General features: G+C 43.2%; 48 protein-coding genes and 1 rRNA gene (1 of these 49 running past the window's edge). 3 read left to right on the top strand and 46 right to left on the bottom strand.

What is annotated here, in order from left to right; genetic code table 11:
- Positions 1–106: ribosomal RNA gene (locus M3180_RS21525) — 16S ribosomal RNA — on the bottom strand; the annotation flags it as partial.
- Positions 107–526: 420 nt separating this feature from the next.
- Here M3180_RS21525 and M3180_RS21530 point away from each other — a divergent pair.
- A complete protein-coding gene (locus M3180_RS21530; protein ID WP_251671344.1) occupies positions 527–1,072 on the top strand; it encodes a Crp/Fnr family transcriptional regulator in 546 nt (181 codons plus the stop codon).
- Here M3180_RS21530 and hmpA read toward each other — a convergent pair.
- The 5 genes from hmpA to M3180_RS21555 all read right to left on the bottom strand — a co-directional run bounded on the left by hmpA (position 1,036) and on the right by M3180_RS21555 (position 10,605).
- Positions 1,036–2,253, bottom strand: a complete 1,218-nt coding sequence (hmpA, locus tag M3180_RS21535; protein WP_251671345.1) for an NO-inducible flavohemoprotein — start codon at positions 2,251–2,253, stop codon at positions 1,036–1,038. The genes M3180_RS21530 and hmpA overlap by 37 nt on opposite strands.
- Before the next feature lie 454 nt (positions 2,254–2,707).
- Positions 2,708–4,726 carry an NAD-dependent DNA ligase LigA gene (gene ligA, locus M3180_RS21540; RefSeq protein ID WP_251671347.1) on the bottom strand — a complete coding sequence of 673 codons (2,019 nt, stop codon included), beginning with the start codon at positions 4,724–4,726 and terminating at the stop codon, positions 2,708–2,710.
- A gap of 98 nt (positions 4,727–4,824) precedes the next feature.
- Complete coding sequence (gene pcrA / locus M3180_RS21545; RefSeq protein ID WP_251671349.1) at positions 4,825–7,209, bottom strand: DNA helicase PcrA; 2,385 nt, start codon at positions 7,207–7,209, stop codon at positions 4,825–4,827.
- A 13-nt stretch (positions 7,210–7,222) separates the two neighbouring features.
- Positions 7,223–7,933 carry a heptaprenylglyceryl phosphate synthase gene (pcrB, locus tag M3180_RS21550; RefSeq protein ID WP_251671350.1) on the bottom strand — a complete coding sequence of 237 codons (711 nt, stop codon included), beginning with the start codon at positions 7,931–7,933 and terminating at the stop codon, positions 7,223–7,225.
- A 155-nt stretch (positions 7,934–8,088) separates the two neighbouring features.
- Positions 8,089–10,605, bottom strand: coding sequence for a U32 family peptidase (locus M3180_RS21555; protein ID WP_251671352.1), 2,517 nt, complete (start codon positions 10,603–10,605; stop codon positions 8,089–8,091).
- A gap of 257 nt (positions 10,606–10,862) precedes the next feature.
- Between M3180_RS21555 and M3180_RS21560 the strand changes: the two genes are divergently transcribed.
- Entirely contained in the window at positions 10,863–11,831 is a 969-nt protein-coding gene (locus tag M3180_RS21560) for a sugar phosphate isomerase/epimerase family protein (RefSeq protein WP_251671354.1), read from the top strand.
- 350 nt (positions 11,832–12,181) lie between these two features.
- On the opposite strand, the gene M3180_RS21565 is transcribed toward M3180_RS21560, so the two are convergent.
- The 22 genes from M3180_RS21565 to M3180_RS21670 all read right to left on the bottom strand — a co-directional run bounded on the left by M3180_RS21565 (position 12,182) and on the right by M3180_RS21670 (position 39,983).
- Complete coding sequence (locus tag M3180_RS21565; RefSeq protein ID WP_251671356.1) at positions 12,182–12,394, bottom strand: hypothetical protein; 213 nt, start codon at positions 12,392–12,394, stop codon at positions 12,182–12,184.
- Between the two features lie 208 nt (positions 12,395–12,602).
- The gene (uvrA, locus tag M3180_RS21570) at positions 12,603–15,476 is read right to left on the bottom strand and encodes an excinuclease ABC subunit UvrA (protein ID WP_251671358.1); all 2,874 of its coding nucleotides are present in this window, start codon (positions 15,474–15,476) and stop codon (positions 12,603–12,605) included.
- Between the two features lie 15 nt (positions 15,477–15,491).
- On the bottom strand, positions 15,492–17,465 hold the full coding sequence (uvrB, locus tag M3180_RS21575; RefSeq protein WP_251671360.1) for an excinuclease ABC subunit UvrB: 1,974 nt from the start codon (positions 17,463–17,465) through the stop codon (positions 15,492–15,494).
- A 171-nt stretch (positions 17,466–17,636) separates the two neighbouring features.
- A complete protein-coding gene (locus tag M3180_RS21580) occupies positions 17,637–18,950 on the bottom strand; it encodes a PDZ domain-containing protein (RefSeq protein WP_251671361.1) in 1,314 nt (437 codons plus the stop codon).
- Positions 18,951–19,042: 92 nt separating this feature from the next.
- Positions 19,043–20,506 (bottom strand): S41 family peptidase, encoded by a 1,464-nt coding sequence (locus tag M3180_RS21585; protein ID WP_251671363.1) that lies wholly within the window; start codon positions 20,504–20,506, stop codon positions 19,043–19,045.
- A 194-nt stretch (positions 20,507–20,700) separates the two neighbouring features.
- Positions 20,701–21,915 (bottom strand): murein hydrolase activator EnvC family protein, encoded by a 1,215-nt coding sequence (locus tag M3180_RS21590; RefSeq protein WP_251671447.1) that lies wholly within the window; start codon positions 21,913–21,915, stop codon positions 20,701–20,703.
- Between the two features lie 17 nt (positions 21,916–21,932).
- Positions 21,933–22,850, bottom strand: a complete 918-nt coding sequence (gene ftsX, locus M3180_RS21595; protein WP_251671365.1) for a permease-like cell division protein FtsX — start codon at positions 22,848–22,850, stop codon at positions 21,933–21,935.
- A complete protein-coding gene (ftsE, locus tag M3180_RS21600) occupies positions 22,840–23,526 on the bottom strand; it encodes a cell division ATP-binding protein FtsE (RefSeq protein ID WP_251671367.1) in 687 nt (228 codons plus the stop codon). The genes ftsX and ftsE overlap by 11 nt, the downstream gene beginning before the upstream one ends.
- Before the next feature lie 522 nt (positions 23,527–24,048).
- A complete protein-coding gene (locus M3180_RS21605) occupies positions 24,049–24,366 on the bottom strand; it encodes a type II toxin-antitoxin system RelE family toxin (protein ID WP_251671369.1) in 318 nt (105 codons plus the stop codon).
- Positions 24,367–24,368: 2 nt separating this feature from the next.
- A complete protein-coding gene (locus M3180_RS21610) occupies positions 24,369–24,722 on the bottom strand; it encodes a hypothetical protein (RefSeq protein ID WP_251671371.1) in 354 nt (117 codons plus the stop codon).
- Between the two features lie 219 nt (positions 24,723–24,941).
- The gene (argH, locus tag M3180_RS21615; protein WP_251671373.1) at positions 24,942–26,357 is read right to left on the bottom strand and encodes an argininosuccinate lyase; all 1,416 of its coding nucleotides are present in this window, start codon (positions 26,355–26,357) and stop codon (positions 24,942–24,944) included.
- 213 nt (positions 26,358–26,570) lie between these two features.
- Positions 26,571–27,803: an argininosuccinate synthase gene (locus M3180_RS21620; RefSeq protein ID WP_251671375.1), complete on the bottom strand. Its 1,233-nt coding sequence runs from the start codon at positions 27,801–27,803 to the stop codon at positions 26,571–26,573.
- 20 nt (positions 27,804–27,823) lie between these two features.
- A complete protein-coding gene (gene argF / locus M3180_RS21625; RefSeq protein WP_251671377.1) occupies positions 27,824–28,780 on the bottom strand; it encodes an ornithine carbamoyltransferase in 957 nt (318 codons plus the stop codon).
- A gap of 81 nt (positions 28,781–28,861) precedes the next feature.
- A complete protein-coding gene (argD, locus tag M3180_RS21630; RefSeq protein ID WP_251671379.1) occupies positions 28,862–30,049 on the bottom strand; it encodes an acetylornithine transaminase in 1,188 nt (395 codons plus the stop codon).
- Between the two features lie 13 nt (positions 30,050–30,062).
- Positions 30,063–30,851: an acetylglutamate kinase gene (argB, locus tag M3180_RS21635; RefSeq protein ID WP_251671382.1), complete on the bottom strand. Its 789-nt coding sequence runs from the start codon at positions 30,849–30,851 to the stop codon at positions 30,063–30,065.
- 15 nt (positions 30,852–30,866) lie between these two features.
- On the bottom strand, positions 30,867–32,096 hold the full coding sequence (gene argJ / locus M3180_RS21640; RefSeq protein ID WP_251671384.1) for a bifunctional ornithine acetyltransferase/N-acetylglutamate synthase: 1,230 nt from the start codon (positions 32,094–32,096) through the stop codon (positions 30,867–30,869).
- Positions 32,097–32,117: 21 nt separating this feature from the next.
- A complete protein-coding gene (gene argC, locus M3180_RS21645) occupies positions 32,118–33,167 on the bottom strand; it encodes an N-acetyl-gamma-glutamyl-phosphate reductase (RefSeq protein ID WP_251671386.1) in 1,050 nt (349 codons plus the stop codon).
- Between the two features lie 242 nt (positions 33,168–33,409).
- A complete protein-coding gene (locus tag M3180_RS21650) occupies positions 33,410–34,273 on the bottom strand; it encodes a YitT family protein (protein ID WP_251671388.1) in 864 nt (287 codons plus the stop codon).
- Positions 34,274–34,652: 379 nt separating this feature from the next.
- Positions 34,653–35,763 (bottom strand): peptide chain release factor 2 gene (gene prfB, locus M3180_RS21655; RefSeq protein WP_251671449.1). Its coding sequence is split into 2 segments (ribosomal slippage): positions 34,653–35,690 and positions 35,692–35,763, totalling 1,110 coding nucleotides; the frame shifts between segments, so codons are not numbered across the junction.
- A 457-nt stretch (positions 35,764–36,220) separates the two neighbouring features.
- The gene (gene secA / locus M3180_RS21660) at positions 36,221–38,728 is read right to left on the bottom strand and encodes a preprotein translocase subunit SecA (protein ID WP_251671396.1); all 2,508 of its coding nucleotides are present in this window, start codon (positions 38,726–38,728) and stop codon (positions 36,221–36,223) included.
- A 287-nt stretch (positions 38,729–39,015) separates the two neighbouring features.
- Positions 39,016–39,561 (bottom strand): ribosome hibernation-promoting factor, HPF/YfiA family, encoded by a 546-nt coding sequence (hpf, locus tag M3180_RS21665; RefSeq protein ID WP_251671398.1) that lies wholly within the window; start codon positions 39,559–39,561, stop codon positions 39,016–39,018.
- Between the two features lie 224 nt (positions 39,562–39,785).
- On the bottom strand, positions 39,786–39,983 hold the full coding sequence (locus tag M3180_RS21670) for a cold shock domain-containing protein (protein WP_251671400.1): 198 nt from the start codon (positions 39,981–39,983) through the stop codon (positions 39,786–39,788).
- A 266-nt stretch (positions 39,984–40,249) separates the two neighbouring features.
- Here M3180_RS21670 and M3180_RS21675 point away from each other — a divergent pair, with 266 nt between their 5' ends.
- Entirely contained in the window at positions 40,250–41,668 is a 1,419-nt protein-coding gene (locus M3180_RS21675) for a glycosyltransferase (protein ID WP_251671402.1), read from the top strand.
- A 449-nt stretch (positions 41,669–42,117) separates the two neighbouring features.
- Here M3180_RS21675 and M3180_RS21680 read toward each other — a convergent pair whose 3' ends face one another.
- The 18 genes from M3180_RS21680 to M3180_RS21765 form a co-directional block, all read right to left on the bottom strand.
- Positions 42,118–43,263, bottom strand: a complete 1,146-nt coding sequence (locus M3180_RS21680) for a polysaccharide pyruvyl transferase family protein (RefSeq protein ID WP_251671404.1) — start codon at positions 43,261–43,263, stop codon at positions 42,118–42,120.
- Positions 43,264–43,295: 32 nt separating this feature from the next.
- Entirely contained in the window at positions 43,296–44,483 is a 1,188-nt protein-coding gene (locus M3180_RS21685) for an N-acylneuraminate cytidylyltransferase (protein ID WP_251671406.1), read from the bottom strand.
- A complete protein-coding gene (locus M3180_RS21690; protein WP_251671408.1) occupies positions 44,468–45,334 on the bottom strand; it encodes an N-acetylneuraminate synthase family protein in 867 nt (288 codons plus the stop codon). The genes M3180_RS21685 and M3180_RS21690 overlap by 16 nt, the downstream gene beginning before the upstream one ends.
- A gap of 346 nt (positions 45,335–45,680) precedes the next feature.
- Entirely contained in the window at positions 45,681–47,555 is a 1,875-nt protein-coding gene (locus M3180_RS21695) for a motility associated factor glycosyltransferase family protein (protein ID WP_251671410.1), read from the bottom strand.
- Positions 47,556–47,669: 114 nt separating this feature from the next.
- Positions 47,670–48,485 (bottom strand): flagellin N-terminal helical domain-containing protein, encoded by an 816-nt coding sequence (locus tag M3180_RS21700; RefSeq protein ID WP_251671412.1) that lies wholly within the window; start codon positions 48,483–48,485, stop codon positions 47,670–47,672.
- Between the two features lie 164 nt (positions 48,486–48,649).
- Complete coding sequence (locus M3180_RS21705) at positions 48,650–49,459, bottom strand: flagellin N-terminal helical domain-containing protein (protein ID WP_251671414.1); 810 nt, start codon at positions 49,457–49,459, stop codon at positions 48,650–48,652.
- Positions 49,460–49,557: 98 nt separating this feature from the next.
- A complete protein-coding gene (locus tag M3180_RS21710) occupies positions 49,558–49,956 on the bottom strand; it encodes a hypothetical protein (protein WP_251671416.1) in 399 nt (132 codons plus the stop codon).
- Positions 49,949–50,338, bottom strand: a complete 390-nt coding sequence (gene fliS / locus M3180_RS21715) for a flagellar export chaperone FliS (protein WP_251671418.1) — start codon at positions 50,336–50,338, stop codon at positions 49,949–49,951. The genes M3180_RS21710 and fliS overlap by 8 nt, the downstream gene beginning before the upstream one ends.
- Positions 50,339–50,363: 25 nt before the next feature.
- Complete coding sequence (fliD, locus tag M3180_RS21720) at positions 50,364–51,779, bottom strand: flagellar filament capping protein FliD (RefSeq protein WP_251671420.1); 1,416 nt, start codon at positions 51,777–51,779, stop codon at positions 50,364–50,366.
- Between the two features lie 12 nt (positions 51,780–51,791).
- Positions 51,792–52,154, bottom strand: a complete 363-nt coding sequence (locus tag M3180_RS21725; RefSeq protein WP_251671422.1) for a flagellar protein FlaG — start codon at positions 52,152–52,154, stop codon at positions 51,792–51,794.
- Positions 52,155–52,166: 12 nt separating this feature from the next.
- The gene (gene csrA / locus M3180_RS21730) at positions 52,167–52,418 is read right to left on the bottom strand and encodes a carbon storage regulator CsrA (RefSeq protein WP_251671424.1); all 252 of its coding nucleotides are present in this window, start codon (positions 52,416–52,418) and stop codon (positions 52,167–52,169) included.
- Positions 52,412–52,864, bottom strand: coding sequence for a flagellar assembly protein FliW (gene fliW, locus M3180_RS21735; RefSeq protein WP_251671432.1), 453 nt, complete (start codon positions 52,862–52,864; stop codon positions 52,412–52,414). The genes csrA and fliW overlap by 7 nt, the downstream gene beginning before the upstream one ends.
- 14 nt (positions 52,865–52,878) lie before the next feature.
- On the bottom strand, positions 52,879–53,769 hold the full coding sequence (gene flgL / locus M3180_RS21740; protein ID WP_251671434.1) for a flagellar hook-associated protein FlgL: 891 nt from the start codon (positions 53,767–53,769) through the stop codon (positions 52,879–52,881).
- 10 nt (positions 53,770–53,779) lie between these two features.
- A complete protein-coding gene (flgK, locus tag M3180_RS21745; protein WP_251671436.1) occupies positions 53,780–55,378 on the bottom strand; it encodes a flagellar hook-associated protein FlgK in 1,599 nt (532 codons plus the stop codon).
- A gap of 37 nt (positions 55,379–55,415) precedes the next feature.
- Positions 55,416–55,925: a flagellar protein FlgN gene (locus tag M3180_RS21750; protein WP_251671438.1), complete on the bottom strand. Its 510-nt coding sequence runs from the start codon at positions 55,923–55,925 to the stop codon at positions 55,416–55,418.
- A gap of 22 nt (positions 55,926–55,947) precedes the next feature.
- A complete protein-coding gene (gene flgM, locus M3180_RS21755) occupies positions 55,948–56,214 on the bottom strand; it encodes a flagellar biosynthesis anti-sigma factor FlgM (RefSeq protein WP_251671440.1) in 267 nt (88 codons plus the stop codon).
- Positions 56,215–56,747: 533 nt separating this feature from the next.
- A complete protein-coding gene (locus M3180_RS21760) occupies positions 56,748–57,167 on the bottom strand; it encodes a TIGR03826 family flagellar region protein (RefSeq protein WP_251671442.1) in 420 nt (139 codons plus the stop codon).
- A 167-nt stretch (positions 57,168–57,334) separates the two neighbouring features.
- Positions 57,335–57,671: the end of a ComFC family protein gene (locus M3180_RS21765; RefSeq protein ID WP_251671443.1), read on the bottom strand. Its footprint extends 512 nt past the window's final position; 337 of the gene's 849 nt are visible here — the last part of the coding sequence; the start codon falls outside the window, past its right edge; the stop codon is at positions 57,335–57,337.

The following is a 57,671-nucleotide window of genomic DNA, read 5'->3' on the forward strand; positions in this document are numbered from 1 at the left end:
GCCGCTAACTCTCAGGAGTGCAAGCACTCCATCAAGTCCGCTCGACTTGCATGTATTAGGCACGCCGCCAGCGTTCGTCCTGAGCCAGGATCAAACTCTCCATTAAAGTGTTTGATTGCTCATTATAAAACTTTATTAATTGACGTGTTCCATTTGTTCAGTTTTCAAAGAACTTTCGGTTACCGATGCGGTAACAAGATATTATGTTATCAGCTTCTGACTAATTCGTCAACAACTTTTTTTAAGTTGTATTGAATCGTGTCGGTGTTGCGAAGTGACAAGTAATAATATATCACGCTCGTACACTTATTACAACTTGTAATTATATCCAGTTCATTTATTCACCACTGCTTCATTAAGCTATCCTATAACGACGAAAAGAATTTTATCTTAATAGGAGATGTACCGTTTCTTCGGTTACTTTATTAACTCGAAGCCACTGATTAGGTTATGATAGAAAGTGTACCACTTAATTATTCATGTAACTGTTCTCCTGTTACAGTTCATATCCAAAGGAGCAATGAGCATGATTATCCATAAAGGTGAAGTATTATTCCGTCAAGGCGAGCTAGGACCTCTATTTCATTTAAAAAGCGGCATGCTAAAAATAAGCCGTCTTCATGAAGACGGCACACAGACATTAATGAACATTATTACACCCGATGAAATCATTCCGCACCATTCGCTTATAACTGCCAATCCTTATCATGGTACAGCTATCGCATTAGTAACTTGTGAGGTTGAGATGATAGATACAAATAGCTGGTATCGATCCGTTGCACAAGACGCTGAGCTTTGTCGAGATATCGCCCTACGGCTGCAGGAGCGTCTTCGCTCCATGCAGCAACGAATCGATCAGCTAACAGAAGTAACACCACTAAACCGACTAGTAAAGCTTCAAGCTTGGTTCGAACGATATATCGGCATCACGGACATTCGCGAGCTATTGACGCAAGAAGAAATCGGTCAATTCATCGGCTTAAGACGTGAAACGGTCAATCGCTTATTAAGAGAGCAGTCGACAAAGCAATCATCCTACTCCAAGCTGCCTGCTGGACCAAAGAATTCATAGTGTACTTGGTCAGCTGGTACTTGTAGTGCTCGCAAGGCCGAATTTACTTCCTTCATAAATGGCACTGGGCCGCAGAAGTAGTATACTGCATCAGTGCCAGGAGTAATTTCCTGCAACCAATCTGCAGTAATAAAGCCTTCCTTGTCAAAACTTTTATTACGCACATCCTCCGCTGTAGGCTCACTATAGCACCAATATACCTTCACTTGAGACTTATCCTCTGCTAGCTCGCTGATCGCTTTCTTCATCGCATGAACCTCACTATTGCGGGCAGCATGAATAAAGGTAACTGATCTTTCCGGTGTTGTCTCAACAATGGTGTTCAGCATACTTACCATTGGTGTAAGACCTACCCCGCCGCTTATTAATACAACTGGGCGATGATCGTTGAGATCTAATGTGAAATCTCCTGCAGGCGCAGAAAGCTCTATTGTATCGCCTTCATTGATGCTATTGTGCAGATACTGAGATACCTTACCTCCAGGTTTTTGTTCGCCGTCATCCTCACGCTTAACACTAATTCTGTAATGGCTTTGCCCTGGTTTATCTGACAGACTATATTGACGCAGATGTGTATACTCCTCGCCTGGAATTTTCACCTTCACCGTTATATATTGTCCTGGCGTGAAATCTGCAATGGGCTGACCATCCTCGGGATACAGATAAAATGATGTAATCACATCACTTTCTACTTCTTTGCGCTTGACGATAAACGATCTAAAGCCTTTCCAGCCTCCAGGTTGCTGTTCTGCTTCTTTATACATCTCTGCTTCCACATCGATAAATACTTGGGCAATCACACCATATGCTTCTGCCCATGCTTGAATAATCTCATCCGACGCCGCATCTCCCAGTACATCCTTAATCGCTGCAAGTAGGTTTTCGCCTACAATTGGATATTGATCAGCTGTGATGCCAAGACTTCTATGCTTATGTGCAATTTGCTTAACGACAGGAAGAATTTGTCCGAGATTATCGATGTTGGCTGCTGCAGCGTACACCGCATTAGCCAATGCTGCAGGCTGTCTACCTTGTTTTTGGTTTATATGATTAAAAACATTCAGTAATTCTGGATGATTAGAAAATAGCATCTGATAGAACCGTTTCGTTATGGCCGTACCATGTACCTCTAGTACGGGCACTGTAGATTTTATAACCTTAATCGTTTGTTCACTTAACATAATCACGCTTCCTTTCATTATCATCTGTATAAAGTATACCTCTGCGCATTTAATGCTAAGCGTGATTAAAATCACAACAATTGGCAACGATCCGTGAATAAAATACGAACAGTAATTCACAAATTGCCATCAATCACAACAAGGATCCGGCTAGACGATATCAAGCACCCCTAATGACAAATGTGGAAAATATCGACTGAACAACAACAAGTAGGGCGATCACGCCCTCATAGCATAAAAGATTATGATCTAGCTGTCAGATAGAGAAACAAAACAATGAGGTAGCCATTACAACAAGAAGCCTGTTGAAGGTATCAACAGGCTTCTTGTATGCTCTCGCAACAAAGCTTAATTAAAACGATATTTAACTCTAAAGACATTTAATTAGTATCTAATACATTTGAGCTTACTTTTCGTATGACCAATCTAGCATCTAGTCATCGAAGTCAATCTTCTAGCCTTCGATCATCTGAAGCACCTGAGCTTCATCTTCAATAATCGTAATGCCAAGCTGCTGCGCTTTAGTCAGCTTACTTCCCGCTTTCTCACCAGCGATGACAAGATCTGTCTTCTTCGAGACGCTGCCTGTCACCTTCGCTCCGCAAGCCTCTAGCATTTTCGTTAGCTCGTCACGGCCAAGCGTTGGCAGTGTTCCTGTGATAACGATTGTCTTCCCGAATAACGGATGATCTTCCGATGCAACCGTCGCTATCTGCTCAGTCTGAGGAGCAACGCCCGCTTCCAGCATCGCCGCAACGCTTTGCTGCACGTCAGGATCATTAAAGAAGCTTACGATACTTTCAGCAACGATAAGTCCAATATCCTGAAGCTGCACGAGTTCATCCGTCGTAGCCTGCATGACTGCATCTAGGCTATTGTAGTGATCAGCCAAAGTTTTTGCAGTAGTTTTTCCTGTGTTAGGAATACCTAAGGCGAATAAGAACGAGGAAAGCTCCCGCGTTTTTGAATGCTCAATCGCATCCAGCAGCTTTTGTGCCTTCTTCTGGCCGAATCGCTCTAGCTTAATTAAATCATCAAATGTTAGCTTATATAGATCTGCCGGATCCTTTACACCACACTCACGATATAACTGCTCAGCCGTCATAATGCTGAATGATTCGATGTCCATCGCATCACGTGCAGCAAAATGAGTAATTCGACCAATCATTTGCGGTTCACAGCCTAGTTTGTTGTTACAGAACAAATGCGCACCGCGCTGCTCGAGCTCAGAGCCACATGATGGACATTTATCTGGGAATACAATTTCCTCTCCTAGCTCCTCATCGACCTTTCCGAGTATTTCTGGAATAACATCATTCGATCGACGAATCGCAACTAACGTTCCAAGCGCAAACTTCAAATTTTTCCGTTCGATATCGCCCATATTGTTAAGTGTGCAGTTTTGTACGGTGACACCAGCCAGTTCAACAGCTTCGACCTTTGCAACCGGTGTAATCTTCCCTGTACGCCCTACTTCCCATGAAACAGATAGCAGCGTTGTTTCTGCTTCCTCTGCCTCGAACTTAAAGGCAACTGCCCAGCGAGGAAACTTATCCGTGTAGCCAAGCGCTTCACGTGTCCGCATATCCTGAACTTTAATAACAGCTCCATCAATAAGAAAATCGAGCTCATTTCTACGCTCCGCTAAAGCAATAAGCTCATCTTCGAACTGCTTCAAATCGTCTGCATAGATAATATATGGGTTAACCTTGAAGCGATTATCCTTCAAAAACTGCTGCAGCTGCTTATGGTTATCGAACGTAACCCCTTCTGCATAGCCAACATTGTATATAAAGGCGTCCAGCTTGCGACTTGCTGTAACCGCGGGATTTAAATTACGAAGTGCACCAGCCGCTGCATTGCGCGCATTTTTCAACGGCTCTTCTGCCGTTTCATTATAGCGAGCGAGGCTAGATAACGTCATAATGCCTTCGCCCTGTACTTCGATGACACCATCGGTATAGTCAATGGATAGTGGAATCGAATTAATCGTTTTCACTTGTGCTAGAATCGATTCTCCAACTGTGCCGTTTCCACGAGTAGCCGCCTGAATAAGCTGCCCTTGCTCATACGTTAAATTCAGCGTGAGCCCGTCGAATTTCAACTCCATAACATAGGTCGGATCTGGCAGAGGTGTAGATGGATTTTTAGCATTATAATCTGAGATGGCCCGCTTCAATCTCGCTTCCCAAGCATATAGCTGCTCCAGGTTTTGTGCTTTATCCAAACTCCATAGCCGCGCAAGATGTCTATGCTGCTCAAAGCCAGACAATATCGTATGACCGACACGCTGCGTTGGGGAACTCGGCAGCACGACACCAAGTGTAGTCTCCAAACTGACAAGCTCATCGTACAGCCTATCATATTCCGCATCTGAGATCTCTGGCGTGTCCAGTGTGTAATAACGATAATTGTGCTCATTCAACTCAGCTATAAGCTGTTCCATTCTCTGCTGATCCTGATTCGTCAACATCAACATTCCTCCATCTTCAACCGATTCTACTTTACAGCATTACCATATTATAAACGGTGAAACATGATCGCTCACGGTTTCACCGTTTACTTACTCTATTATACCTTTTTTATCGGGGCAAAGCTTGCTAATAGCTTTTTAATTCCTACTGGGGCAGGGAAAGCAATTTGCAGCTCCATGTCGTTGTCTTTGCCTCGAACAGCAATGACAGTACCTTCTCCCCATTTGCCATGCGCAACTTTATCGCCCGCTGCATAGCTTACCGATCCATTATCCTGAGTATGGGCATTCTTCCTCGCAGCATCGAGGCTGGAGGTTACAGTAACCGTAGGACGAGCTGTACCTGCGCTCGGTCTCGTCGGATAGCCTTGTCCTGCTGAGCCTCTGCTGCTATAGCCTCCTTGATTACCTCTGCTGCCATAGCCAAAGCCAGCCTGATTGCTATCGGATCTTGTGCCGAAGCTATTCGGTCGGCCAGAGCCTAAGCCGCCAAAGCCACGAGGGAAGCTGCCATCGACCACATCGGCTTGATTGCTTTCTAGCAATTCACTTGGAATCTCCTTAAGGAAGCGCGAAGGCATATTGACTGACGTACGGCCAAATAACGTCCGCATTTTTGCAGAGGTTAAATATAGCTGCTTCTCGGCGCGCGTAATACCAACATAGGCAAGACGACGCTCCTCCTCCAGCTCCTCATCATCCGTAAATGCACGAGAGTGAGGGAAGATCGACTCCTCCATCCCAACGATAAATACGATCGGAAACTCGAGACCCTTCGCACTATGCATCGTCATGAGCACAACGGCATCGGAAGCATCGACATCTTCCTTATCGTCATTCATCGAGTCAATATCTGCGATCAACGCTAGATCTGTTAAGAAGGCAACCAATGTGCGATCTTCATTGCGTTGTTCAAAATCCTGCGTTACCGATAGAAACTCCTCGATGTTCTCAATGCGTGATTGCGACTCGAGCGTTTGTTCGCGCTGCAGCTCAAGCTTATATTCGGACATTTCCAGTACTTTTTCAGTAAGCTCCGTTACCGTTAGCTCATCCACTTGACTATGCAGACTGCTAATCATATGACCAAAGCTTTGCAGCTGATCCCTCGTCTTGCCCTTCACATCGACCATATCTAGCTGGAACAGAATACGATACATCGACACACCCTGTGCCGTTGCTGCCTGTGCAAGCTTAGCAATCGTTGTATCCCCGATGCCGCGTTTAGGCACATTAATAATACGCTGCAGGCTAATATCATCGTCTGGGTTCGAGATCAATCGCAAGTAAGCTAATATATCCTTGATCTCTTTACGATCATAGAACTTAATACCGCCTACGATTTGATAAGGGATGTCAGACTTGATTAACGTTTCCTCAATAATACGCGACTGAGCGTTCGTACGGTATAGAATCGCATGATCGCGATATTTATGTTGATTACTACGATTTTTCTGAATGACACCCGTAACAAAGTAGCCTTCATCTCGCTCGCTGTCTCCGTAATAGACATAGATCTTATTGCCTTCGCCTTGATCGGTCCACAGCTTTTTCGATTTTCTGCCCGTGTTGTTAGAGATGACGGCATTTGCTGCATTCAATATGGTAGAGGTCGAACGATAGTTTTGCTCCAGCAGAATCGTCTTCGCCTCAGGATAATCATCCTCAAAGTTCAGGATGTTGCTAATATCTGCACCACGCCAGCGATAGATCGACTGATCGCTATCCCCTACAACACAAATATTGTGATGTGCATCAGCTAGCATGCGAACTAGCATATATTGCGCACGGTTCGTATCCTGATACTCATCGACGTGAATATAACGGAACTTGTTCTGATAGAAGTTGAGCGCCTCTGGAACTTCTTTAAACAGACGAATCGTCATCATAATAAGATCGTCGAAATCAAGCGAGTTATTATTTTTTAGACGCTTCTGATACATCTTATATATTTTCGCTACGATGCCTTGGAAGTAGTCTCCTACCTTCTCTTCATAACGTTCAGGGCTGATCAATTCGTTTTTCGCTGAGCTGATCGCTGCTTGAACGGCCTTCGGTTCAAACTTTTTCACATCGATGTTTTCGTCCTTCATACAGCCACGAATGACGGACAGCTGATCAGCAGAATCTAAAATAGAAAAATTAGAGCTAAATCCAATGCGATCAATATCCTTACGAAGAATGCGAACACACATCGAGTGAAACGTAGATACCCATATATCGCGTCCAGATGGACCAACAAGCGAACTAACCCGCTCCTGCATTTCACGTGCGGCCTTGTTCGTAAAGGTTATCGCTAATATACTCCACGGCGCCACACGTTTTTTCTCTATAAGATAGGCAATGCGGTGTGTAAGTACTCTCGTCTTACCACTGCCTGCACCCGCCATAATTAGCAAAGGGCCATCTGTTGTCTGTACCGCCTCACGCTGAGGTGCATTAAGCTTGGCCACCGCATCATCAATATTAATGTAATTAAACATCACCCTCACTCCTTTACTGCTTACTTACTTGTACAGACTTAACCGCTTCGACGGTTGCTAGTGCTGCTTTCAAGTTATCATAAACGACATTACCCACCACGACGGTGTGTGCATGGGCCGCAGCCTGCGCTGCTTTCTCGGCGTTGTCGATACCGCCACCATAGATAAGATGCGCTTGCTCTAGCTCGCTTGCTGCTCGGGCCAGCACATTCATATCACCAAACGTTCCGCTATATTCAAGATAAACGACAGGCAGTCTGAGTAAACGATCCGCCATCCATAGATACGGCAGAATCTCTTGCTCCGATAGATTCGCTTCTGCGCCGGACACCTTAGCGGCAGTGCTCTGTTCATTTAGAACGATATAGCCTGAAGCGGTCGTCATCTCCCACGGTATAAAATGTCCATATTCCTGAAGCCCTTCAAGCTGCTTCAGCATCAGCCAGTCAGCCTGCTTCGTATTTAATACAAATGGAACAAAGTAGCCGTCAAAGCCGGGCACCGCCCCATCCATCGTCGATACCTCTAACGCACAGTCGACACTGTAGCGACGAACTCTCGCCAGCAGATCAACCGTGTTGTCAAACGTTACGCCACTTGAACCGCCAATGATGATGGCATCTGTGCCTGACATACATAGCTGATCTAAAGCCTCGTCACTAATTTCTTTATCTGGATCAAGCTTGAATACATGCTGCCAATTTGCATACCATCCAGTATCCATGTTTTCCCTCCCCCGCCTTATCACTTAAAAGTGTCTATTCAAAAAGTGCGATTACAGCCCCGTGCATATCGTTTGCAGTTGCGTTTTTTGAATAACCTCTAAAAAAGGCCAAGCCACGCGTTCGACTTGACCTCCTTCTTCGTTGATTCAATGCATTACTTTACGAGTTGACCACGTGTGACACCAAGCTGGTTTGTTGCCTTTAGGCTGCGCCATACTTGCGTACCACTAATGCTGCCATCAAGCGCTTGACGGTAAAGCTTCAGTACCTCTTGCACCTTCTCCGCGCTTTCTTCTAAAAATTCTACACGGTATTGTGATACACCGAGCTCTATAAAGTTTTTAAGGTACTCCGCACCCGATTGCTCAATCGCGTTGTATACCGTATTACGGCAGCCCTCATCCACGCGAACGGGATGACTCATTCCGATACGATCCTGCAAGGATGCTCGATGAGATTCGCAAGGTCTGCCACAGTTTGTATAGTCGGTACCTTCACTTAAAAATGTACAGTACACACAATGCTCTGTATGGAACATCGGCAAATGCTGATGGATAACGACCTCGATGTTGCTCGTATCAGCACGCTCAAGCAAATCGACCATTTGCTGAATGTTCAAGTCGTAGGAAGGCGTCACCGTATCAAGTCCACTATCTAAAAACAGCTGAACTGCCTTGTGGTTAGCAATATTTAATGAGAAATCACCAATTAAACGCGGGAATGGCGCATCTGGGTTTTGTGCTTTCGCACGCATATAGTAATAAAGCGCTCCTGTATTGCGAACAAGCACCGCATCCGGCTTCAGCTTAAGAATGTTGGCATGGTAACCATTTTCATTCGGCATATGAATCCGTGGTGTTGCGAGCGCAATACGCTTGCCTGCAGTACGAGCTAGCTCAATGGCAGCTGGGAACTGCTTAATAAATTCAAAGTCAGCAATGATATAATCGGCATCTGCCTTAATGGCACCCTCGACCTGCTCTAGTGTGCGACATAGTACAGATAGTTTAGCATCACGGCCACTGCTTAATGGCTTCAGCTGCTTCACATTATCGAAAGCATCATCCATTGCATCGACTTGACGCTTTGTATAAACTGGCGGCTTCGGTCTCTCGCCTGCCAGCTGCTCGACAGCTTCTCTGCGCAGACGATTGAGCTCACGAATCGGCAGTATAAGCTCACCCTTCAAGGCTACCTCTAGCTGATCCAGCTGATAAATCGTTCCGCCTAATCGTCCAAGCTGCTCAGATAGCAGCTCCGCATCCATCGGACGCTTCAACGCTTCCTCTAGCAGAAGCTCAGATTCAACGGTCACGCTAATCTGCTTCTCGACATCTGTCCATACCGTGTGCAGCGGTTTGCCAGCCTCCCCAGTAACTTGTACATGAAGAGGGAATACACGGTAAGGCTTTTCTGTTTCGTAGGACGCACGAAGGGCACGGTCTAGCGCAGGGTCATTCGTCTTCCAGATCCGATCACCAACATGCACCTTACGCAAATCTATATCATTACGGCCAGGAACAAGCTCAATGACAAGTCCTTCTGCCGCTTCATTCTCTAGCTTCACACCCTGACGTCTAATATCGTAGACGCGTCCGCCTTCTTCCTTCTTCGTTGGGTCACCCGCATCGAACACAATACCGTCGCCTCGTTTCAATGGAGCTTCCAGACGAACCGTTACCGCATCACGCATAATACGTTCGACTTTACCAAGGTATACGCCGCGGCTCTTCGGGAATGTACCATCGACAAGCTGCTTATTGTTTGTTCCTTCTAGGAATCCATGCGTGAAGCCACGTGAGAAGCTTTGCTGCAGCTCACGGATTTCTTCCTTGGAAGGTTTTGAACGATCTCCATCGAAATATTTATCAATGGCTTTGCGATATTTGCTTACAACGTTAGCTACATATTCCGGGCTTTTTAGTCGACCCTCGATTTTAAAGGAGGTAACACCGGCTTCGATCAGCTCTGGAACAAGCTCAATTGCTGCCAGATCCTTCGGTGAAAGGAGGTAAGCCACGTCTCCCATCGGCTTTTTCTCACCATCTACGATCAAATCATACGGCAAACGGCACGCTTGTGCGCATTCACCACGATTGGCAGAGCGACCGCCCCACATTTCTGAGGTTAAGCATTGCCCAGAATAAGACACACACAAAGCACCGTGCACAAACACTTCCATCGGCAGCTTCGCTTGATCGCCAATCGTTTTAATTTGCTTCAAATTGTTTTCACGACCAAGTACGACGCGCTCCATATCAAATGGCTTCGTAAACTCAACCGCTTCTGGAGAAGTAATCGTCATTTGCGTAGAGCCGTGAATCGGGAAATCCGGCGAAAGCTCGCGGATTAGCTTAACTAATCCTAGGTCCTGAACAATGACAGCATCGACACCTGCATCGATACACATTTCTATTAAAGTTTGAGCATCTCTCAGCTCGTCCTCAAAAACTAAAATATTAAACGTCAAAAAGCCCTTCACACCATACGTATGAAGGAACGCCATGATTTCAGGCAGCTCTTCACTTCTAAAGTTATTCGCTCTTGCTCGTGCGTTAAATTTTTCAACGCCGAAAAATATGGCATCCGCACCATTAGCAACGGCAGCACGCATACATTCCCAGTCACCTGCTGGTGCTAAAAGCTCAATATCTGATCTTGTTAAAGTCATTTTAAGATTCCTCTCACTCGTTTATAGCTACGTTATGCTATTTGACTAGCTATCAATTTTCTAGTTAATAGTGTAACAAAGCTGAGCAATATATTCTACAAGACATTCCTGCCATCCGTGCATTATTGCAGTTTTGTCTAATAATTATGCGATTTTGTTCTTTGTCTTGAAGTTCCAGATCGTTAAGGGCATTATAGTAGTAGAGTCAGAAATCAACTCATCACCATTATTAACCAATCCATAGGAGGTTATTACTTATGAAACTAGGCGTATTTGCTGTTCTATTTGCACAAAAGCCATTTGAGGAAGCACTTGATTACATTGCAGAGAAAGGATTGGAAGCTGTTGAGATCGGTACAGGCGGTTATCCAGGCAATGCACACTGCGATCCGGATGAACTACTTGCTGATGCTGGTAAGCTGAAAGCATTCAAGCAGGCTGTTGAATCTCGCGGTCTTATCATTAGTGCGCTTAGCTGCCACTCTAATCCACTGCACCCTCAGAAAGCGCTTGCTCAAGCTGACGATTCCGTAATTCGTAAAACGATCGAGCTTGCTAATCGCCTAGAGGTTCCAGTTGTGAATACATTCTCTGGTTGCCCTGGTGATCATGAAGATGCGAAATATCCTAACTGGCCAGTTGCACCATGGCCAAATGACTATCAAGATATTCTAAAATGGCAGTGGGAACAAAAAGTCATCCCTTACTGGTCAGATATTAATAAGGTTGCAACAGATGCTGGTGTGAAAATCGGTCTTGAGCTGCACGGCGGCTTCTCCGTTCACAGTCCTGCAACGATGCTTCGTCTACGTGAGGCAACAGGTGAAGCGATCGGCGCTAACCTTGACCCAAGTCATATGTGGTGGCAAGGTATTGATCCAGTGCAAGCGATCCGTATTCTAGGTCGTGCTGGCGCAATCCATCACTTCCATGCTAAAGATACAACGATTGATCCGGTTAACGTAAATATGCATGGTATCACTGATATGCAAAGCTATACACAAATGCTTGATCGTGCTTGGCAGTTCCGCAGCGTAGGCTTTGGTCATGACCTAAAAACATGGGCAGATATTATTAGTGAGCTTCGCCTTGTTGGCTACGACTACGTTGTCAGCATCGAGCATGAGGACGGCCTTATGTCTGTAGAAGAAGGCTTCTCCAAAGCGGTACAGAATTTGCAGCAGGTGCTAATCCGTGAGCCACTAGGTGAAATGTGGTGGGTTTAGTGGAAAGTTCTAAAAGCCACCTTTGATCACGAAGTCAAACTGAGTGTATATTCACATCGAATCTTGAATTCAGACGGGTCTTCTGGTGCTCACGTACCAACTACGTACGCTGCGCTCCTCAGTCTCCGGCTTTATCCAACCTTCTCGGTGCTGAAAGGTGACTTTTTGAACAACTAAGTAACACTGGACGCTTATTTGAATTCCAAAGCTTATGCTTCGTCTGAAAGATGGACTTGAAGCTGGGGCCTTGGCTCACGTGGTACTAATGAATACTTATTCGACGTTGAATAACCCTTAACAAAAAAAAAGAGTTCCACCGTATCAACGGTGGAACTCTTTTTTATGTACGTTTAGGCAAGCCATACTTTTGTGATCATTACATAATCAATAAATAGAAAAACCGCTAGTGATACAGAGGCAAAGCCGATTGCGAAGACATTCTTTTTTGGCTTTGCTTTAAGCAAGCGAAACAATCCAATTGCAATGATAACTGTGAAAGCAAGCATGAACCAATCGAATGGATCGATCTTGCTTGTTTCTTCTGCTACTTGTGCTAGAAACATGAAGAGACCTCCCTTTAATCACACGTATCCTATTATTTATATATCCTATATGGAATACTGACAAGTTGCAAGCATTAATAGTAAATGTTGGTTATTTCGTCACACTTTGTTCACATTTCCACCCTATCAGCAACGAGCCAGGCGATGAGCTGCTATTTCTTAGCATTTCCAGTCATCGCCTTCTCTATTACATTTTGAACCGATACAATCATTTCACTTCAACCGCGTGAAGCTTTTGGGTCCGCTCTGTATCACGCGCTAGAATAGGTGCTAAATACTTACCTGTATAGGAGCCACTCACCTTCACAACCTGCTCAGGAGAGCCTGCAGCAACGAGCGTTCCACCGTGCTTACCGCCCTCAGGCCCTAAGTCGATCAAGTAATCGGCTGTCTTAATAACATCAAGATTATGCTCAATAACTAGTACGGATTCGCCAGAATCCACTAGTCGATGTAGCACCTCCAGCAGTCGTGCAATGTCATGCGCATGCAGTCCTGTTGTCGGCTCATCTAGAATATACAATGTTTTGCCAGTGCTGCGACGGTGTAGCTCAGAAGCAAGCTTCACGCGCTGCGCTTCCCCACCAGAAAGCGTCGTCGCTGGCTGACCTAGCTTCATATAACCTAAGCCTACATCGAGCAGTGTTTGCAGCTTACGATGTATTCTAGGGATGTTTTCAAAGAACTGACATCCGTCCTCGATGGTCATATCTAGCACTTCTGCAATGTTTTTTCCTTTATACTTTACCTCGAGCGTCTCACGATTGTATCGCTTCCCTTTACAGATCTCACAAGGTACATACACATCAGGCAAAAAGTGCATCTCAATCTTGATGATGCCGTCGCCTCGGCAAGCTTCGCAGCGCCCGCCTTTAATGTTGAAGCTGAATCGACCCTTCTTATAACCGCGAACCTTCGCTTCATTCGTAGAGGAGTATAGATCACGTATATCATCAAATACACCAGTATATGTCGCCGGATTAGAGCGTGGTGTACGACCAATCGGAGATTGATCGATGTCGATGACTTTATCGATATGCTCTAAGCCACGGATTTCCTTATGTGCACCAGGTCGTGTTTTCGCACGGTTTAGATCGCGTGCCAACGTCTTATACAGAATCTCATTGACGAAGGTCGACTTACCAGAGCCGGACACGCCTGTAACAGCGACAAACACGCCTAATGGTATCTTTACACTTAGATTGCGTAGGTTGTTCTCCTTCGCTCCAACAACCTCGATCCAGCGATCATTGACCACACGACGCTGCAGCGGAACCTCGATAAACTTTTTACCGCTTAAATACTGCCCCGTCAACGAAGCGTCATTCTCCATCAGCTCCTTCGGTGTACCCTGCGCAATAATCTGTCCGCCATGAATCCCTGCCCCTGGTCCGATATCAACAATATAATCGGCAGCAAGCATCGTGTCCTCGTCATGCTCTACTACGATTAACGTATTCCCTAGATCACGCATATGCAGCAGCGCCTCAATTAAACGGTCATTGTCACGCTGATGCAGCCCAATGCTTGGCTCATCTAGAATGTAGAGCACGCCCATTAAGCTGGAGCCGATTTGTGTTGCAAGTCGAATCCGTTGTGCTTCCCCGCCAGATAACGTCCCTGCTGCACGGCTTAGCGTTAAATACTCAAGCCCTACATTATCTAGAAACCCAAGCCGACCTGATATTTCCTTAAGAATTAAGCCTGCGATCTGCATTTCCTTGTCAGTCAGCTCTAAACTCTCGAAATAATTTCTAGCCTCTCCAATCGACAGGTCGGTTACATGGGAAATGTTTTGCTTATTAATCGTAACTGCAAGAGTTTCCTTGCGCAGACGCTGACCTTTACAGCTATGGCATGGCCTAGCGCTCATATAGCCTTCAATATGCTCACGCATCATCTCTGATGGTGTTTCACGATAGCGACGCTCAAGATTGTTAACAATGCCCTCGAAAGCGACAAACGCCTCCTTGCGTGCACCGAAATCATTTTCGTATACAAAGCGCACCTTCTGTCCATCTGTGCCGTAGAGCAGCTTCTTCATCTGCTCGCTCGTCAGCTCACTAACAGGGACATCTTGCGGAATATTGTAATGCTCAGCAACGGATCTAAGAAACTGAGGATAGTAGTTAGAAGTGCTTCCGGCCCATGCTAGAAAGGCGCCTTCCTCAATTGACTTGCTGTAATCAGGTATTAGCAGATCCGGATCTACGACCATCTTCACGCCTAGCCCATCACACTCCGGACAAGCACCATACGGACTATTGAATGAAAACATACGAGGCGCAAGCTCATCAATACTGAAGCCACACTCCGGACAAGCGAGGTTAGAGCTGAACAGCAGCTCCTCGTTTTTCTCTTGTCCCATTACATCAATGAGAACTCTGCCTTCCCCCAGCTCCAGCGCTGTCTCAATCGAATCCGCTAATCTAGACTCAATATCCGGCTTTACAATGATACGGTCGATAACAACCTCGATATTGTGCTTTTTATTTTTATCGAGTGTTATTTCCTCACTCAGCTCGCGAATTTCACCATCTACACGTACACGCACATAGCCTTGCTTCTGCATGTCTGCAAGTAGCTTTATATGCTCTCCCTTACGACCAGACACGATAGGCGCTAGAATCTGCATTCTCGTTCGCTCTTCATACTCCATAATGCGATCAACCATCTGCTCTACCGTTTGTGATGTAATCTCAATACCGTGCGTCGGGCAGTGCGGCTTACCAACTCGAGCGAACAGTAGACGTAGATAGTCATAGATTTCGGTAACTGTACCCACCGTAGAACGGGGGTTACGGCTTGTTGTTTTCTGGTCGATCGAAATCGCCGGTGACAAGCCTTCAATCGAATCGACATCCGGCTTATCCATCTGGCCAAGAAACTGACGAGCATAAGCACTTAGAGACTCTACATAGCGGCGCTGGCCTTCCGCATAGATCGTATCGAAGGCTAGTGACGATTTTCCTGATCCACTCAAACCCGTTAGAACAACGAACTTATCTCTCGGGATCGTTACATCAATATTTTTTAGATTGTGCGCACGTGCGCCTTTTACGACAATTTTGTCATTTGCCACTCTTGCTACCTCCTACTATTGGTCCGCCTTCAATTCCAGCAAAGCATCACGCAGCTGTGCTGCACGCTCAAACTGCAGGTTTTTCGCTGCATCCTTCATCTCTGCTTCTAGGCGTGCGATTAAAGCAGTACGCTCCTTCTTGCTCAGCTTCTTATCACCATCAACGACATAGTCGGCTTTATCCTCAGCGACCTTCGTTGCTTCAATCACGTTATGCACTTGCTTGCGAATCGTTTGAGGGGTAATGCCATGCTTTTCATTAAAAGCAATTTGCATTTCACGACGGCGCGCCGTCTCTTTTAACGCTTTATCCATCGAATCGGTAATCTTGTCACCATACATAATAACCATGCCCTCGCTATTACGGGCTGCACGTCCGATCGTCTGAATAAGGGATCTTTCAGAACGAAGAAAGCCTTCCTTATCGGCATCTAATATCGCAACTAAGCTGACTTCTGGAAGGTCAAGTCCCTCCCTCAGCAGGTTAATCCCGATTAGAACATCAAACACACCTAAGCGCAGATCACGAATAATCGCTAACCGCTCCAGCGTTTTTATTTCAGAATGCAGATAACGAACCTTTAAGCCGACATCCTTCAAATAGTCCGTCAGGTCCTCTGCCATTTTTTTCGTTAGTGTCGTAACAAGCACACGCTCATCCTTCGAAATCCGCAGTTGAATCTCATGGAGAAGGTCATCGATTTGTCCCTTCGATGGACGTACCTCTATAATCGGATCAAGCAAGCCCGTTGGACGAATAATCTGCTCGACCATCTCTGGGCAATGCTCAAGCTCATAAGGACCTGGTGTTGCAGAAACGTAAATCAGCTGCTTCGTTTTCGCTTCGAACTCCTCAAAGCGAAGCGGACGGTTATCCATCGCACTAGGCAGGCGGAAGCCATGATTGACGAGCACCTCTTTACGTGCACGGTCGCCGTTGTACATCGCTCGGATTTGCGGCAGCGATACGTGTGACTCATCAATAACGACGAGCATATCATCTGGAAAATAATCGAACAGCGTATAAGGTGTTGCTCCACGTTCTCTGAATGTTAGCGGCCCTGAATAGTTCTCGATGCCTGAGCAAAAGCCCATCTCCGCCATCATTTCCAAGTCATAGCGTGTCCGTTGCTCCAGACGCTGCGCCTCCAGCAGCTTTCCTTCACTTCGGAAATACGCTAATCTTTCCTCAAGCTCTCGCTCAATGTCGACCATTGCGCGCTTCATCGTTTCTTCTTGCGTAACGAAGTGGGATGCGGGGAAGATCGCAATATGATCGCGCGTGCCAAGCACCTCACCTGTCAACACATCAATCTCAACAATACGTTCAATCTCGTCACCGAACAGCTCGATGCGTACGGCATGCTCGTTGCTGGCAACCGGGAATATTTCAACAACATCGCCTCTTACGCGGAACGTACCGCGTGTAAAGCTAATATCGTTACGTTGATATTGAATCCCGACTAGCTCATGCAGAATCTCATTACGGGATTTTTCCATGCCAACGCGCAACGAAACGACCATGCTGCCGTATTCTTCTGGCGAACCTAAACCATATATACAAGATACGCTGGCCACAATAATGACATCACGTCGCTCAAACAGCGAGCTTGTCGCAGAGTGGCGCAGCTTATCTATCTCATCATTAATGCTGGAATCTTTCTCGATAAAGGTATCGGTTGACGGGATATAGGCTTCAGGCTGATAGTAGTCATAATAGCTGACAAAGTATTCTACCGCATTATTGGGGAAGAACGATTTAAACTCACTGCACAGCTGAGCTGCGAGCGTTTTATTGTGTGCGATAACTAGCGTCGGCCGCTGTACCTGCTGAATCACATTCGCTATCGTATACGTTTTGCCTGTTCCTGTTGCTCCTAGCAGCGTCTGGTGCCGCTTATTTTTCTCAAGTCCTTGTACAAGCTCCTTGATCGCCCTCGGCTGATCTCCTCTAGGTGCATAATCCGAAACAATTTCAAAAAGAGACATAGTTTCCTCCCGTCCAACTTACCTAATATATCTTCATTATGGTCAAAAACAGACCTTTTCAACAATGAGACAAACAGAATGTATGTTCTCATTTACCTATTATAGCCTTAAATATAGCAAAGCCGCAAGAGCTACACGATAATGGAGCTCTTGCGGCTTATTGGCGCAGTCTTACAATGAATTAGCTATGTCTGCGCTTGCTGACATCGTCGCTTGTCTTCTAAGCTTGTTATGTCCGAATAAGGTGAATAACGACGGTTCACGATAATTCTCTAAATACTTGGCATGACCATCAGGTGCCATAATAATTCCTAGCTGGTGATGCTCATCAGAAAATCTTGCTCGCTGTGCAAACTTTACATCTCCATTAACGTTTAACAGCTCGAGCTTGCAGAATGCCGGATTGATCGACATCGCTTCATATAGCTCATCTAATGTATTTACGGCCTTTCCGTTCGCCTTAAGTACTGTATCACCCGCTTCTATTCCCATATGGACAGCAGGTGAATGTTCGACAATTGCCAGTACGCGCAGACCTTTATCTAATGGTCCATAGCGCGGAGCATACTTGCTTTCATGCCAATGATTAATCCAATGTACGAGCTCAAAGGAGAGCAGCATACCGATTGAAGCTACCCAAAGCAATGGAGTTACCCACCAAGAAGCAATAGAGATCGTTAGAATCAGTACCGAGTAAACGAGCCACTGATTAGAAATACGCTTAATGAGCATAGCCGGACTGACGGAGTGTGTCATGCCGGTTACACCGAGCAGCAACGGACAGGCGAGCAACAACCAAGCTCCCGTGCCAGCTGTTAAAAAGAATGGCTGAATGGCTTGGCTAGCAAAGGATACCGCACCAGCCGTATCTGACGCTACAGGCATGAACAAAAAGATTGGTGCTGCCCAATAGCCCTGAAGCACATAGCCGCCGATCACTTTGCCGCGCTTGCCTGACATATAAATCGGACTTACAAAATGCTTCCCTTGCCATCTAACTAAAAGCGATTGTGCCAGCGACATTAACGAAGCGACAACCAGTATGCTTACGGGCTGTAGCTCAAGCAGTGACTGATAGATCTCCCCAGCTACATCATTTAGCGTAAGCGGTCCGACCGCTTTGGCTGCCAAATGCAATAACGTAACGACCGAGGCGCTATACACAATACCCGCAAAGCGCAACCGAATCAGCATGAGTACGATCGAAACGCCCCATAGCCACCACACGGTCGATGCAGAGAAGGTAAATCCGAGCAATACTGTAACGATAGATACAGCAATGGAGGCTATTGCCCCACCTATTAACGCGTAAACGAACGGCTTTACCCAAGCTCGAAGTCTTACCGAGAACATCGCTCTTTCCAATCTGGTACGAAAGCTAAAAACAAGCAATAGAAAAATAAGCGACAAATAAAACACCGGATGCATTAGCAACGACAGCAATGCCTTCCCTATTAAAATGAGCCATAGCTCTACATGATTCAAAGCATACACCCTCTCATCATATGATGACGAAAACAAAAAAGGCGGTCTCTTATAGAAAGAAACCAACCTTTAAATCATTCGACACCTATTGATTATTTCCTGCCAGCTATTTCTATAGCCTTTTGCAGCTGAGGATCATTCGCTTTGTCTCGAATGAACGCAATGATCTTTTCTTCCAACTTGGCAGATGTTTGCTTATTGATTACGCCCGTACTGCTGAGGGAATGATCCTTTTGGAATTTACGAACGGCCTCACTCGTTTTCTTGCTAAAGTAGCCATCCTCGCGATCAACACTATAGCCTAGCGTATCCAGCATAATTTGTGCACTGCGGATCTTTTCGCTTAGTTGATCTTCCTTCAGCTCCTCATCATCATTCAGATTCAGACGAGCGATACTGTAAACGAGCGGTGGTTCAACAACGATATTAGGTGTAACCCCTGTCTCATTGATCCAATTCCCCTTAGGTGTTAGCCACTTAGCAATGGTCATCTTAATTAGTCCACCATCATCAAACAGCTGATTGTAGCTAACCTGAACCGTACCCTTACCATAGGTTTGCTCGCCTACTACAGTCGCTCCCGCGCCTTCCTGTAAAGCACCTGCTAATATCTCAGATGCGCTGGCACTTCCACCATTGGTTAGCACAGCAATTGGATACTTCTTCTGCTCGCCGCCGGTTGCGTAGGTTTTATCCCGTTTGCCAGAACGACCTTCTACCTGAACAACGACAGTGCCTTCCTTCATCATCAGCTGAGCGATTTCCACAACATCCTGCAGCACGCCACCCGGATTGTTGCGAACATCAATCACTAAGCCCTTCAAACCCTTTTCTTCAAGTGCAGCGAGCTCTTCGGCAAAGCGCTCTGATGTGTTTTGCGAAAACTGAGTGATTTCGATTAGACCAATGCCTTGCTCATCGATGTCGCTATATACCGTCTCGATATCAATATCATCTCGAATTAACACGACTGTAATCGCATCGGAATGTCCGCTTCGCATCACTTCCAGCTTTGCTTTCGTTCCTTTTTCTCCACGTATAAGCTCTACAGCTTCTTGTAGTGTTAGGCCAGCTAAGCTTTCTCCGTTCACTGATAAAATAATATCTTTTGCGAGCAGACCACCTCGCTCTGCAGGAGAGCCCTTGATTGGCGACACGACAACTACCTGACCGTTTTCTAGAGAAACCTCTGCTCCTATGCCAGAGAATGATCCCTCGATCGATTGTGAAAACCTATTTGCAACCTCTGCTTCCATATACACGGAATATGGATCATCCAGTGCATTCATCATGCCTGAGATCGCTCCATCAATCAATTTCTCGCGATCAATTTCCGTTACATAATTTGTTTGCAGCAGATCAAGCACCGTATTTAACTGCTTAAGTTCTGCTTCGGTCATTTTCGTGCCTTGATCAGTCGCCGCTGATGCGACAGACGTTGACGCTGCAACGGGAACCACCTCTTCCAGCTTGTCCGTTACAAACATCGTAACTAGGATCGTAGCGAAAACAGAAAGCGTAACGAGCATGGCTACCGTACGTCCTTTTACTTGCATCTACTTTACACCACCTATTCCTGTATACTCTGGCTAGACCAACTTAGTATATGACAATGACATTTCAAATATTTATCTATATCAACAATAACAACAAATCAAGAAGTCAACAAGTCAAATTCAATCAATAGGTTACGCGTTCGATAAGACAACAATAGGCGGTCTATTGGATAGACAGCCTACTGTGCAACAACCTATTTCAAGTAGTTAGACGGATTGACCGGAACCTCGTTTTTACGAACCTCAAAGTGCAAATGCGGTCCCGTAGAATTCCCCGTGCTGCCTACTAAAGCAATCTTATCTCCGCGCTTCACTTCCTCGCCTTCTTTAACGAGAATACCATTGTTTTTAATATGAGCGTATAACGTCCATAAGCCATTACCATGATCAATAATTACAGTATTGCCGTAACCGCTCGTGTATTTAGCAACGATAACAATCCCAGCTTCTGCCGCATAAATCGGTGTGCCTGATGGAGCACCAAAGTCCGTTCCGTTATGTGCCTTTTTCTTGCCTGTTATCGGATGTATTCTCATGCCAAAATTAGAAGTAACTCGATACTTAGAATCGATCGGCATACCAAGCTTTCCACCAGAATATGGATTAGCTAGACGCTTCTTCTCCGCATAAAGTTTAGACAACTCAGAGGCGATCTTAACTAGATTACGTTCCTCTTCTTCCGTAATTTCACTAAGCTCCTCGTGCAATTCGTGCAGCTCTTCATACTTCTTGCCAAGCTTCGTAATCAGCTCTTCCTTCTCTGCTTCCTTGTTAATCAATACTTGCTCTTCACGCTTAAGGTCCTCATACATCGCTTCAAGCTCGGCAAGCTGTGTCTCCACTTGCAGCTTCTTATCTTCTACTTCCTGCTGCGCATCTTTAAAGGAATCTAGCATTTCACGATCAGATTGAAGAATAATTTGCAAGGAATCGAATCGATCAAGAAAATCACTAAAGCTCGTAGCGCTTAACAGTACCTCAAGATAAGAAACGACACCATTGCTGTACATTAAGCGTGTACGCTTCTGCATCAGCTCGTCCTGCTTCTCAACCTGTGCAATGGCTTCTTCCAACTCCTGCTCCGTTAGCTTTAGCTGTTTTTCTGCTTCATCTACTTTTGCTTCTGTTTTTTCTTTTTCCTTAGATAGCTCACGAATTTCTGCCATGAGCTTGTCACGTTCTGCCTCAAGCTGCGCCTTTTCGTCCGTCACTTGCTGCTGCTCTTTCGCTACACGCGCTGCTTCTGCAGCTGCTTCTTTTGCACGTTGCTCTGATGCAGCTTTTTCCCGATTCTTTTCTTCGATTTGCTTCGTAATCTGCGATGCAGTTGTGGCATAACTACTTGGTGAAAGTGCACTTAAGGACACAAGCAGTGCAGCAGTCAGCGTATATGCAGCTACCTTTTTCATGGACACGATTGTTTCACCTACACCTTCAAATATTTTCGAACAGACATCACACTACCCCAGATTCCGATAAAGGAGCCGAGGATAATCATCGTTAGCGACGTTAGCGCCATTACTTCCTTAACAGGCAGCAGCTGCATCGTTAAGAAAGACAGTTCATATTGAAATGCATTAATAATTTGATCATATCCAATGAGTACAATGGCTGTTGTTAAGACAGAGGTAATGACCCCAATTAGGGCGCCCTCGACAAAGAATGGCCATCTAATAAATGAATTTGTTGCTCCAACCATTTTCATAATGCTGATCTCGCGCTGACGCGCAACAATCGTCATACGAATCGTATTGGAGATAAGCAGTACCGCTGTTATTGATAACGCAGCAACAACAATATAACCAGCATTACGAATGGCATCCGTTACCTTAAACAACGTTTCAACAATACCTTGACCATACTTTACATCCGCAACTGGAGAGGTCTCATAGGTTCCGGCGATGCTATGTATCTGATCTGCTACACTTTTTACAAGCTTAGGTTCAAATACTTCCACCGTAAAAGTAATCGGAAGTGGGTTGTTCTCGTTGTTATAGCCTTCAAGCCAATCACTATTATCTTCACCCATTCGATCACGTAGCTGGGCTAGTCCTTCTTCCTTGGACACATAAATTAGCTTGCTTACTTCAGGAATATTGCCTACCTGCTTTTGAAGGTCTGCAACTACATCGTCTGCGACATCTGTTTCGAGGAACACTCGGATTTGAACCTGACTTTCAATCTGTGAAGCCATTGCATTCATGTTTAAAGCTAATAGTATAAATACTCCCAAAATTAAGAGAGAGATAAAAATCGAAGTAATAGAAGCAAAGGACATCCAGCCGTTACGCAGTATACTCTTGAAGCCTTCTCTAATGTGTCGTGTTAACGTGCTAAATTTCATATCCGTACTCCCCTCTTTGCTCATCGCGCACAATATTGCCATGTTCAATAGCAATGACGCGCTTGCGCATCGAGTTGACAATTTCTTTATTGTGCGTTGCCATGACAATGGTCGTCCCTCGGAAATTAATTTCTTCAAGTAGATTCATAATGTCTAAAGATGTATCTGGATCAAGATTTCCTGTCGGCTCATCCGCGACAATAACCGCCGGATTATTCACAATTGCCCGGGCAATAGACACCCTTTGCTGTTCTCCACCGGATAATTGGGACGGGAAGCTCTTATGTTTATGCTTTAATCCGACAAGTTCCAGCACTTCCATCGTACGCTTCTTAATCACCTTCCGAGGCGCTTCAATAGCTTCCATAGCAAAGGCTACATTTTCATAGATTGTTAGTTTCGGTAAAAGTCTAAAGTCTTGAAAGATAACGCCAATGTTACGGCGTACGTACGGGATTTTGCGCTGCTTCAGCTTCCCGATATTAAAGCCATTCACGAAGATCTCACCTTTTGTCGGGATTTCCTCGCGGTAAATCAGCTTCATGAAGGTAGATTTCCCTGCCCCTGAAGGTCCAACTAAGTAAACGAACTCATTTCGATCTATCTTGACCGACACTCCGTTAAGTGCACTCGTACCGTCGGCGTACGTTTTCCATATATCGTGCATTTCTATCACGCTATCACATCCTGTAAAAAGTTCAATACTATATGTTCGACAGGTTATGTCTAATTCCTTCAAGGTTCTCCGATGATTAGCCAATTTTCACTTTTCTAATTTTTCTCATTTAAGACATTGCGATGTCGAAATCGACAGCATGCAAGCGGCAAAGGCTGCGTAATGTGGCGAGTGGACTGCTTCTTAGGTTTGTGAAGCTGCCCAACCTTGTTTTAAGAGGCACTATTTTCTCGAGGCTAAAATTAAGGGAATTACTTCTAGTGGTGTTGCATCAACTGCTTGCCGCTTGCGCCGTTACGAACTACAATATTGTTCCAATCGCTGTTGTTCGCGGATTTCTATATTAGTTCTTATATAGTAGAAATCCGCAAACAAAGGCGAACGCTTCGCTTTTCCACAACATCGTTGTTCTCCACTAACTTAGGGGAGAACCTTTATCCAAACAAATAAATACCCAGCTCCCATCCTTAGAAAGAAGGTTAGCTGGGAACAAAAAAAGATCCCTATAGCCTAGGAATCTTTTCATAATTCTTTTAGTCGCTTAAATGCCTCTATATAAACTTCATTATCCTCTCTTTTACCGACGAAAATAATCTCAGCAATTTCTGCTTTATCTCCAACAATCCGATATACAATTCGAATACCAGCTTTACGAAACTTTATTTTTCTACAACCAATTAACTTTAATCCATGCTTACTTGTTAACTCTTCACCAAGTACATCAGCACGTTCTTCCATTTTAGCGAGTGCAACATTAACAAGTTTTTTAATGGAACCATCAAGATTTTTATACTCAATTCTTGCTTCTTCTATAAACACTACTTCAAACTTTTTAACCATAACTATTCAAATAATTCCGCATCTGAAATATTGTTTGGATCGATGCTACGGAACTCTTCGTATTCAGTATCACTTAGAACATCTTTCACGCTATATCGAAGGGTCATTCTATCGGCTGTTTCAAGACGTCGAGCAATCTCTAGTTCCCAAGTCAATTCTCTTAAAGCTTGAAGTTCCATATACATTTCTTCATATACTTTATAATCCAGCACAACCGTATCCACACAATTGTTTTCTGAAATGAATTGTGGAAGCTGTTTAGCTTTTTTTCTTATTTCTCCAAAACGTTTGGAAGCATAAGTGGCAGAATTAACTTGATCAACATTAAAGCGTGGTTTGTCTATTACAATCCCCACCTTTCATTCTCCTCCCTTCATCATACGCAACCTTTTCATAAAGTATACAATTTAAACCGTAAAATTGGTAGTACGATCATACTCATTATGTTAAGGAGACTATACACAGAAAAACGAGCATCAGCTTTTGAGGCTAATGCTCGTCTTTTTCTAATCGTAAACCTCTCATTTGGCTGCCTTAGGCAGTTGGAGGTACGATTTCACATATAAATGTCGTACTTATTGCGAACGCTCTAGATATTCCGCTACCCACGCAGCAGTAGTCTGCATCGCTTGCTCCGCACGTGCTATAGCTGCTTCTACTTGTGGCTTCGCAGTACCGCCGTATACGTTACGCGCGTTAACCACTTGCTCTGGCTGCAGAACCTCGTAGATACGATCATCGAACAGCTCTGAGAATTGCTTGAACTCATCAAGTGAAAGATCAAGCAAGTACTTATTGTTTTCAATACAGTACAGCACGGTTTTACCGATGACTTCATGCGCTTGACGGAACGGTAGTCCTTTGTTAACAAGGAAGTCCGCAATGTCTGTAGCATTAGAGAAGTCTTGGTTAACTGCTTGACGCATGCGACCTTGGTTCACCTTCATCGTTGCGATCATCGGCGCAAACAGCTGCAATGCACCTTGCAGCGTTGTTACGGTATCGAACATGCCTTCTTTATCCTCTTGCATATCTTTGTTATACGCAAGCGGCAAAGATTTCAACACGGTCAATAGCCCCATTAGGTCTCCGTAGACGCGACCTGTTTTACCACGGACTAGCTCCGGTACGTCAGGATTTTTCTTCTGCGGCATAATGCTGCTGCCCGTACAGAATGCATCATCCAGTTCAACGAAGCTGAATTCGGTGCTAGACCACATAATCAGCTCCTCGCTTAGGCGAGATAGGTGCATCATAATGATCGAAGCATCCGCTAAAAACTCTAGAATAAAGTCACGATCACTTACAGCATCTAGGCTGTTCTCATACACACGATCAAACTTCAGCTGCTCCGCAACAAAATGGCGGTCGATCGGGAATGTCGTTCCTGCAAGTGCACCTGCACCAAGCGGAAGCACATTAATGCGCTTATAGCTATCCTGCAAACGCTCGATGTCGCGACCAAACATGGACACGTAGGCCATCATATGATGAGCGAATAGAATCGGCTGCGCACGCTGTAGATGTGTATAGCCTGGCACAATCGTATCGATATTCGCTTTTGCTTGTCCAATCAATGCTTCCTGCAGCTTGCGCAATAGCTCAACAAATTCAACAACGCGCTTACGAAGCCATAGATGCATATCAGTAGCGACCTGATCGTTACGGCTGCGGCCCGTATGCAGCTTACCGCCTACTGGTCCAACATCCTCGATAAGTGCCTTCTCGATATTCATATGAATATCTTCATCGCTGACAGAAAATTGTTGTTCTCCTGCTTTAATCCGATCAAGCACGCGTAGTAAGCCCGCTTTTATCGTTTCTACATCCTCCTGTGGCAGGATGCCTTGCTTGCCAAGCATCGTCACATGCGCCAAACTGCCTTGGATATCCTCCTCAGCAAGCGCTTTGTCGAAAGTAATGGATGCTGTATATTCTTCAACTAATTGGTCCGTTTTCTTCGTAAAACGTCCACCCCATAGCTTGCTCACGTGTTAACTCCCTTCCTATAACAAGCGATATAAGCTGAACAACTAGCTTCTTGAAGCAGAATGTGAAATGATTCTGAAGAAGCGAAGCGGTCGCCTTTGTCCACAAATTTCTACTTTGAATTTTAATCATAGAAATTTGGGGGACAACAGCGATCGTAAGAATATTTCACAGTCTGCCCAATTACCAGTTCAGCTTATATCGCGTCGTTTAATTTATTTATTCTGATTCACACCTGCAGAAACCTTCAAGCGAAGTGCATTTAGACGAATAAAGCCTGTTGCATCGCCTTGATCGTAGGCTTGAGAAGGATCTGCTTCCATCGTTGCAATATCAGGATTGTATAGACTGACTGGACTCTTCACCCCAGCACCGATAACATTGCCTTTATATAGCTTCAGGCGAACAACACCTGATACGTTTTTCTGAGACTCTGTAACAAGAGCTTGAAGCGCCAAACGTTCAGGCGCAAACCAGAAGCCGTTATATACAAGCTCACTGTATTTGGAGATTAAAGAATCACGCAAGTGCATTACTTCGCGATCCATCGTTAATGATTCCATCTTGCGATGAGCAGTAAATAGAATCGTCCCACCTGGTGTTTCATATACACCGCGGCTCTTCATACCAACGAAACGGTTCTCAACCATATCTACACGGCCGATACCATGCTTGCCGCCAAGCTCATTTAGCTTATCCATTACTTGCAGCGGAGTCATTGCCTCGCCGTTAATCGCTACGCAGTTACCTTGCTCAAACTCAAGCTCAACGTATTCTGCTTCATCAGGAGCACGCTCAGGTGATACGCTCAGCACGTACATCTCTTCGTTCTCCTCAGCACTTGGATCAAACCAAGGATCCTCTAGCATACCGCTCTCAAAGCTGATGTGTAGAAGGTTACGGTCTGTAGAATATGGCTTCGCAGCGGATGCCGTTACAGGAATACCATGCTTTTCTGCAAATGCGATCATCTCTGCGCGACCTGGGAAGTCGTTACGGAATTGCTCAGAGCGCCATGGGGCAATGATTTCAATCTCTGGAGCAAGTGCAGCTACGCCAAGCTCAAAGCGAACCTGGTCATTTCCTTTACCTGTTGCGCCGTGAGCGATGTACTTCGCACCTTCTGCGCGAGCAATCTCTACCATGCGCTTCGCAATAAGTGGACGTGCAATGGACGTACCAAGAAGGTATTGACCTTCATACATCGTACCCGCTTGGAACATTGGGAAGATAAAGTCCTTAGCGAACTCCTCCTGCAAATCATCGATGTAAACCTTCGAAGCACCTGTCTGTATTGCTTTTTCCTCAAGTCCGTCTAGCTCTTCCTTTTGACCGATGTCTGCTGTGAAAGCAATAATTTCTGCGTCGTACGTTTCCTTTAACCATTTCAAAATAATAGACGTATCCAAACCACCTGAATAGGCTAATACAATTTTATCCTTTGCCATGTTGAACCACTCCTCCTATATTAAGACATAATCGCAGCCATAATCGCTTTTTGCGCATGGAGACGATTTTCTGCCTGATCAAAAATAATAGAATGCTCACCGTCAATTACACTTTCCGTTACCTCTTCGCCGCGGTGTGCAGGTAAGCAATGCATAAACATAAAGTCTGGGCTTGCGAGCTTTACTAGCTCATCATCGATTTGATAGTTAGCAAAGGCGATTTCGCGCTCTTTCTGCTCTGCTTCTTGACCCATGCTTGCCCATACGTCGGTATAGATGAAGTTCGCGCCTTCAATCGCTTCCTTCGGATCACGGCACACAACGATTTTCGCACCTGTTTCCTCAGCGACTGCAAGCGTCTGAGCAATAATGTCCTCATCTGGCTCATAGCCTTCAGGTGTAGCAATCGACATGTCAACGCCAAGCTTAGCCGCACCCATCATCAACGAGTGTACCATATTGTTACCATCGCCAATGTACGCAAGCTTCACGCCGTCAAAGGAGCCGTGCTTCTCATAAATCGTCTGAAAATCAGCCAATGCTTGGCATGGGTGAGATAGATCTGTTAAACCGTTAATAACCGGAATCGTAGCTCCACGTGCAAGCTCAACAACTTTACGATGCTCATACGTACGGATCATAATGCCATCTAGATAGCGAGAAAGAGTTTGTGCAGTATCTAGAATCGTTTCACCACGGCCGATCTGCAGATCATTGCCGCTTAGGAATAAGCCCTGACCGCCAAGCTGATAGATGCCAACCTCAAAGGATACGCGAGTACGTGTCGAGGATTTTTCGAAAATAAGACCAACTGTTTTTCCTTTAAGTGGTTGATGAGGTTGACCTGCCTTCTGCTTTTCCTTCAGTTCAATGGCTAGCTCGATCAGGTATTGAATCTCATCTGGTGTATAATCAACAAGCATCAAGAAGTCTCTGCCCTTCATGCTTTGTGCAATTTCCTCTTTGCTTCTTACCATATGTAAACCCTCCATTTACTAAACAAGACTAAAGCTGATGCGCATCGCACGCATCAGCGTATAACGAGCAATCTATATCTTTTAGCGCTTCGATAAAATCGCTGATAGTATCGAAACCGCTTGATCAATCTCTTCATTCGTTACGAGCAGGTTCGGCAGCAAGCGGATTACGTTCGGGCCAGCTGTAATGACAAGCAGTCCTTGCTGCTGGGCCTCAACGATAAGATCAGCAACCGGTTCTTTGCATTCAATACCAACAATAAGTCCTAAGCCGCGGATGTCTGTTACAAACGAATTTCCTTGCAGCTTCGCGCGCAGCTGCTCTGTCAAATATGCGCCTTGCTTCGCAGCATGCTGAGGAACGTTGTCTCCAACGATCGTCTCTAGCGTTGCCTTAACAGCTGCAGTTGCAATTGGCGTTCCTCCGAAGGTGGAGCCATGGCTGCCTGCCGTGAATGCGTCACGAAGTTCTTCCTTCGCTGCCATCGCACCAACTGGAAAGCCACTTCCAAGACCTTTAGCCATTGTGAAAATATCCGGCTCAATACCGAAATGCTCATAGGCAAACAGCTTACCCGTTCTTCCGATACCTGTCTGAATCTCATCCACAATAAGCAGAATTCCTTCAGCCTTGCATAGCTGAGCAACCGCTTGAATATAGTCACGATCTACAGGATGAATCCCACCCTCAGCCTGCACCATCTCGAGCATAATCGCCGCTGTCTCAGATGTAATGGCCGCCTTCAATGCAGCAAGATCATTGAGCTGAATATGCTTGAAGCCAACAGGCAGCGGCCCGAAGCCTTCCTTCACCTTATCCTGTCCGGTCGCAGTTAACGTTGCTAATGTGCGTCCGTGGAAGGACTGATGGAATGTAATAATCTCATAGCGTCCGCTGCCTTTAACCTTCTGCTGATAGCGGCGTGCCAGCTTAATCGCTGCCTCATTCGCTTCCGCTCCCGAATTACAGAAAAACACAGCATCTGCACAGCTATTGTCTGTAATTAGCTTTGCTGCTTCCGCTTGATTAGGGATTTGGAATAGATTAGAGATATGCCATAGCTGATCCAGCTGAGCAACCAGCGCTTCCTTTACAGCCTTAGGTGCATGACCTAAGTTCGTTACCGCAATCCCGCTCATGAAATCCAAATATTTGTTGCCTTCACTGTCCCATAGCCAGCTGCCTTCACCCTTAACAATAGCCTGCGGGTATCTAGCATAGGTTGGAAACAACGACTGACCTGTCGCTTCAATTGTCTCCTGACTCATAACGAACACCTCTCTATTGCTTAATGATCGTACCAACTCCGCCTGCCTTAACAGCCTGCGTCAGCACACCTTCCTGTGCACCACTAACGATAACAACCTCTTGCACATCGCCTTGAAGGCATTGAATCGCTGCACGTACCTTTGGAATCATGCCACCGTAGATTTCACCACTAGCAATCATCGCCTCAACGTCTGCAACTGTGACACTTGGAAGTGTAACCTTTTCACCATCTATTGTTTTCATTATGCCCGGGACGTCCGTTACAACGATCATACGCGATACACCTAGCTCTGATGCAACCGCACCCGCAGCCGTATCCGCATTAATGTTGTAGCGCTGTCCGTTCTCATCGATGCCAATTGGAGCAATGACTGGGATATAGCCCATGCTCATAATTCCTTCTACAATTGTAGCATTAACATGCGTCACATCTCCAACGAAGCCGATCTCCGCACTATTGGCAACAGGCTGCGCTTGAATGAGCATTCCGTCTACGCCAGATAGGCCAATCGCCTGTGCCCCGCTTGATTGCATCTTGCGTACGATTTCCTTGTTGATTCGGCCAGCTAGCACCATCTCAACAACATCGAGCACCTCATCGTTCGTTTTACGCAAGCCTTGAACAAATTCCGTCTCGATCCCGAGCTTATCCAGCGTTTCCGAGATCGCTGGTCCACCGCCGTGCACGATAACAGGGGCTACCCCATCCTGCTGCAGCTGTCGCAGCTCTGCAAAAAAGCTGCTAGGCAAAGCCGCCAGCGTACTGCCGCCGCATTTCATAACAAAGCGCTGTTTAGACATGTTTCTTCCTCCTAACTACGTGCGATATGCTGCATTAATTCGAACGTAGTCGTACGTCAAATCACAGCCCCACGCCTTTGCTTTTCCGTTATCCATATTAAGCTGAACAGAGATCACTACTGTATCTCCTTGTAAGTATTCCAAAGCCGCTTCCTCATCAAAGGCCACCGGAGAAGATTGACGCAGTGTAACGATATCACCTAGTGCAATATCGACCGTATCAGGATTAACTGGCTGACCAGCGCGTCCTACTGCTGCAATAATCCGACCCCAGTTCGCATCTGCGCCAAATACCGCTGATTTCACAAGTGATGAGCCTATAATCGTTTTAGCGATTGCTTGCGCCGCTTCATCGCTTGTTGCACCTTCAACGCGAACCTCTACGAGCTTCGTAGCCCCTTCACCATCACGTGCAATCGCTTTTGCCAAGTGTACACAAACATGCGTCATCGCCACGCGGAATGCTTCCCAATCAGGATGGGCTTCATTCAGCGTATTATTGCCCGCTAAACCGCTCGCCATCGCCACGAGCATATCGTTCGTGCTCGTATCGCCATCCACCGTAATCATATTAAAGCTGAGATCGGTTACTTGACGAAGCAGCAGCTGTAGCGCTTCTGGCTCGATGCTCGCATCGGTCGTTACAAAACCAAGCATCGTTGCCATGTTCGGATGGATCATACCAGAGCCCTTTGCAGCTCCACCAATGCGTACCGTTTTGCCGTCAATAACGAGCTCTACTGCAATGGTTTTCTTCACGAGATCTGTTGTCAGAATCGCTTGGCTAAAATCCTCCGCCCCTTGCTCACTCGCTTCAAGCTTCGCAGGCAGCTGAGAGATCCCTGAGCGCACGCGGTCCATTTTAAGCAGCTCGCCGATAACCCCAGTAGAAGCAACCGCTACATCCTCATGTGCAACACCAATGATATCTGCAAATACGTTTCGCATTTCATAAGCGTCTGCTTCACCTTGCTTACCTGTGCATGCATTCGCATTACCGCTATTAACGATGACTGCACGGAGCATGCCGCTGCTGTTGATGCTCTCGCGTGTTACTTTGATTGGCGCTGCTTGAAATACATTTGTCGTATAGACCGCTGCTGCCGCTGCTGGCACTTCACAGACAATGGCTCCAAGATCATGGCGATCTGTTTTTTTCAATCCGCAATGCAAGCCGCCTGCTGAAAATCCTGACGGGAAGGTTACAGAGCCTTCCTCTACAATCGTAAACTGCCCTTCTGCCATATACACTCGATCTCCTTATCGTTAAGGGTATACAGGAACAAATTGCAAGCCTAGCGTTTCGTCCCAACCCATCATTAGATTCATATTTTGAATGGCCTGACCTGCTGCACCCTTCACCAAATTATCGATGACAGAAATAATGGTCACGCGATTCGTGCGCTTGTCGACAGAAAAACCAATATCGCAATAATTCGAGCCCCACACCTCTTTCGTCGCAGGCCATTGACCTTCAGGACGAATTCGAACAAATGGACGACCTTCGTAATATTGCTCATAGTGCTTAATAAGGTCTGACTCGGTTACGTTTTGGTTAAGCTTGGCATAGATCGTCGCCATAATTCCGCGCGTCATTGGGACAAGATGTGTTGTAAAGCTTACTGTTACCTGCTCATCTGCCACCTGCGACAGCACCATCTCGATCTCAGGAATATGCTGATGCTGATTAATCTTATATGCTTTAAAATTCTCGTTAAGCTCAGAATAATGTGTACCAAGCGAAGCACCTCGACCCGCTCCAGACACGCCTGACTTCGCATCGATAACTAATGTATTGTGATCAATAAGCCCGCCCTGCAATGCAGGTACGATACCTAGCAGCGTTGCCGTAGGGAAGCAACCAGGATTAGAAATGAACGGCGCATCCACGACCGTATCTCCGTAAACCTCCGCTAGACCAAACACCGCTTGATCCAAATGCGCTTGCTCTGCTGCAGGCTTTTTATACCACTGTTCATAAACGTCACGATCCTTAATACGGAAATCTCCAGATAGATCAATCACCTTTAAGCCTGCTGCAATATATTGCGGTGCAAGCTTTGAAGCTACACCTGCTGGTGTCGCTAGAAATACAAGATCAGCCTTCTGCTTAATTAGCTCAGGATCCACATCGTCAAGCACTTCCTCACGAATCCCCTGCAAATGAGGATAGCCCTCCGTAATAAGCGAGCCTGCGCTCGAGGATGAAATGACCGAAGTGATCTCTGCATTCGGATGAGACTGCAGCAGTCTCATTAACTCCACACCGCCATATCCAGTAGAACCAACAATTGCAATTCTCAGCTTGTTAACCATGTCTTTACCGCTCCCCTTCAGCACCCATTATGAGGTTGTTCAAAAAGCCGGGCAAGCTTTTTGAACATAAACTTTATTATATTAAAGCTATCACTAGCTCTTTTAGAACATTTATAGATTGATAGTATCACTACACTATTTTACAATAGTTGGCCATGAAAATGAATATGCATAACATTGTATTATTATACATTGCGACTTATAAAAATACAACGCGCATTTTCATCCATTTTTCAAGCCTCTTATTGATATGTTTTGAAGCCTTTGCCGAACACTTCAGCCGTATTGCTGATAATAATAAATGCATTAGGATCATGTCTCGCCACTGTTTTCTTAAGTCTAACAACCTCATGCTGCGATACAACCACCATCATGACATTGCGATCCTGCCCCGTATAGCCGCCTTCGCCCTTAAGATTGGTTAAGCCGCGATCTAGATCGTTCAAGATAAGCGGCTGCAGCTCCGCCGTTCGATCACTAATAATAAATGCGACTTTAGAGAGCTGAAGACCATTTTGCGCGAAATCAATCGTCTTGCTTGTAACGAATAAAGAGATCAATGCGTACAGCGCAACCTCTGGCGATATAATAACCGCCGTGCCGATAATGACTGCACCATCAAAGCATATAACCGCCATATGATATGGAATGCCTGTCAGTTTATGCAGCATTTGCGCAGCAAGATCTAAGCCCCCTGTTGAGCCCCCGCCTCGAAACACTGTCGCTAGACCAAGACCAACTCCAATCCCGCCGTAGATCGCAGCGAGTAAAGGATTGTGAGTCGGTGCAGGAATATAAGAGGTGAGCAATACAAAAAGTGGGAATACAACCGAGCCGAGGATCGACTTCGCGCCAAACTTTTTGCCTAGCACAACAATCGCCGCAAGGAAAAGCGGAATATTAAGCACCCACTGCGTCACAGCAGGCTGCACTCCCGCGACACGCTCGACTAGTACAGATATACCCGCTACTCCGCCAGATGCAATGCCGTTCGGCAGCAGGAACAGGTTAAAGCTAGTTGCGAGTATGAATGATCCAAGCAGCACCTGTGCAATATTCAATATGATGTGCATGGTGGGTGACAATGTCTTTCGATTACGTTTCATATGTATTTCCTTCCTTCCAGCTTTGATCACGATGTAATGCGATGTAGCGGACTCGACTTCGAATATTGAACTCAGCTAGTCCTTCCGGTGCTCACGTACCAATTACCGTACGCTGCGCTCCTCAGTTCCTAGCTTCGTCCAATCTTCTTGGTGCTGAAAGCTGGGAACCTGCTTTGTTCACGATGTATTACTGAACGTCTAATCGGCATCGAATATTGAACTCAGCCGAGATCTCCGGTGCTCACGTACCAACTACGTACGCTGCGCTCCTCGATCTCTAGCTTTATTCAATCTTCTCGGTGCTGAAAGCTGGAACCTGCTTTGTTTACGAACTAAAAAGGGAGAGCTGCACATTAATGTGAAACTCTCCCCATAACGATTAGCTTTGCTGTTTAATTTGACTGCGAAGATACCCATCGATAAATGGATCCAAGTCTCCATCCATCACTGCTCCGATATTTCCTGTCTCTACAGAGGTACGATGATCCTTAACCATGCTGTAAGGGTGGAACACGTAGGACCGAATCTGACTTCCCCATGCAATCTCGGATTGCTCACCGCGAATTTCTGCAAGATGTTTCATTTGTTCTTCAATCTTACGTTCATAAAGCTTGGAGCGAAGCATTTTCATCGCTCGATCGCGGTTGGCAATCTGAGAGCGCTCTTGCTGGCAAGCAACAATGATCCCGGATGGAATATGCGTAATACGTACAGCAGACTCTGTCTTGTTGACGTGCTGCCCGCCGGCGCCGCTTGCACGGTACGTATCTACCTTCAAGTCCTCTGTACGAATCTCAATCTCGATCGTATCATCAATTTCTGGAACGACATCACAGGATACGAAGGACGTATGGCGACGGCCAGCCGAGTCGAATGGAGAGATGCGCACTAAACGGTGTACACCTTTCTCCGCTTTCAGATAGCCATAAGCATTGTAGCCTTTGATCAGTATGCTGACGCTTTTAATACCTGCTTCATCACCAGGCAAGTAATCGAGCAGCTCTACCTTGAAGCCACGATGCTCAGCCCAGCGCGTATACATGCGGTACAGCATCATCCCCCAATCCTGAGATTCCGTACCACCAGCACCTGGATGAAGCTCTAGAATTGCATTTAACTTGTCGTAAGGCTGATTCAGCAGCAGCTGCAGTTCAAAATCTGAAAGCTTACTAGATAAGGAAGCTACACCTTCCGTAAGCTCACCAGCCATCTCCTCATCCTTCTCTTCCTCGACCAGTTCAAGCATCATTTCTAGATCCTGCTGCTCATTTTGCAGCTTCGTGTATTCCTCAACAACTGATTTGACGGCATTAAGCTCCGATATGATCGACTGCGCCCGATCATTATCATCCCAGAAATCAGGCATCGACATTTTCTCTTCGAAGTTAGCAATCATCTCTTGCTTAAGCTCTAAGTCAAAGAGACCCCCTAAGTGTCTCTAGTCTTGTAACCATCTCGCGAAGCTCTTGCTTTACTGTTACATCTATCATCATATATCGAACTCCTATAATTTTTCATGATACTATCTGGCTTAACCTCCGAGGTACATGAAAAATACTTCGAAAGCATTCACCTATTTTTTCAGCGCTGCGCTTAAACCCTCCATCGCTCGAACCTTCCTTCGTCAGGAGGTCGCTTATGGAGGGTTTAAGCTTCGCTGTAGCTATTGCTTTTTGAATGTCCACTTCAATAAAGGTACAATGCTCGGTATGCTTCCCGAAGGCGCATCGTCATCAAAGTCGGATATTTGAGCTACCTCTTCCAATAAAGGTTCAAAAACTCGGCTTTCAGGACCAAGAAGCTTGGACGCTAGTAGAAAACGAGGAGCGCAACGTACGTTTTTGGTACGTGAGCACCGAAGTTTTCGCTAGCGTTCAAGATTCGACGTCGATTATGTTACTGCGCACATATCACCGTCATCAAAGTCGTGCTTTTTGAACTACCGCTCTATTTGCCGTGACACTGTTTGTATTTCTTGCCACTCCCACACGGACACATGTCATTGCGTCCTACGCGCTCTTCGCGACGAACTGGACGCTTCGCGCCGTCTTCACCGCCACCGCTTGTAGAAGAGATTTGACCCTTCACAACCTCTTGACGCTCAAGGTTGCTTTCTACTCTAGCCTTCATAATGTACTTGGCTACTTCTTCCTGAATCGATTCAGTCATCACCTGGAACATTTCGAAGCCTTCAAACTGATATTCGCGAAGCGGATCTGTACCGCCATATGCACGTAGGTGGATACCTTGACGCAAATGATCCATAGCATCGATATGATCCATCCACTTAGAGTCAACAGCGCGTAGTACAACGACCTTCTCAAACTCACGCATCGTTGTTTCGCCTAGCTGTTCCTCGCGCTGATCGTATATGTTAACAACTTGATCATAGATGACGTCGATCATTTCTTCTTTTTCTTTACCCCACAGCTGCTCACGAGTCAAGCTGCCTTCATCAAGCAAATTAGCATGTACATAATCAATAATAGCCTGTAGATCCCACTCTTCCGGAATGTCACCCACACAATGCGCTTCTACTGTACGTTCAATGACTGGCTTGATCATATTCATAACTTCATCACGAATATTATCTGACTCTAGTATGTCACGGCGCTGTTTATATATAACCTCGCGCTGTTGATTCATAACATCGTCATATTGAAGTACGACTTTACGTGTATCAAAGTTGTTACCCTCTACACGTTTTTGCGCAGATTCTACAGCTCTTGTAATCATGCGACTTTCAATCGGTTGGTCCTCATCAAGACCAAGACGATCCATCATCGACATAATGTTTTCTGCTCCGAAACGGCGCATCAGCTCATCTTCTAGTGACAAATAGAATTGAGATGAACCCGGGTCACCTTGACGACCCGCACGACCACGAAGCTGGTTATCGATACGACGGCTCTCATGGCGCTCTGTACCAATAATATGCAGACCACCAATATCCGCGACACCTTCACCAAGGATAATATCTGTACCACGACCGGCCATATTCGTAGCAATCGTAACAGAACCAGGCTCGCCCGCACGAGAGATAATCTCCGCTTCCTCGGCATGGAATTTCGCATTAAGCACCTTGTGCTTCACACCGCGACGCTTCAGCATCTCAGAGAGCACTTCAGAGTTCTCAATGGAAATCGTACCTACAAGAACTGGTTGATTGTTTTTATGACGCTCCACAATCTGCTCAACAACCGCTTTGAATTTACCTGCGACGGTTTTATATACGACATCCGCCATATCCTGACGAATATTCGGACGATTCGTTGGAATTTGAATAACATCAAGTCCGTAGATTTTACGGAACTCCTCTTCCTCTGTTTTCGCTGTACCGGTCATACCAGCTAATTTGCGATACATACGGAAGTAGTTCTGGAACGTAATCGTTGCCAGAGTCATGCTTTCATTCTGAACCTTAAGCTCTTCCTTCGCCTCGATCGCTTGATGGAGACCATCACTGTAGCGACGACCAGCCATTAGACGACCTGTAAATTCGTCAACAATAACAACTTCTTCATTTTCAACGACATAATCAACGTCGCGCTTCATAATATAGTTAGCTTTTAACGCTTGCTGAATGTGATGGTTGATCGTTACATTGGCATGATCAAATAGGTTCTCAATACCGAAGGCGCGCTCCGATTTAGAAACCCCTTCTTCTGTCAGCATCACATTTTTCAGCTTCACATCAATTGTAAAGTCTACTTCTTCCTTCATACGCGATACAAGACGCTGCGCAGCATGATACAGCTCTGTAGACTTAGCAGCTTGTCCAGAGATAATAAGCGGTGTTCTCGCTTCATCGATTAGAATGGAGTCGACCTCGTCAATAATCGCGAAAGAAAGTGGACGCTGAACCATTTGCTCTTTGTACAGCACCATATTGTCACGCAAGTAATCGAAGCCAAATTCATTGTTCGTACCGTACGTAATATCGCAAGCATAGGCCTCTTGCTTCTGCTCATGTGTCAGACCATGCAGGTTACAGCCAACCGTTAAACCTAAAAATTCATACAGCTGACCCATCAATTGACTATCACGCTCAGCCAGATAGCCGTTGACGGTAATCACGTGTACCCCTTTACCTGCAAGTGCGTTCAAGTATACAGGAAGTGTAGCAACAAGTGTTTTACCTTCACCTGTTTTCATCTCTGCAATCTTTCCGTCATGCAGAACCATACCACCAAGCAGCTGTACATCAAAGTGACGCATGTTCAGTACGCGCTTAGATGCTTCACGTGCCGTTGCAAATGCTTCAGGTAGTATGTCGTCCAATGTTTCTCCCTTAGCAAGTCTTGCTTTAAATTCATCCGTTTTCGCACGCAGCTGCTCATCCGACAGTGCTTGATATTGCGGCTCAATGTTATTTATGTGCTCAACGACTTTGGATAGTCGCTTGATTTCTTTCTCGTTATAGTCACCAAATATCTTCTTTACTAATCCGAGCATGGCTTTCCCCTTCCGATTATACGTCTTATGGTTAAGATTTTAACAGTTTGTTGCAGTAATCGCAATGTATTGCACTGTGGTAATACCAGCTGAACCAAGTATTGGCAGGGTTTTATATCCATTCGATATATATAAGGATAACTTTCATTGCTGTTGTTTTCAAAATGTCGGGGCACGAATATATATAAATATGTAGTGATTTATAAGAAAAACTAACCCTTTAAACTACAAATGAGCAAGAATCGGGCTTGCTGCACCCGACCTTGCTCATGATCATATTATGTTTATTATTGTTGTTCAATTAATCCGTATTTGCCGTCGCTACGTTTATAAACAACGTTGACGGATTTGGAATCTGCGTTAGAGAATACGAAGAAGGAATGGCCTAGCATATTCATTTGCAGGATCGCTTCCTCAACATCCATAGGCTTAAACGTAAAGCGCTTTGTACGAACTAGCTCGAACTCCTCCTCTTCGTCTAACACCGATACGGCGGAAGACTGAGGCTGAAGAATTTCTTTACTGCCACCAGATTGACGGATTTTACGGTTTAGTTTGGTTTTATGCTTGCGAATTTGACGCTCTAGCTTATCGACAACTAAGTCGATAGAAGCGTACATATCGGCGCTTCTCTCTTCGGCACGTAAAAACATGCCAGAAATCGGAATAGTAACCTCAACGATATGTTGTCCTTTAGTAACTGAGAGAGTTGCATTAACCTCGGAGGTGATCGATGGATCGAAGTATTTCTCCAATCTGCTGAGCTTCTTCTCAGCGTAGTCCTTAAGTGCGGCTGTAACTTCAACATGTTGACCTCGGATATTATAGATCATGTGGCACTCCTCCTTTACATATTCTTATTATAGCATATGCAGGGTGAACATACAAAATAGATTTTAGTTTATTTAGAATTTTCTGATAATTTAAGAGAAGAAAATCACAGTAGGTGAAATAACGAATAAACAACAGAAAAAGGACTACACGATTGGTAGAAACCAACCATATAGTCCTATAAGTTCTTGTATCACTATAATAAGAGGCTAGATTAGCCGTATAATTACAGTTTAACTACGTTTGCAGCTTGTGGACCGCGAGCGCCTTCAACGATATCGAACTCAACAGCTTGGCCTTCTTCTAGAGTTTTGAAGCCGTCAGTTTGGATAGCGGAGAAGTGTACGAATACATCGCCACCTTGTTCTGTTTCGATGAAACCGTATCCTTTTTCTGCATTAAACCATTTTACTTTTCCTTGCATGTGCAAACATTCCCTTCGTCATATAAATGCTGTGTGGCTGTCAATATGTGGCCCACAACTTGACTATACAATGGTTGGTTCAAATTGTCAACGATTTATTGTAAGCGAATACAAAAGTGCGGATTTATTGAGTTTTTGTCACATAATGCGCTTTTAAATTCATATATTTCATTGTAGGAGAATGCTCGAAAACACCCCTTTTTATCACGTAGTTGAAGTGTGTTTTTTCGACATTATTCTTGATTATTAATGAAGGAGAAGCATTCATGATTATTGATATTGTACTTTATCAAATTTACGGACGAGGTGGTCTCGAGACGGTGCTGCTACATGTTAGTCGGGGCTTAAAAGCAAGAGGACATCGCGTTCGATTTATGTTCCATGATCCACCAATTATTGAGTCGTGGATGGACCAGCTCGATGAGGTGCATATCTGTTCCTCATACAATGGAGATAGAAAAGAGAATGATCACCGTGATGTGTTCGCCATCCGTTATCGGAACGCTATTGAACAGCTAGGCTATCCTGACATTATACTGAGTACGTTCCGGCCTATCTTCAGCTACATCGTTCGTTCGGCATTTATCGACATGCCAAAGGAAACTCATCCACCGATTATTTCTTGGATCCATGGCCCACCTGAAGCGTATCAAGCTCCCGCTTCACATTTTGTTGATGCAGATGCTCATTTGGCGATTTCTTATCCAGTTGGACAGAAAATACGCGCAATGAGTGCGTACTCACCGATATTTTTCGTTGGCAACCCAATCATACCTCTTCCAGCGAGCGACGCACAGCTCATTCAACGTTCAAAAGCACTTAAGATCATCTACGTTGGGCAAATTGATACTGCGGTTAAGAGCATCCCGACACTTCTCGATGCCTGCAAGCAGCTGCAGGGAGATTGGAGTCTAGAGCTGTATGGGGATGGCTACGAGCGTGCATCCTTTACTGCGTGGTGCGTAATGAACGGCATCTCAGATAGAGTTCATTGGAAGGGCTGGCAGGATAACGTCTGGTCACACATTAAGGAAGCGTCCGTGCTCGTTCTACCATCGAATAGCGAAGGCTTTGGTATGGTGCTGACCGAAGCGCTGCAGCGCGGCATTCCTGTTATCGCTAGCGATACGGATGGGGCGAAGGAAGTTGTTATGTCTGATATGAACGGCTGGATGTTCGAGCGAGGCAACAGCCAGCAGCTTAGTGAGGTGATGCAAGGAATTATTGACGGTAAGCTGGAGCTGCCAAGCCAGGAGCAATGCCATCGCTCCGTGCAGGTCTACGACGTGGATCATGTGCTGGATCACTTCGAGCGTGTGTTTGATGTGATGCTAAATGCTAAGGGAAAGAGTGGTAGAGGTGCGTCGGATACGGCTGTGCTGCAAGCTGATGCTGCTGCATTAGCTTCACAGGGAGATACTGTAGTAGATTCACAGAATGGCTTGTTGGAAGAGCTTCTGAAGCAGATGAATGATCAGCAGTGGGAAAAGGCTGTAGCTGTTGCCGAGCGGTTGTATGTACAGCAGCCTCATTCTATATATTTGGCGTCTGTGCTTGGGGATCTTCATGCTAGGCTAGGACATGGAAATAATGCGCACTTCTATTGGAAGCAGGTTATGATCTCTACGCCGGATGCTGTGCTGAGTCAGGTGGCGAGTAAGTATGTGGAGCGTGTGCGGGGGTGAAGTTCGCAATGTAAATAGAAAAGCTCTTCATTAACTATGGTGGGGAGGGTTAATATATTTAGAAAAATAATTATTTTTGCATTAGTGTGTTAAATATAGTTCCAATAATCATAAATATATTAAATTGGCTAATGCAGAATTCACTAGTTTTTAATATGGTGAATGTAGGAGTGACCATTCCACATTCACCACTCTCTATTTGATGAGATAACTAATCAGTAGACAGTTGAACAGTTATAATAAAAACTTACTGCTTTATGTAGAATAAGCCAAACATAAATGCGTTATAGTAACAAACTCATGTCTGACTTATTGTCGTCCTAGGAAATAAACTCATAATTTTGTGCATGGGCATTTTCAGGAATAGTAAACACATCAGTGTATTTAACACACATTCCATGTTGTTTTAAATCTTCTCAAATATATAATCTTTTGAAGTTTCTTAACGATTAATTTAGACCCTTCTCTTCCATCCAGTCAATAAGACGATCTAACACGCTATCCTTTATTGCATTTACTCTTGATCTTGCCTTGTCATAATCCTTTTTTAACTCAATCAAATAGTCTGGTGATTCAATAACTCGTTGAACTTCATGTTCCAGCCGATTAATAAAGTCACTTTCTTCCAAATTGCACTTTCTGTATGGAATACCGATCTTATCATACATTATGCCATGTTTGGGATATGAAATCATGCCGAATGTAGGAACGCCTAGTGAAATTGAGCATACATTTGCATGAAATCTCATAGCAAATACCATATCGCATTCTTTATAGTACTTAAAAGATTCTAACTCTTTCCCTTGTACTAATGGGCTTATAGAGATTCTAGTACGGGCTTGTTTACTAGTAACAATATCCAACAATTCTAATATTGCTCGGTAATCACTTTGAATATGCGCAATAAGATATATATGATAAGTCGTTTCCGCAAGTAATCGATCTATTTCTTTAGCAATTGCCGATAGATATTTCTTGTAGTCTAAGTGAGAATATCTTATATGTGGCATATCGAGCGCAATATTAAACCCAATTGATTTTGTTTGACCATTATAACAATATTCTTTAAGTTCCTGAACTTCAGAAACAAAGAAACCAAAATCAGGAATTTCATATACATAATCTACATATTCCGGAAAATATTTTTGAAATATATCATAGGAACCATCATTACGAACAGTAAAAAAAACAGTATTGTATGTAAACAATGTATGTAAAAACTTTCTGAATTTTTCTATATTGTCTGAGCTTATGCCTTTATTATCATCTATTCCGATACCATTTACTAATATAGGCGTTTTTATTTGTTTTAGTAATTGGTTAGTAATATTAAATGTTGTACCATTATCAGAATAGTCCCAACATAACTCAAAGAAATTACCTCCGCCAATTACTAGAAGATCATGATTATTTACTTTTTCCACAAATTCTTTATCAAACTTTTTTATTTGAACATTTTTGTAATAATCTCTCATTTCATCTTCTGTAACTAATATTTTTTTTTGAAGTTTATTTTGTATTTGAACATAAAAAGCTTCATGGTTTGCAACATCACCAATATTCCCTGAAAAACTAGCTAAATGATATATCTTCATTCTCTTCTCCCTCACCGTAAAATAAATGGCCTCTACCAGAGGCCATTTTTCACTTCTACTTGCAGAATATGATCACATAATTCTCTTACACAGCCCTGACCGCCGCCAGTTTTACAAATATAATCAACTTCTCTAAGTACACTATAATGAGCATCTTTAGGTGCAGCAGACAATCCTACTAATTTCAGACAGTCTAGATCATTCACGTCGTCACCAATATAAGCAGTTGTTGCAAAAGAATATTCATGGTTCTGCTCAAAAAATTGTTCTAAAAACTTCTTTTTGTCCTTTATTCCCATAAATAAATAGTCTGCTTTTAACTTGTTGGCTCTATTTCTCACTACTTCAATGTCCTCTGCAGTTAACAACATTACCTTGATTCCCGCTTTTTTTACAAGCTCAATTCCTTTACCATCTCTTGTATTAAACTTCTTTAATTCTTGTCCATCAGTCGAATAGTACATACCTGCATCCGTTAACACTCCGTCAACATCACTAATTAGTAGCTTTATCTTAGCGCTATCCAGCTTAGAGTTTTTTTTGAGTCTTAACATTTTTAACCTTTCGGCAATAACCCAGTCTGTTGGTTCATCTATTTCGAAATAAGTATCCTCTGACATTTCATATAAAGAAATCTTCCCTGACAACCTGCAACGTGAGGAAAGTAAACTTTCGCGATTCATTATATACAGAGCTCCATTTTCAACCAGATACCCTTCCCATTCTTGACGTCTAGGCCGTTTAAAAGGATTATAATTAGTAGCAATAGAACCTTCCGGACTATCTACCCATATAAATCTCTTCTGCCGAACAACCGTCAATAAACTGTCCGCTCTCTCCTCTTGGAACTTTTCCAAGGCGCTCGTTATGTCAATCGCCTCCAATAAAGGAGACGTAGCTTGTATGAGTACGACTTTACCAAATAATTCACTAGTAGCAAACTCCAGCAAGGCAGTTTCAGTGGAAGCAGTATCTGTAGCACTTTCAGCAGAACGTCCAATTACCTTTACCTTATCGAACCCGAAGGATTCTACAACATTCTTGATCTCGATACTATCTGTTGCAACGTATACCTCATCTATTTCTAAGCATGTTACTGCTGCTCTTATAGTCCAGTACACGAGGGGCTTGCCACAGAAATCATTAATGTTTTTTAGAGGAATGCTTTTACTGCCTCCTCTAACTGGAATAAAAGCTACTGTTCTTAATGATTTCTCCATTTCAATTTCTCCCTTTGTTCCACTTCGATGTCAAGAAGATCCGTTTGCTTATATGTTAGTGCTTCATGAGTACCTCTTAGATCTCTAGTCAATCTACGGAGCCCATCAGGCTCCAAGCTCGCTGCATGATCCGTTCCCTTCCAAGTTCTATTCAATGTATAGTGACGTTCTATTGTAGTAGCACCCAATGTATAGGCAGCAATATCAACAGAGATTCCATTGTGATGTCCAGAAAATCCTATTTCTTTAACTCGAGATCCATACTCCTCCTTCAAACGAGAGATTTCAAGAAGGCATACGTCCTTTAACGGAACAGGATATCCCGAGGTACAACTATATAACACTACATCCTTAATTCTCTTATTCTTTTCAAAAAAATCTAACATTTGCCGCTCTTCTTCTCGAGTCGTCATACCGATAGATACATGTATCTCACCTTCGTAGGATTCACACAAATAACCTAACATGTCGTAATGCAGATTCAAAGCTGATGGAATTTTTATCAGTTCCGGTTGCAAGGATACGATTTCCTTTGCTGATGTAAAATCCCATACAGATGTACTATATGTCAAACCATACTCTTCACACCATTTTTTTAATGTTTTATGTTGATCTAAATCAAACTCCAAATATTCCCTGTGACTTCCGTACGTATCACCATAAGAGTTATGAGGATTAGGATGTGGAGCATTATATTGCTCCTCTGTCAATAATTCTTTATTATTTCTTTTTTGAAATTTAACCACATCTACTTTACAGAAAACTGCAGCAGTCATAATTAGTTCTTTAGCAATTTCCATTTCTCCTTTGTGATTACATCCAACTTCCGCAATTATTCTTGGTTTTCTCATGACTTATCTTCTCCTCTATCGTGTTTAATCCTTAACATATTCATTTAATAATTTCTAACTCTAAAAAGATATTAATCTTATCACCTTGACCAATAATCTTCCCGGATACTTCTTCACTCACTATCTTATACCATGAATTAATATAATTAAATCATCAGCACAAAAGAGTTAAGACATTATTTGGTATTTTAATTTATGAAAAAGATTAGTTTAGATGTTAATAATTAAGTTGAAAATTTGCTAATTGCAAGCAAAATTCCATAAGATATAAAACATGCACGGTTCATAACAACTATATCTCTTTTTTGTTACTAGTTATATTAAATGGTTTGAGCAAACTATAGATTTAATCATTCTTTTGCATAGTTACTGATGGTAAAACCAAATCGTTCTTAATACCCTCAAATTCTTTTATCATTTCATTGAAAGATATTTTTATTTCCTTGATATAAGGAACCACAATCTCATTTAATAATTTTGACTTACCTATTATAGTCGGCTCTTTTTCAATGTTTATAACTAATTGATCGTATTTCTTTGTTAGGCTACGATTCCATGAAGGTATAATACTCTTAAATAATTGATGTTCAGTCACGATAGAAAATTCTTTTTCAAGCTTCGCCAGCATATTCATTGCTTTCTCAGGCATTCTTCTTGAGTATTCTTCTATTTTCATAATTATTTTTAGAGATACATCACAGCTTCTCATTAATTTATTGCAATTTTCGATAAATTTATTTATACGCTGGTGTACAGTATTTATCTCAATATTTCCTATTTTCAACCCTTGGCCAGTGATCGATTTGATTTGAGAAAAGTCATAGTCACTTTTTAAATTTTTTACCACTTCAAGAAAAGGAATAAACTTTGTTCCTTTAATTTTCGCTCCCAGCGAAGAGGTGTTAATAAATTCTATTCCCTCGATTGACTCGATTAAGTTTTCTATATTTTTCTGTAAAGACTTCATTGAAGGATTTGTGCGGTTCATAGAGCCTTTAACATTTTCAACCTTCAATTGACTCGCTGTGACTCTCTGCTTCAAGTTGTCTACAGTTAAATGATTAGCTCCTTGAGCGTAATACCTTTCTTCTGGGAAAGACATATCTTGCCCTGCAAGAATAATTTTTTTAGCTCCTAAATATTTTGCGATTTGAATCACTGTACCAGTAACAGAATTTGTCGCACGAAACATATAATCTACTTCAAGATCGGGAAGTAAATAATTTATAATAACATCACTATTAAAAAACGCGTAAAATAATTGTGAGAATTCACCATTCAAGATATCAAAATAGATTTGAGGTACAAATACTAACGGAATATTTTTAGTATTACTGTTTTTGAATGCTCTTCCAGTAGCTTCACCAGGATCCATAGAGACAACCATGTGAGGCTCAATACCAAAATGCAACAACGATTGAATGCTTGAACCCGCTGCAATTATTAGCATTTTATCTTTATATTGCTTTATTAACTCTATATCTAACTCCAAAGAAGGACCTGCTCCTACTACTAATATTGAACAACCATCAAATTTATTTCTTAGTGATTCTATTGAAAGAGATTGACTCATTTTCACTAGGTTGCGAATACTGTTTCTATATGGCTGTGTTCCAAATATTTGCTCGAAACCTCGTCCAATTAATTCTGCTTCCCGGAAGTTGTAGTTATAGTTATAAAATTTCCGAATAGATTCCAAGTCAATTTCCGCATAAAATGGTATAAATATATCTATTTTCTTTTTGACAGAATAAATATTTAATAGAGCATGGAAGATCTTATAATGCTCTTCTAAGTTACCAATCCTTAGTATTTTTACTTGGGGATGTAACAATAACTGCTCTATGTTAACTACCTTCATAGACTCAACAAATATATCTATATCCGGTTCGAATATATATAAATTCAATGATGGATTGAACTCGATTAATTTAGCCAAGTGATGCGTCAATCCCATGCCGTACATGACGACATCATATTCTCCATTTTTCAATTGACTATGCTCTTCTAACCAAGTCTCCAAATCACTCCCGTCATTTGCATACAATGATTTCAATTCATTTTCAAATACATATGTTAGATTAACAAAACCATTTTCTTCATACACAAGCTTGCATTTTTTTTCATTATTATTAGTATTTAAATATTGTTGGACGGTCTCAAATATATCCTTTTTGTATTTGTATAAATACAACAAATTCTCCTGAAGTAAATCACTCATGAAAGGCCTCCACCATCAAATTATTAATAATAAATATGTATACTATATATCGACATATCTAATCATTTAATTAATAAAAAAAGCTGCCCTGAGGCAGCTTTTTTATTATCAATATTATCCAAGAAGCTTCAATACGTTTTGTGGCACTGAATTTGCTTGAGCAAGCATAGATGTACCTGCTTGTACTAGAATTTGATTTTTCGTGAAGTTCGTCATTTCTTGAGCCATATCTGCATCTTTAATACGAGAATGTGCAGCAGATAGATTTTCTGCGTTTACGCCAAGGTTGTTAATAGTATGCTCTAGACGATTTTGTACAGCACCAAATGTTGCACGTTGTGTAGATACGGATTCAATAGCTGTTGCTACTGCAGCGATTGCAGCAGAAGCACCTGATACTGTTGATACAGATAGGCCAGAAATATCCAAACCGGATGCACCAATAGTCATGTCACCACGGTTTACAGAAATAACATCTGTGTTGTTTACACCAGTTTGGAAGCTTACTGCACTAGCAGTATTCAACAGGTTAATACCATTAAATTTTGTGCCTTTCGCAATGTTATCAATTTCTGTTAAAAGTTGACTAACTTCTAATTGGATCTTAGAACGGTCAGTTGAAGCATATATACCGTTTTTAGATTGGTTAGCAAGCGTATTGATACGTTGTAGCATAGAATGTACTTCTGTTAGCGCACCCTCAGCTGTTTGAATCAAGGAAATACCATCGTTCGCATTACGTTGTGCTTGCTGCATACCGTTGATTTGGTAACGCATATTTTCAGAGATCGCTAGACCAGCTGCATCGTCTGCTGCACGGTTAATACGGTAGCCTGAAGATAGCTTTTCCATTGTTTTGTTCATTGCATTGTTGCTTGCAGTTAGGTTACGGTGTGCATTCATTGCACCTACATTTGTGTTGATAAACATAATTGATCATCCTCCATGATACATTTATTTGCCACTTCCGTGTGGTCACATTACTATTATCGACACTATTACATAATTAGTTTATAGTGACAAATAAAAATATAATTTATTTTTATATAAATCTAATAAAAAAGCTGCCCTGAGGCAGCTTTTTACCGGATTTATTATCCTAGAAGCTTTAATACGTTCTGTGGTACAGAGTTTGCTTGAGCAAGCATAGATGTGCCTGCTTGTACTAGAATTTGATTTTTCGTGAAGTTCGTCATTTCTTGAGCCATATCTGCATCTTTAATACGAGAATGTGCAGCGGATAGATTTTCTGCGTTTACACCAAGGTTGTTAATAGTATGCTCTAGACGATTTTGTACAGCACCAAATGTTGCACGTTGTGTAGATACTTTTTCAATTGCAGTTGCAATTGTTGCAATTGCAGTAGATGCTCCGCCAGCTGTAGATACGGATAAACCACTAATTCCTAGTGTACCCGCTGTCATATCCCCACGGCTTACAGAAATAACATCAGTATTATTTACACCAGTTTGGAAGCTTACTGCACTAGTAGTATCCAATAAATTAATCCCATTAAATTTAGTTCCTGTAGCAATGTTATCAATTTCCGTAATTAATTGTGCTACTTCCAATTGAATCTTAGAACGGTCAGTTGAAGAGTAGATACCGTTTTTAGATTGGTTAGCTAGTGTATTGATACGTTGTAGCATGGAGTGTACTTCAGTCAGAGCACCCTCTGCAGTTTGGATCAAGGAAATACCATCGTTCGCGTTACGTTGTGCTTGCTGCATACCATTGATTTGGTAACGCATGTTTTCAGAGATTGCTAGACCTGCTGCATCGTCTGCTGCACGGTTAATACGGTAGCCTGAAGATAGCTTTTCCATTGTTTTGTTCATTGCACCGTTACTTGCAGTTAGGTTACGGTGTGCATTCATTGCACCTACGTTTGTGTTAATAAACATATTGATCATCCTCCATGATTTTAATTGCCACTTCCTTGTGGTCACATTACTATTATCGGACTTTGAACTTCTTTAGTTAATACTTTAGAGTAAATCTATTATTTCTTTTCATCAAAATAATAAGAGATTACATCACTGAAATTGACTCCACCGTAGGATTGTAGGGTTCTTCGTTGTGTTGTTACTCGTTTCATACTTTTGGAAGCTTCAGCGTACAACAAATTTATTCTTTGAATTAACGTTTCGTTCAGTTCACTTAATTGTTCAATATAACGAAAAACTGTCTCGCTATGCTCCTCTATAATACCGTTATAAAGTTCTACATTTAATCGAATCTGATTTATGCTAGAGATACACTTGGATTTTCCCTCTTCCAAGCTCTTAATCTCATCTAGTTGTTCATCATATGAATCTTTAGCTGCGATATCAATTTGTTTCTGTAACAAGATTACTAATTGGCTATAGCTACTCAACAGCAGATCTTTTGAATCATCCATTCATCTGTACTTCCTTGCCAATTTGTTCCCACGATGATTTAATATCAGCGATAATGTTAATTGCTTCTTTTAATGGTTCAGTAGTCTTTTCAAGATTACTACGAGTAGATAATTCAATCACATATGTATAAAGCGCATAAAGATTGTTAGCAATTTCTTTGCCCTCATTAAAATTAAGACATGAGATTAATTCATAAATAATATCTTGAAACTTCTGAATAGATTTATTTTTACCTTCAATATCACCATGCTCTATAAATCCAATCGCTTGGTTTCCAAAGCGAATGGCGCCTTCATATAGCATCGTAATTAATCGATGAGGAGAAGCTGTCTCGTATTTATTTTTTTGATATGCTTGATATCCATTAAGATTGGCGATCACGATATCCTCATCCCCTATCTAACTATTATTTTTTGTTCATATTACTCAATGAATCAAATTGAGACTTTAACCAATCCGAAGTACTGTTTAGAGAGTTTAACATCAACTCCATGTTGTTAAACTGCTGCTTTAACCGAGCTTCCTTCATCTGTAGTGAACGTTCCATTGCTTCTAATCTCTCATCTACAACTTTAATCTCGCTGTCGTACCCAGAGATTTTCATAGCAATTATCCCTTGTGTAGAGCTAGTATACGTTCCGCTTAGACGCTCCCACATTTGCCCGATTCTATCCGTAAATACTGCAGTTACTTTACTAGGGTCTTCCGATAATGCATTAGCAAATGCTGTTTTATCAAACGCTATTTTACCTGTTAATGGTGTTCCTGGACCAACGTATTTATCAACACTAAGACCTAATTCCTCCATAAACCCAACATATTGATTGCCTTCAAATACGATACCAGTAAATACACTATAAAGCTCATCCTTCAATGACTTTAATGTCGTATCTCCCTGCAATGGGTTTATTGAATCCTCACCATCAGGTTTTGCCAGGTTAATGTTCATTAGATCTATGAGATCATTATATGCCTTCACAAAACTTTCAACGGAATTTGTAATTGCACTAGTATCTCTTTCTACCGATAATGTTGTAGTACCCTTAGAAGATAGGTTTAGAGTTATTCCATCTATTAGGTCATTAATCTCGTTAGTAGATCGTGTTACTTCTATGCCATCGATTTTAAGTTTAGCATCTGTAGCAGCCTGTACAAATGTATTCGACTCTCCACCAAGCTCAAATCCTATTGGTTGGTTTCCGCCTTTTACTGCTGTTATATTTAATCTATAATCCCCATTACCAGTCACGTCAACTAGAGTAGCTTTTCCACCGTATTCCGTCGGATTATTGTTTATTTTAGTAACAAGAGCTTTGAGAACATCTGCATTAGATTTAAAGGAAGAAGGATCACCCAGATCTCCCAAATTGATCGTCATGGTATTATCTGGATCTTCTGTATTGATTGAAAATACAGGTGTATCAAGACCAAGTGCAGTATCAGTATTAGTATCTAAAAATAAGTTCTTATCATTTCCCTTGATACCAGAAAGCCCAGTAACCTTATGCTGAGCAAGCTCCAGAACTTCGATGTTATAACTACCCTTAACAGCCGTCTCGCCAACCGTAGCTGTAGCTACACCACTAGCAGAGAATTTGGAAGTGTTTTTATTGTATGCGGATGAATACTGTAAATCTCTAGCTAGATTTTGTAATGCGCTCAATTTAGTATTTAATTGACGAAATACTGCTTGTTCTGATTGCAAATTGGATTTTTTATTTTGTAAATTCGTATATGGAATACGCTCTACTGCCATCAAATCACCGACGATTTGAGTTGTATCCAAACCAGATCCGGATAATCCTGTTATGCTGAATGCCATATCAATTACCTCCTAACGTTTCTCATCAATGAAAAATCCTACCATATCCTTAAGCTTTGCAGCTAGATCAAGCACATATTCCGCTGGGATACTGTCAATAACCTCTCTTGTCTGAACATCTACGACCTCAACGTAAAACTGCTCAGCTTCTTCGTTAAATTTCATACGAAGTGAGTGATTTAGCGCGTCAAACTGATTATTTGCTTTTTCTAGTTCTTTGTAAAGCTTATCCTTGCTTTCTTGCAAGTCTCCTTGCCCTTGTTCTCCCTTGTAAGAGGCAGCTACATTGTTATCTTGTGATGCCGTTCTCTTGATGCTTGGTAGTTGACTCCAATCAACGGTGGATCCTTCCATACGATTGATTGAATCAAGCACAATTATTCCTCCCTATTCTTTTGTGTTTTTCTGAAAACTCCCCAGATTCAACTGCTTCATCATCTCTTTAGCGTCCTTGCTTGAGACGGATGATTGCATATTTTCAGCTTTAATCGCTTCATATACCTCTGAGCGCAAAATGGGTATATGCTTAGGTGCTTCAAAGCCTAGCTTTATCACTTCACCTTCTACTGCCAAAACATGAACCTCAATATCATTAGCAATACGCACGACTTCTCCAACTTTTCTCTTAAGTACTAACATGATGCTTCACCTTTAATGACTAACGGCTCACGAATACCTAATGCTTCGTTCGATATGACGTACTGGCATCCCTTTTGAGTTTCTGGTACAACTAAAATCGGCGCTCTTAAATTTACAAAAGGTTTTTTATCAATAAATCGCAGCACATAAAAAATGACTAAGTCATCTTGGTTATTGATTCCTAACTGTTCTATTGTAGGCTCGTCAATTTTAAAGCTAATATGATTATCACTTAGTGTGGCCGGAAACAACATTAAGCTAATTTCCTCGCTGAACGATTGCAGAACATATAAATCAGAATCTTCTAGTGGCAACAGTGCAAACTTGTTCAAGTGAGAAAATCCAACGATCCCTTGAGCAAAACTATATATTTGTTTATGTTCGACCTTTATCTCACCATATACCTCGCTATGGATCAGTTGACTTAATGCTACATTCTCACTCACAGTAATTGCACTCCTTAACGAATATAATCTAATAATGACATTTGCATTACTTTTGCACCCACAGATAACGATGCCTGCAGAACATTCTGCTGCAGCTGAAGCTGAACAATGGCATCTGCCATGTCGACATCAGCGACCGATGATCTTAATGTTGTTAAACTAACCTTCTCATCGGCTATTCTACTTTCGATTAAATCGAAACGATTCATTCTCGCACCAACCTCAGCAAGGCTAAATGAAATTCGTTCTATCGCTGAGCCAATATTGCTTAAGCTGCCAGATATGGCTGTTTGATTATCGTCTTCAAGATGCTGAGCAATATCATCGAACATTTTAAATATATTGTCGGCAGCATCTGCTTCTCCAAATACTTGCTCGCCTGGCAAGCTAACAGCAACTGTTACCGATGGACTCACGTTCAAGTAATAAACGCCCATATCAGTATGGTCGCTTGCAGCAGTTGCAGAGTCATACGGCTTAACATCTGTTTTCTGACCATTAAATATGTGTCGACCATCGTATGTACTGTTTCCTATGGTAACCATCTGCTCACGCAATTGTAGTACTTCTAAACGAATTTGTTCTCTAACCTCTGGTGTAATCGTTCCGTTTGCAGCTTGATTTGTAATTGTATTCAGACGCTGCAAAACACTATTCGCCTGCTGAAGGACCGAGTCTGTCTGGCTTAGCCAACCATTTCCTGTTTTAGCATTCTGTAAATACTGCTCATTCCGGGCAAGATCTGTTGTATAGCGCATCTGATAGCCAATACCGACAGGATCGTCACTTGGCTTATTAATTTTCTGCCCAGTGGCCAGTTTGTTCTGCCAGTCTAGAATATCAGCATTGTTGTTACGCAGATTGCGCAGTAGCTGCGTATTCTGCATCATACTTGTAATTCTCATGTGCTACCTCCTATCGGCCGACGATGCCCATATTATTAATAATGCGGTCTAGCATCTCATCTACTACTGTCATGTTACGTGCAGCAGCGTTGTAAGCATGCTGAAAGCGAAGCATATCTGTAAGCTCCTCATCGATGCTTACTCCACTTGTCGCTTGTCTTCGGATCTCTACATTGTCCACAAGATTTCCGCTTCTCTCATAATTGGTAATGGCGATATCAGAGCGTGTTCCAAGGTCGCTGACGAATGCACGGAAATAATCATCTGTAGTACCTTCAGATAGCGACGTTAATGCAACAGGATACGTAAATTTAGCATCACGCAGACTTGTTAAAGCAAGCGCTACGTCACTATTTCCTTTGATCGTGTGCATATCCGTACCATTCGTACCGCCTAAATCATATTGACCTGAAGCCGCAACTTTATTCGTGTCTGCTAGTATCTCAGCGTTAACTTGGATGTTATCTATCGTAAATGGTACAGAATTATCCTTCGAAGTAAAGAATGCAATTCCTGTCTCTGCTGGTGTATTGATGGAATAACCGAGCTGATGTAACCCGTTAAAGCCGTTCACTTTGAACGTTACGGGCGATGTAATCTTAGAGCCAGCTGGGATCGTATCTCCTGCTGGGATAGCAGTCACGTTACCCGCAGCATCGGTCACATTGACATCGTTCTCCGCTATCATATCAGTAGAGGTTTTATAGCCGTTTGGCATCGTAACTTCAATCTCACCGCGCACAAGCGTATCGAGCATCGCATTCAGTTGATTGCGCACGAGATCAATATCCTCTAGTGATTTCTTATAGCCGCCGATCTCACCACCAGTAATTGTCGCAACATCGTTCTGTGTTAAATATGTTGGCTGTAGACCAGTCACGACCTGTATACCACCACTGTATACATTGACCATTCCTTCTGCGTCCTCTGCATATTGAACATCTACGATCTTAGATAGTTCATCAAGCAGTACATCGCGTTGATCTCGGTAATCGTTAGCGTTATCGCCAAGCATCTCGATCTTGCGAATGGTGTCGTTAAGCTTGGTAATACCATCTAATAAATTGTTAGCTTGATTGAGCTTAATCGTAGTGTTGCTCGAGATATCAGCTTCTAGCGTATTAAGTGAAGTCCCGATCTTGTTGAACGTATCTGCCATATTTTTAGCGTTTCCGATAAAATCAACACGTGCACTAAGTAGGTTGGCATCACGATTCATTACTTCAAGCGAGTTCCAGAACTTGTCCATTATTGCACTAACACCGTTGTCAGACGGTTCATTAATCATCGTTTGAATAGCTTCCATCGTAGAATTATAGATCGTATAATAGCCTAAATCTTGATTCTCACGGCGATATTGCAGGTCTAGATAGCTGTCGCGTACGCGTGTAATACTGTCATATTGTACGCCCGTACCAATTTGTCCAGGTGTATGAACGCGGTTAAAGCCTGGCACATACACGGGATCTGCGTTTGTCATATTTACACGCTGACGTGTATAGCCTGCTGTTGATGCATTCGATATATTATGTCCAACTGTGCTAAGTGCTGTGGACTGTGTTAGCAGTGAGCGCTTGCTCGTTTCTAATCCATGAAATGTGGATACCATGATCTTCCCCCTAATTACTCACTAATTACTTGCTACGTTATCCTCTTGTATCGTAAAGGCCCGTTCTTCGCTGCACATCAGTGCCGGGGCTAGGTCGTTTATACGTTACTTCATCCTCCGGCGGTCCGCATATCGCGTCCAAAGAAAAATGTACATATTCTAGCGAGAGCTGTATTAACTGTTGGTTATGTTCATTGGCTTTCTTCAATTGCTCGGACATATGAGCCAGATTATTCTGCAGCTCAGCAAGCTCTTGCTTCTGCTTAGGATCGATGACAAGCTGCACTAGCTCTGAGAGTGTCATTTTTAGCTTTGGCCTGAAGCCTAGCTCACGCTGTAGCTTCGTCATCAAGGAACGAGAGCTTGCCTCCAGCTCTGGGACAGGCTTCAATGCCTTCGTCTCCTTCATGGTGATCATATTGATCGACTCAATATCGTTCTTAATAATTGCGTTTTTCTTCTCATCTGCAAATGTGAATAACGCACGATAGATAAGCAGCAATTGCTTTAATTGTTGGACAAGCTGCTGAAAGGTTGTCGCTTCCATCCTTTACCTCCATGCTTATGCGTTATTTTTTAAAGAATGGCAGCAGCTTCTCTGCTAGCTTACCTGCTTCTACATGATACGTCCCTGTTTGAACCGCATGCTTCAGTTCTTTCACACGCTCCGCACGTTCAGAACTCTCTGCGCGGCTGCTTTCTAGCATCTCTTGTGCTTCTGAAGAGATCTGTACTTCATCCTTCTTAGATGCCAGCTTGTTTTCCTTACGGAAGTCCACCTGCTGCTGATAACCTTTATTAATTCCGTTCACACGATTTATGTCATTGATTTTCATTCATCTCACCCCATTGTAAACAAACTAAAAAGCCGATAACTGTTAATAGTATTATCGGCTTCATCTGTTTTTTTATTTATAGTATTGTTCAAAAAGAACAGCTTTCAGTATCAAGAAAGTGCCTTTTTGATAAAATTCTCATAATTCGTATCCAATCTTAGATGTCGATTCCGCTACAATGTGTTACTTCGTGATTAAGGACCAAGAAGATAAAGCAATACTAGAAAGCGAGTAGCGCAGCGTACGTTTTTGGTACGTGAGCAACAGAGCTTTCGGTAGGGCTTCATATTCGACGTCGACTATGCTACAATGTGTCACTTTGTAATCAAAGTTGGGCTTTTGAATTATAACTTATAATCAGAATTAAAAAATCCAGCTTTCAGCACCGAGAAGGTTGAAAAAAGCTAGGGACTGAGGAGCGCAGCGTACGCATAAGGTACGTGAGCACCAGAAGGCCCGGCTGAATTCAAGATTCGATGACGAACAGCGTTCACTTCTACTTCGTGATCAAAGGTGGATTTTTTAATGTTCCTCTAACGGTCTTTGTATTGATTAATGCCTTTATATACCTCTTTAACCTCCTCCTCGCTAAGCTTTTTCTCTTGAGCGAGTGATTCATTCGAGAATAGATTTTTAGAGGCATTAACTAGGCGATTTCTACAGCTGTCGCATAAGTTATTGCTTTGGATTAATACACCGCATGATTCACACGGGTAGGATAAGTTTGGTGCATCCATTAAAGATATACGGCCTTCACGAATAAACTTCGTAATTTGTCTAATGCTTACTCCCGTTTCCTCAGAAAGCTCTGTAATGGAAGCTCCTCTATTTTCTCTTAAATAATTCGCGCATGTCTCGTATTCCTTGTCAATCTCGCGAACGCAAGCTGGGCACACATCTCTAAAGCCCTTCGCGAAAATCTTCCCGCACCGAGGACAATTGTCAATATTCATACCAGTGACCTCCCCTTAACCTACATTATACTTATAGTACATGTTCAAAAAGTCAGCGCTTGTTACCGAGAAGTTTTCATACAAAAGGCTTCTTGAACATCCCTTATATAGTTTATCGAAAGAATAGCTACTTTTCATTAGTTTATGATTCCATTTCTATGTCGATTTCATGACCTTGCCCAGGTAATACTAGCAACATGAAGTTCACATGGGCTGCTTTGCATCATGGCCTGTGCGCATGCATGAACGGTGCTGCCGGTTGTATATACGTCATCAATGAGCAATATATGAAGCTTGTCCCGCTTCCCTACATGTCGCATCAGCATATTCCAGCCTTTCGCAGAGCTTTGGTAGCGACTGTCGATCCCTTGAAAGCGCGCACCACGGCCTTGATGACTTTGCCTCTGCTCATGCGAGGTCCGAACGAGCAACTCTACATACGGCACACCCACTGCCCTACTCACAATCTGAGCCAGCTGGTACGCCTGATTAAAGCCTCGCTCG

It is taken from the genome of Paenibacillus camelliae (assembly GCF_023715345.1).
In the GTDB taxonomy this organism is placed as follows: domain Bacteria; phylum Bacillota; class Bacilli; order Paenibacillales; family Paenibacillaceae; genus Pristimantibacillus; species Pristimantibacillus camelliae.

What these genes read in the sequence shown, in the direction of transcription:
- M3180_RS21530 (WP_251671344.1), top strand. Translation starts at nt 527, where the DNA reads ATGATTATCCATAAAGGTGAAGTATTATTCCGTCAAGGCGAGCTAGGA.
- hmpA (WP_251671345.1), bottom strand. Translation starts at nt 2,253, where the DNA reads ATGTTAAGTGAACAAACGATTAAGGTTATAAAATCTACAGTGCCCGTA.
- ligA (WP_251671347.1), bottom strand. Translation starts at nt 4,726, where the DNA reads ATGTTGACGAATCAGGATCAGCAGAGAATGGAACAGCTTATAGCTGAG.
- pcrA (WP_251671349.1), bottom strand. Translation starts at nt 7,209, where the DNA reads ATGTTTAATTACATTAATATTGATGATGCGGTGGCCAAGCTTAATGCA.
- pcrB (WP_251671350.1), bottom strand. Translation starts at nt 7,933, where the DNA reads ATGGATACTGGATGGTATGCAAATTGGCAGCATGTATTCAAGCTTGAT.
- M3180_RS21555 (WP_251671352.1), bottom strand. Translation starts at nt 10,605, where the DNA reads ATGACTTTAACAAGATCAGATATTGAGCTTTTAGCACCAGCAGGTGAC.
- M3180_RS21560 (WP_251671354.1), top strand. Translation starts at nt 10,863, where the DNA reads ATGAAACTAGGCGTATTTGCTGTTCTATTTGCACAAAAGCCATTTGAG.
- M3180_RS21565 (WP_251671356.1), bottom strand. Translation starts at nt 12,394, where the DNA reads ATGTTTCTAGCACAAGTAGCAGAAGAAACAAGCAAGATCGATCCATTC.
- uvrB (WP_251671360.1), bottom strand. Translation starts at nt 17,465, where the DNA reads ATGTCTCTTTTTGAAATTGTTTCGGATTATGCACCTAGAGGAGATCAG.
- M3180_RS21585 (WP_251671363.1), bottom strand. Translation starts at nt 20,506, where the DNA reads ATGCAAGTAAAAGGACGTACGGTAGCCATGCTCGTTACGCTTTCTGTT.
- M3180_RS21590 (WP_251671447.1), bottom strand. Translation starts at nt 21,915, where the DNA reads ATGAAAAAGGTAGCTGCATATACGCTGACTGCTGCACTGCTTGTGTCC.
- ftsX (WP_251671365.1), bottom strand. Translation starts at nt 22,850, where the DNA reads ATGAAATTTAGCACGTTAACACGACACATTAGAGAAGGCTTCAAGAGT.
- M3180_RS21605 (WP_251671369.1), bottom strand. Translation starts at nt 24,366, where the DNA reads ATGGTTAAAAAGTTTGAAGTAGTGTTTATAGAAGAAGCAAGAATTGAG.
- M3180_RS21620 (WP_251671375.1), bottom strand. Translation starts at nt 27,803, where the DNA reads ATGGCAAAGGATAAAATTGTATTAGCCTATTCAGGTGGTTTGGATACG.
- argF (WP_251671377.1), bottom strand. Translation starts at nt 28,780, where the DNA reads ATGGTAAGAAGCAAAGAGGAAATTGCACAAAGCATGAAGGGCAGAGAC.
- argD (WP_251671379.1), bottom strand. Translation starts at nt 30,049, where the DNA reads ATGAGTCAGGAGACAATTGAAGCGACAGGTCAGTCGTTGTTTCCAACC.
- argB (WP_251671382.1), bottom strand. Translation starts at nt 30,851, where the DNA reads ATGTCTAAACAGCGCTTTGTTATGAAATGCGGCGGCAGTACGCTGGCG.
- argJ (WP_251671384.1), bottom strand. Translation starts at nt 32,096, where the DNA reads ATGGCAGAAGGGCAGTTTACGATTGTAGAGGAAGGCTCTGTAACCTTC.
- argC (WP_251671386.1), bottom strand. Translation starts at nt 33,167, where the DNA reads ATGGTTAACAAGCTGAGAATTGCAATTGTTGGTTCTACTGGATATGGC.
- M3180_RS21650 (WP_251671388.1), bottom strand. Translation starts at nt 34,273, where the DNA reads ATGAAACGTAATCGAAAGACATTGTCACCCACCATGCACATCATATTG.
- secA (WP_251671396.1), bottom strand. Translation starts at nt 38,728, where the DNA reads ATGCTCGGATTAGTAAAGAAGATATTTGGTGACTATAACGAGAAAGAA.
- hpf (WP_251671398.1), bottom strand. Translation starts at nt 39,561, where the DNA reads ATGATCTATAATATCCGAGGTCAACATGTTGAAGTTACAGCCGCACTT.
- M3180_RS21670 (WP_251671400.1), bottom strand. Translation starts at nt 39,983, where the DNA reads ATGCAAGGAAAAGTAAAATGGTTTAATGCAGAAAAAGGATACGGTTTC.
- M3180_RS21675 (WP_251671402.1), top strand. Translation starts at nt 40,250, where the DNA reads ATGATTATTGATATTGTACTTTATCAAATTTACGGACGAGGTGGTCTC.
- M3180_RS21680 (WP_251671404.1), bottom strand. Translation starts at nt 43,263, where the DNA reads ATGAAGATATATCATTTAGCTAGTTTTTCAGGGAATATTGGTGATGTT.
- M3180_RS21685 (WP_251671406.1), bottom strand. Translation starts at nt 44,483, where the DNA reads ATGGAGAAATCATTAAGAACAGTAGCTTTTATTCCAGTTAGAGGAGGC.
- M3180_RS21690 (WP_251671408.1), bottom strand. Translation starts at nt 45,334, where the DNA reads ATGAGAAAACCAAGAATAATTGCGGAAGTTGGATGTAATCACAAAGGA.
- M3180_RS21695 (WP_251671410.1), bottom strand. Translation starts at nt 47,555, where the DNA reads ATGAGTGATTTACTTCAGGAGAATTTGTTGTATTTATACAAATACAAA.
- M3180_RS21700 (WP_251671412.1), bottom strand. Translation starts at nt 48,485, where the DNA reads ATGTTTATCAACACAAATGTAGGTGCAATGAATGCACACCGTAACCTA.
- M3180_RS21705 (WP_251671414.1), bottom strand. Translation starts at nt 49,459, where the DNA reads ATGTTTATTAACACAAACGTAGGTGCAATGAATGCACACCGTAACCTA.
- M3180_RS21710 (WP_251671416.1), bottom strand. Translation starts at nt 49,956, where the DNA reads ATGGATGATTCAAAAGATCTGCTGTTGAGTAGCTATAGCCAATTAGTA.
- fliD (WP_251671420.1), bottom strand. Translation starts at nt 51,779, where the DNA reads ATGGCATTCAGCATAACAGGATTATCCGGATCTGGTTTGGATACAACT.
- csrA (WP_251671424.1), bottom strand. Translation starts at nt 52,418, where the DNA reads ATGTTAGTACTTAAGAGAAAAGTTGGAGAAGTCGTGCGTATTGCTAAT.
- flgL (WP_251671434.1), bottom strand. Translation starts at nt 53,769, where the DNA reads ATGAGAATTACAAGTATGATGCAGAATACGCAGCTACTGCGCAATCTG.
- flgK (WP_251671436.1), bottom strand. Translation starts at nt 55,378, where the DNA reads ATGGTATCCACATTTCATGGATTAGAAACGAGCAAGCGCTCACTGCTA.
- M3180_RS21750 (WP_251671438.1), bottom strand. Translation starts at nt 55,925, where the DNA reads ATGGAAGCGACAACCTTTCAGCAGCTTGTCCAACAATTAAAGCAATTG.
- flgM (WP_251671440.1), bottom strand. Translation starts at nt 56,214, where the DNA reads ATGAAAATCAATGACATAAATCGTGTGAACGGAATTAATAAAGGTTAT.
- M3180_RS21760 (WP_251671442.1), bottom strand. Translation starts at nt 57,167, where the DNA reads ATGAATATTGACAATTGTCCTCGGTGCGGGAAGATTTTCGCGAAGGGC.